We start from the raw sequence: 56,942 nt of genomic DNA on the forward strand, positions 1-56,942 counted from the left end.
ATACTTAGATAGTTCTTTTGCAGGTGCAAATCTAGCATACATACGGAAGACTGTTTTATAACGGTTAGCTATAGCATATCGGATTTCACGATCCAACCTAGAATCACCGAGATCAAGCAGCATCTCATCGAGTTCCTTGCGAATCACATAATCTAGTTCTTTACATTCTTTCTCATTAAACAGCATTCCGAGCATCACAATACTCCTTCATCATGTTTTTTATCTGCCTTACAAGATGTTTTATTGTTATGCTCATGTTTTGCCATAAATATGAATTGAAACTCAAATTACTTTACAAGCGCAAATGTGATCGTGCTTTCAATAATGGCAGCAATGAATAGAAAAATAACAATCCAGACAGAAGCCGTACCGGTTTGTCTCATAAAGGAATGCAAGTCTACCGTTCGATTGCGAGTCCGATTTATTTTCTGGCCTAAGGATTTAATGATAAGCACGCCAAACTTTAGACCAAACGCACATGCGATGATAATAGCGGGAATTTCTATGATTCCGTGCGGCAGCAACCCTTTTACAACCACATCGTACATACTTACACCCTGTTGCCATGATAAATGCAGTAAAAAGCCTAAAACTCCCCCATTAATGACAAGAAAAATAATGGGAATGAATCCTGCTAGTGCCCCAGCAAATATAACAAGCACCGCCTTAGTTGCATTGTTCCAAAATATGAAGGTGAAAAAGTTCCACTGTACATTATCCCCCTGCTGCAGCTGCTCACTAATTTCTTTAATCCCGCTAATTTGCTGAATCATAATTTCTTGTAAAACCCCCGTGCTAATCCAACCAAGGACTCCTCCAACCAAAAATATGATGGCCGATGCCCACACATAATTTGATATCGACTTAAGATCTTTAATAAAGGTTTGTAGACGAAACATTTTGTTCCCCACTTTCTATGGTCAATGTAAGACTGAGTTAGGTTGCTTGTCATATGTACAAGGTACGAGCATACATATAAGAGTAAACGATTTGGTAAATGGAAGGAGCATCGATTATGAATTCATATTTCTATGTCTTAAATGGACGAAAGATCAAGAAATTTCTGATTGTATTCGCTGCAGCAATCTTCACTCTTGGAATCATCTACGTGGAGACAGAAAATGTATCCGTATTCTCTGAGGGTGGAGGTTCTCCATCCGCAGTATACAGTGTTCCCACAGAGAAAAAAATAATCGCTCTGACGTTTGATATCAGCTGGGGGGATAAACGCACCGAACCGATTCTAAAAGTACTAGAGGATAAAAAAGTACAAAAGGCTACTTTTTTTCTGTCTGCCCCCTGGTCAAAAACACACCCTGATATGGTTACAAAGATTAAAGAATCCGGTTTTGAAATTGGCAGCCACGGATATAAGCATGTGAATTACAGTAGTTTAACGGAAGAAGAAATCCAAAAGCAAATTACAACAGCCCACTCTATTTTAACCGATGTATCGGGAAAAGAACCGAACTTACTCCGCCTTCCAAACGGGGATTTTGATAAGCGAGTACTTCGCATTGCAGATAACCTTAAATACCAGGTTGTTCAGTGGGATACTGATTCCCTAGATTGGAAGAATCCTGGAGTTGATCAGATTGTAAATCGTGTTGTCAGTAAAGCTCATCCTGGCGATATTGTTCTTCTCCATGCCAGTGACTCTGTAAAACAAACTCATGAAGCATTACCGATTATTATTGATCAGCTTCGTCAAAAAGGATATGAGTTCGTGACTGTATCCGAATTAATTAATCAGTCTAATGTAAAAGGAACGGAAGTACGCGATCAAGCATTTATAGACCAACATATTGAAGATGCAGGAGGCCTGTAAACAAAAAGAGCTAACGCTTAAGTTAGCTCTTTTGCTTTGAAATCCGTTCTTGATACAATTCGGTGAAGCATGAGAATCTGATATGTATTACAAGCAAGAAGTGGAATCACGGTAAATGTGGTAGCTGCATTCTCCCCAATATTTAAAACACCGATGGTCTCCACTATCGTTAAAGCAATCATGAAAAATAAAGTAGGTATTAGGGCATTACTATTTGTAGCTTTTACTTTAAAATATGCGGTTACAAGGGCGGTCATTAAAATAATGAGACTAAGCAGCATATCAGTAAACCCTGTATTACTATGCTCCATAAATATACGGAAGAACATTAATTCCAGTAAGGCAAGAATCGTTAGAGCCAACTGAATGTAATTCCATGTTTTTATAGAAAATGTGCCTCTCCCCATATAATTAAGGATTAAATAAGCGAAAAAACCTAGCTGGGAATAGACACTAATCATCATACCTGCTCCAAACAAGATAAGTAGATACAATAGAAAATCAGCTGTACTTGATGGCTTGTATTCCCACGTGGTGAGTATAAGTCCCGTTAATAATGATGCGATCCCACCAATACATAGGGTTTGCCAGAATAAATTAAACCATTTCCTTAAATTCAAAACTTTTCCACCTCCAAGTGTTTATTTTACCAACGATCTCTAAAAAACACCATGGCTTAACAGACATAAATCCCGTCCTTGCCCCACATACTACATTTAGTTATTCAGACAAAGGGGATGTGGAACAAGTGAAGTGGCACAGTATTAAAGGTTTATGTATGGCAGGAGGTCTGGCTTTATTTTTATCCGGTTGCGGTTCTGATAATCCAAGTGCTGCTCCGCAGGGGAGTTATAAAGAAACAAAAACAATGGTCATAGATATTCTAAAAAGCGACGAAGGTAAAAAAGCTCTGGAAGAGGCGCTTCTCGGAGAACGTAGTTCCGGACAAAGTTCATCCAGTGAAGCAGGTTCGGGGAGTAATTCAAGCAGTTCAGGAAATACATCTAAAGGGTTAGGAATAAAAATGCTCACTTCGCAAAGCTCTTCTGATGAAATCAGAGTGGCTGTTAAAGACACCTTGTCTTCTCCTGAGTATAAAAAAGTATTCGAGGAAATTATGAAAGATCCTAAATTTGCCGGGGATTTTGCAAAAGTAGTCAATTCCCAAAGTAAACAAATTCATATGGAACTTATTAAAGATCCCTCCTATCAAAAATCGATGGAAGATATCTTAAAATCACCGGAAATGACTAAAATGTTATTACAACTAACCCAAACAGCAGATTATCGTAAACAGACGATGAGTGTGATGCAGGAAGCCATGCAAAATCCTATTTTTCGGATGGAAGTTATGGAACTCTTAAAATCTGTCGTCAAAGAAGAACTTCAGCCTAAACAAAGCGAAGGTGCTGGAGGAGATCAAGAGAAGAAAGACCAATCTAAGAGCCAAGGCGGTAAAAAAGAACAAGGCGGCAGTAGTAGTGGCGGCGGTGAAAGCAGTGGTACTGGTGGGTAACTAATCATTACTAGGTCGTACATCTAGAAAAAAACATGGCCAAGCGAAGCGCTTGGCCTTTTGAATATACTCGTTTAGTGATTTTGTGTAATCACCGAAAAGTTTTACTTTGTAATTAAGTGTTTGGCCACTTCATCATATATTTTACCGATCTCTGTATCTTCCTTATACACTGAAGGTGAAAAATCCGGTTCAGATATATGATTATCCGGAGAACCCAGTGGAATTTGAGCAAGAAGTTCTGTGTGCAAGCTTTCTGCTAGTCGCCCTCCTCCACCTCTTCCAAATACATAATCTTTTGTACCGCATGTACTGCACTCGTAGTAAGCCATATTTTCTATTACACCAAGTAGTTCATGATTGGTTTGGATCGCCATAGCCCCTGCTCTAGCAGCAACAAATGCAGCTGTGGCATGCGGTGTGGTCACTATAATTTCTTTGCTTTGTGGAATCATTTGGTGTACATCAAGCGCGACGTCGCCTGTGCCAGGAGGTAAATCAAGGATCATATAATCTAAATCCCCCCAATTTACATCACTAAAGAACTGACGCAGCATCTTGCCAAGCATCGGTCCTCTCCAAATGACAGGGCTGTTCTCTTGTACGAAGAAGCCCATAGACATTACCTTCACACCAAAGCGCTCCACCGGCTCAATTACTCCATCTATCAGTACAGGTGCATCTTCAATGCCCATCATATCTGGGACACTAAAACCATAAATATCTGCGTCTATGATTCCTACTTTTTTACCTTGTCTCGCCAGGGCAACTGCCAAGTTAACAGTCACCGTAGATTTCCCTACTCCCCCTTTACCACTAGCGATCGCTATAAAGGTAACTCCTGATTCGGGATCAAGCAACTCATGAGATTCCATCCCAGCTGCGTGTCCTTTTACAAGCACTTCATCATCAGTAGGTTCTGTTCCTTGGACTGAATTCTGTTTAAAGCTTTGGATTGATTCTTTTTCAGCATCTGACGCAAGGCGCATTCTTACGTGCACCTGTTTTACGCCTGCTTCCTGAAGAAGGGCTATGATATTATTTTTTAAAATATTGCGAACGTTTTCATCATCGGTTAAACAAATCAAGGTTAAAGCCACACTGTCCTCTTTCACCATGACATCCCTAATAAACTGCAAATCTGTAAATAACAGACCGCTTACAGGCTCCTGCAAGGTAGAAAGCACTTCTAGTACTTGATCTCTTGATAACATGATAATTGCACCTCAGCTTTATCTATTGGCATGTATTTCACTCAGATCTTTCTAATACATGTCCATTATATCACTCACCGAGGTGCAGATGGCCTACTTTTTCATTTTCTCACCAGACGTGTATCTTAGAATCCCCTTGTAAACCGAAGCTGCCACTTTGCGCTGATATTCCTCTTCTGCAAGGAGTCTAGATTCCTCGGGGTGAGATAGAAAACCAACTTCTACTAATACCGCTGGCATTTTTAGCGCTTGCAGCAGGTATACCGTATTTACTGTTTTGGCCACTCGGTCTGTGTTCTCGAGGTTTCTTCTTATCTCATCTTGAACAAGTGCAGCAAAATCTGCATTATCTTCATGATTAGGGTAGTAGAAGACCTGAGCACCACTCCAGCGATTTGAAGGAATACTGTTCATATGAATGGTAATAAAAAGATCTGCTTTTTTGTCACTAATCATCTTAACTCGCTGCTTTAAATCTTCCGTTTTCCGTCTTGCGTAAGATTTGGTCTCAGGGGAAGCAAGGTCTACATCCCTTTCTCTTGTCATCACCACTGTAGCACCTGCTTGCTGCAAATAATCACGTAGGTATAGAGCCACTGCTAAATTGATATCTTTCTCAATGATTCCTTGTTTGCTGACAGCCCCCCCATCAGGCCCTCCATGACCAGCATCAAGAGCTATGACCTTACCCGATAGCGGCAAGCTCCATGTGCTCCACGTCTTTGACGCCGGGACCTCATACACAGCAATACAGATGAATAGTGCCAGTAAGAGAACACCCATCATCAGTTTTTTCATCGTGCTCACATGAATCCATACCATGAATTTGTTGTTCGAACTCTGTTTACGCATAAAAAAGCCACCTCCGATCCCATAAATGACCATAATGATCTATATGGGACGAGATGGACAAATATACCGTTCACAGGGACAAACTTATAAGTTCTAAGATGTAACGTGTTCTGCCATACCTTGAATCAATATTTGGGCCACTTCTGGACGTGTGAATTCAGGTGGCGGACACTTGCCCTCACGGAGAAGGGCTCTTACTTTGGTGCCAGACAAAGTCATATGGTCTTCTTTACTATGCGGGCACGTTTTGGCAGAAGCCATATTGCCACATTTTAAACAGAAAAAGCTATGTTCAAAGAAAAGAGGAGTGATTCCAAGTTCCTCAGATGTAAAGTTAGTAAATATCTCTTGTGCCTCATAGGTACCATAGTAGTCTCCTACCCCAGCATGATCCCGACCCACAATAAAATGAGTACATCCATAGTTTTTGCGTACTATCGCGTGGAAAATAGCCTCTCTAGGGCCCGCATAACGCATTGCTGCTGGGAAGACACCTAGAAAGGTGCGATCGGCAGGATAATAGTTCTCAAGAAGCGCTAAATAACTGTTCATACGAACATTCGCGGGAACGTCATCTGATTTTGTTTCACCTACCAGCGGGTTAAGGAATAATGCATCTACAATCTCCATGGCGCTTTTCTGAATGTATTCATGGGCACGGTGAACGGGGTTCCGTGTTTGGAAACCAACAATCGTTTTCCAGCCATTTTGTTGAAAAAGTTGTCGTGTCTGCTCGGGGTCATAGTAGAACTCATTAAATTTAGCAGGTTGTTTACGATTTAACACGAAGATAGGACCGCCAATATAAAAGACAGAACGTTCAAACAGTTTTTTTACCCCTGGATGTTCATGATCATTTGTCTTATACACATTCTTCGCTTCTATATCATGATCAACTTTATAAATGCTTTCTATCGTGAGGGTGCCGTATATAACATTGTCTTCTTGACCTGTAAGTGCAATGGTCTCACCAATTTGAAGGTTTTGTGCAGTCTCCTGGTCAACGTCAAGCGTAATAGGTATGCTCCAGACTGTACCATCTGCAAGTCTCATTCCTTCAATTACTGACTGATAGTCTGCTTCATTCATAAAGCCCGTAAGCGGAGAAAAAGCTCCTACCCCTATGAGATCAAGATCCGAAATGGTCCAATTGCTTATTGGTAAGTGTCTTAGTTTTTCAGCTTCTTGGAGCATTTCATCCCTATTCCCATCTTCTACAATTCGATTCACTAATGTACCACCGTGAGGTAATATCGATGCCATGATCTCATCTCCCTATAGTCATATACGCTTTAGCAATGTAATAAATATTTATTTATGAAGTCCGCATTCCGTCTTATCATTGCCTGACCAGCGACCTGCGCGCGGGTCTTCACCTGGCATTACCTGTCTGGTGCACTGCTCACAGCCGATACTAGGGTAGTTCTGATCATGCAAAGCATTATAAATCAAATTATTATCTTTGATGTAATTCCATACGTCCTCATTCGTCCATCCAGCAATTGGGTTAAATTTCATAAGTCCAAATTTCGTGTCATACTCTACCTTCTTAGAGTTAGCACGAGTTGGCGCTTGATCACGGCGAATCCCCGTAATCCAAGCATCATATTGAGATAAAATACGCGTAAGCGGTTCTACTTTGCGAATATTACAGCAAGCGTTAGGATCTGATTTCCAAAGCTCTGGACTATAAGTAGCAGCTTGCTCATCAGGTGTGAGCTTGGGAGAAACACGAACAAAGTCAATATGATAACGTGCTACAAGTCGATCCCTTGTTTCATATGTCTCTTTAAAATGAAAGTCTGTATCAAGATAGAAGATATCGGTAGAAGGACTGATTTTTTGTATCATATCCACTAAAACAACATCTTCTGCACCAAAACTACATGCAAAAGTAATGTTCGGAAATGTCTCAACAGCATATTGAATAATCTCTTCAGGAGAAGCATCTTCCAGTTCAATTGCCTTGTCTCTTGCCAATTCTTCTTTTTCTAACAGATTCACAATGAAACCTCCCATAGGGGTGATATTTTTTACACTAAACCGATATATATGATATGAATTACAATTAAGTATAAATATTTCCAGTTATATGTCAATGCTATTTCCAAGGTAAACTGTCAGAATTAAAAGAAATTATATATATTCCAATTCTATTCCTACGATGTGAATCAAATTCTTAACACATGAAAACAGTAAATTTGTAACGATAGATAAAGGAATAAGAAGCATTTCGTCTATATAGATCTATAAAGTAACTAACATTGATAAAAAATTGATTTTCTATATAACAAAAAAAGTCCTCTCTTCCGAAGAAGAAAGGACTTTTGATCCGAACAGATTAACGTTTGGAGAACTGAGGTGCGCGACGAGCCGCTTTAAGACCGTATTTTTTACGTTCTTTCATACGTGGGTCACGTGTTAAGAAGCCAGCTTTTTTCAAGCTTCCACGGTACTCAGAATCTACTTTAAGAAGTGCACGGGCGATACCGTGACGAATTGCTCCTGCTTGACCAGTAATACCGCCACCGTGAGCAATAACGAGGATATCGTAGTTGCTTGTAGTTTCAGTCAGTTCAAGTGGTTGTTTAACGATCAGTTTGAGTGTTTCCAAACCGCCGAAATAATCGTTGATATCACGTTTGTTAATGACAATGCGTCCTTCACCCGGTACAAGGCGAACACGAGCTACCGAATGTTTACGACGACCTGTCCCATAGTATTGTACTTGTGCCATGAAACTGTCCTCCTTTTAATTATCCGCGAAGTTCGTAAACTTCAGGTTTTTGTGCTGCATGTGGATGTTCAGCGCCAGCATATGCTTTCAATCTAAGTTTCATTTGGTTACCCATACGAGTTTTAGGAAGCATGCCGTGTACAGCAAGTTCGATCATACGTTCAGGTTTGTTATTTACCATGTCTTTTGCAACAGTGACTTTAAGACCACCTGGGTGCATGGAATGACGATAGTATTTTTTGTTATCCATTTTCTTACCTGTAAGAACAATTTTCTCAGCGTTGATGACAACAACGAAATCACCAGTGTCAACGTGTGGAGTAAATTGTGGCTTATGTTTACCGCGGATCAAAGCCGCAGCTTCGCTCGCCAAACGGCCAAGCGTTTTGCCTTCAGCGTCAATGATGTGCCAGTTACGCTCTACTTCATTAGGCTTAGCCATATAAGTGGTACGCATGAAAAGATCCTCCTTTAAATATCGCGTTCATAATACGCATAAATAGTTATCATTTATATTCGTTAAAAGTTGCTGTTAGTTTGATGGATTTACGTGTGTTGCATATCGTTTACTTAAATGGGGCTGTGGGAAAGCCATTAAGAAAACACAACTTATATATTACACGATTAAATGCTACTTCGCAAGACATTATCGCAGGTTTTTTTTAGGAGATGTTCATACTCTACATTCCATAACATTAAACCTTTACTAACCGCTGTTGGGCCAGCCGCAGAACGGTCTTGTGCAGCTAGGATATGTTTCATATCCTCAGGCTGACGTTTCCCTTCTCCTATCTCCAGAAGCGTACCGATAATAATCCGGACCATATGCTGAAGAAAACCACTGCCGGTCAAATAGATATGAATAACACCTTGATCTCGCGGATGATCCACTCTGCACATAGAAGTGTCGTGGTCCAATCGCGCTTCATATAAAGTCCTGACATGGGAATCCTTCGTTGAATGTCTGGATGCGAAAGAAGTAAAGTCGTGTGTACCTAGTAAGTACGGCAAACTTTCATTCATCGCCTTAATATCGAGCTTGCCTGGATGGTGCAACTGTATCCGGCGATTAAATATATCTACAAATTGATTTGCATTAATTGTGTAACGATACGTCTTTCTTTTGGCAGAACGCCTGGAGTGAAATGAGAGTGGTACTTCGTATGCATCTGTTATAACGATGTCGTCAGGCAGTCTTGTGTTAAGAGCCATGCACCAGCGCTCAAGAGGAATCTTGGACTCTGTGTGAAAGTGAAACACTTGCCCTCTTGCATGGACCCCAGCATCAGTACGTCCCGAAGCATGGATTTTGATTTCCTCTCCAGTCAGATAGTTAATCGATTTTTCGATAATATCCTGTATTGTGTTGCCTATGGGCTGTGTCTGGAAACCAAAGTAATCCGTTCCATCGTAATTCACACGCATACAAATATTCCGCATTATTCTCACCTCATCATACCATACTAATCAAAGTAACCATTCGTAATGACAGCATCACAATGAAAAAGAGCTCCTCTCGGAGCTCCTCCCCAAACTACAGCGCAGCACTAGCGAAAAAAAGGGGCAGTTCAGAACCTAGATCCTGTCCACCCTTCCTTCACTCTCGCTTCATATTACACGCGGTCTACTAATTCCAAGTAAACCATAGGTGCAGAATCACCGCGACGAGGTCCCAGTTTCATGATACGAGTGTATCCACCTGGACGCTCAGTGTAACGTGGTGCAATATCGCTGAACAGTTTTTGAATTGCATCCTGTTCACCATCAATTGTTTCACGGCGCACATATGCAGCAACTTGACGACGTGCGTGCAAATCACCTTTTTTAGCTTTAGTGATCAGTTTTTCAGCGATAGAACGAACTTCTTTCGCTTTCGCTTCCGTCGTTTGAATGCGCTCATACAAGAACAGATCCGTTACGAGGTCACGGAACAATGCTTTACGAGCACTGGAGTTACGACCCAACTTTTGGTATGCCATGTTTTCCCCTCCTTCACTTCAAGCAATCGTGTTGCTATTCTTCTGTACGAAGACCCAAACCAAGCTCTTCGAGCTTCTCTTGCACTTCTTCTAAAGATTTACGACCCAGGTTACGAACCTTCATCATGTCCTCTTCAGTTTTCGTTGTAAGTTCTTGAACCGTGTTGATACCAGCACGTTTCAAGCAGTTATAGGATCGAACAGATAGATCGAGCTCTTCGATCGTCATTTCTAGTACTTTTTCTTTTTTGTCTTCCTCTTTTTCGACCATGATTTCTGCATCTTTCGCTTCGTCTGTTAGACCCACAAAGAGCAGTACATGTTCAGTCAAGATTTTAGCGCCAAGACTTACAGCTTCTTCTGGACGAATGCTGCCATCAGTCCAAATTTCAAGTGTAAGCTTATCGTAGTTTGTTACTTGACCTACACGCGTATTTTCAACACCGTAGTTGACACGCGCAATCGGGGTATAGATCGAATCCACAGGGATGACGCCGATCGGCTGATCATCGCGTTTATTCCGATCTGCCTGGACGTAGCCGCGACCGCGATTGGCATAAATACGCATGTGAAGTCTCGAACCTGGACCAAGAGTAGCGATATGAAGATCCGGATTAAGGATTTCAACATCACTATCCGCACGGATATCTCCGGCTGTAACAGCCCCTTCACCTTCAGCATCAATCTCAAGAATCTTCTCTTCATCAGAGTGAATCTTCAAAGACAAAGCTTTAAGGTTCAGAATGATTTCCGTAACGTCTTCCATTACGCCAGGAACTGTAGCAAACTCGTGCAACACTCCATCGATTTGCACCGATGTAACTGCCGCACCTGGAAGTGAGGAAAGCAAGATACGGCGAAGCGAGTTACCCAGCGTCGTACCATATCCGCGTTCCAGCGGTTCTACCACAAATTTGCCATAAGTGCCATCATCGTTGACGTCTACCGTCTCAATTTTTGGCTTTTCGATTTCTATCACTGCAATACCCCTCCTTCAAAACGTCGGTCCGATATGAAATATTTACCTTATCTAGTGTTACCATGTAGTATGCCTAAACAACCATTATTAACAGATTGTGCCGGATTATACCACACGAAGGGGCAAATCTCATTAGACACGACGACGTTTTGGAGGACGGCATCCGTTATGTGGCACAGGAGTTACGTCTTTGATCAGGTTAACTTCAAGACCAGCAGCTTGCAGAGAGCGGATCGCTGCTTCACGGCCAGCACCTGGACCTTTAACCATAACTTCAACTGATTTCATGCCGTGTTCCATTGCTGCTTTAGCTGCAGTTTCTGCTGCCATTTGAGCTGCGAATGGAGTCGACTTACGGGAACCTCTAAATCCAAGACCGCCGGAGCTTGCCCAAGAGATAGCGTTACCGTGTGGATCCGTAATAGTAACAATTGTGTTATTGAACGTGGAACGAATATGAGCCACGCCAGACTCAATATTTTTACGGTCACGACGTTTAGTACGTACGACTTTTTTCGGTTTAGCCATTGTAGATTATCCTCCCTTCTTATTTCTTTTTATTTGCTACAGTACGACGAGGACCTTTACGCGTACGAGCATTTGTTTTAGTACGTTGTCCACGAACTGGAAGTCCACGACGGTGACGAACACCACGGTAACATCCGATCTCAGTCAAACGTTTAATATTTAAAGAAATTTCTCGACGAAGGTCACCTTCTACCTTAACCGTTTTGTCGATACTTTCACGTAATTTGCTCACTTCATCTTCCGTAAGATCACGGACACGAGTATTCGGACTAATGCCTGTTTCGCTCAAAATTTTCTTGGAAGTCGTTGAACCGATTCCGAAAATATATGTCAAGGCGATCTCAACGCGTTTATCACGTGGCAAATCCACACCAGCTATACGAGCCATTTTACGCTACACCCCCTTCTATTAACCTTGTTTTTGTTTGTGTTTCGGATTTTCGCAGATGACCATTACATTACCTTTGCGGCGAATGACTTTGCATTTCTCGCAGATAGGTTTTACAGAAGGTCTTACCTTCATGTTGATTACCTCCTCAAAGTTTTACGATGAGTAAAACTGACTTCGAAAGCATGCTAACAGCCAGATGATACACAATCTATCTACATAGCGTACACTAGATTAGTATACCATGCAAAGCTGATATAAACCTTCATCGTTATTTCAGAAAATAAGCCTTACTATTTACGATAAGTTATACGCCCTTTTGTTAGGTCATAAGGCGATAACTGAACAACCACTTTATCTCCTGTCAGAATGCGGATAAAGTGCATCCGCAGTTTGCCGGAAACGTGAGCTAGAATTTGATGACCATTCTCAAGCTCTACTTTGAACGTTGCGTTGGGAAGCGGCTCAAGAACCGTTCCTTCCACTTCAATGACATCTTCTTTGGCCACAGTTAGTCTCCTTTCTCTTCAGCTTTGAACTTCGCCTACATTTAAGAACTGCTGAACTGCATAACGCAGTTTTCCGTTCGTTACCCGTCCAACTTCGTTTAAGCTGTTCACAACCTCGCTGCTAATCATCGGCTGGGGTTCCAGGTGAAGAAGGTTCTTCTTCTTTCGTCCGTCAAACTTACGTTTGTATCCGTCAGCAATATACACGAACCTGTTGTCCTCAACAGCAATGACTACTGCAATCTGACCGGCATCTCTGCCTCGAAGTATTTTTACGATCTGTCCGACTTGTGGGATCTTTTGATTCATCGTCTCATCACCTACGCATCTCGCTTTCGTAAAAATTACATCCTGTCTGGTTAAGAACAAAAGAAAGTTCTTGAGCACACAGCACATTGTCATACGACATTGTATACAGCCGAACATTGTTCGACGCTTCATGCACTCTTCGTTCATCGACTGAAGTACAAATACTGGCAGGAAAACCGTTATAACCTGTGAAAGACGGCACAGCCCCTTGACTGCGATTATGTTGATCAGTCATTTGGTCAAGTTCTCCGGACAAAACCCGAGCAATACCATGATTTGCAGGATCAACCTGCACTAATGTGCGAGTTAACCTTACATCACGGTTTGATCCCAGTTCTGCATCGGACTTACAAATGATCATTACCATTAACCTCGCAGTAAGGATACGATCTCTTGCGACACCGCATGAATTTCCTGTTCCCCGTCGATTTGACGCAGAAGACCTTTGTTCTCATAAAACGTGAGGAGTGGTGCAGTTTTGTTGATATATTCGTCAAGACGTGTACCTACGCTCTCTTCATTATCATCAGAACGTTGATACAATTCGCCGCCGCATTTATCACAAATGCCTTCCTGTTTAGGAGGGTTAAAAACAACATGATACGTAGCACCGCAATTTTTACACAAGCGACGTCCTGTTAGACGAGCAAGAAGTTTGTCACGGTCTACTTTCAAGTTGATGACATGGTCCAAACCAGTATTAAGTCGATTTAGAATACCATCAAGTGCTTCTGCTTGAGAAATGGTTCTTGGAAATCCATCCAACAGAAACCCTTTCTTGCAGTCTGGCTGCTGTAGGCGTTCTTCAACTATACCGATTGTAACATCGTCTGGTACAAGCAGTCCTTGATCCATGTATTCTTTAGCTTTCATCCCGATAGGAGTTCCCTGTTTGATCGCTAAGCGAAATGCATCGCCTGTTGAAATGTGAGGAATGCCGAATTCATTTACAATTGCTTCTGCTTGTGTCCCTTTCCCTGCCCCAGGAGGGCCCATGAATAAAATGTTCACGTTATGTCACTCCCTCCAAGACTATCCCTTCAACAAGAAACAGCACAATAGGTGCCGGTTCTAGCAACAATCAAACAAATGATTAGCTGCTTTCAATACCGGAACCTATGGCTACTTATTGATGAAACCTTTGTAATGGCGTTTAATCAATTGACTTTCGATTTGTTTGGTCGTATCCAGTGCTACACCGATAACGATCAGCATGGATGTACCTGCAAGTTGTGCAACTTGCGGCAAACCAGAAAGCGAACCTAAGAATACAGGTAGAACGGAGATGACAGCCAAGAACAAAGCTCCGGTCATAGTCAAACGAGTCATGACACGGGACAAGTATTTCTCAGTTGCTTTACCCGGGCGAATGCCTGGGATATAACCACCATTCTTCTTCATGTTATCGGCCATTTGTTGCGGATTCATCTGCACGAAAGTGTAGAAGAACGTAAAGCCGATAATCATCAGTACATAGAGCACCATACCCAGCGGTTTGTCATAAGACAAATTCTGAGTGACCCATGTAGCCCAACCATAATTAGCCCAGAATGAAGCAATAATGACTGGGAACTGGAGAAGAGATACAGCGAAAATGACTGGGATTACACCTGCCGCATTAATTTTCAGCGGAATATGAGTGTTTTGTCCACCGTACATTTTGTTACCTACAACACGTTTCGCATATTGAACCGGAATTTTCCGGATCGCTTGCTGGATGTAGATAACCCCTACTACTGTTAACAGGAGAACAAGTACCACAATAATCACTTTAAGTGCATTCATGAATACTTGATCAGCCTGGATAAATTCAGATTCAACTGTTGTACGGATCACATTAGGAATCGTTGAAACGATACCTGCAAAGATAATAATAGAAATACCGTTACCAATACCTTTTTCAGTAATCTGTTCACCGAGCCACATGAGGAACGAAGTACCTGCAGTCAATACGATAGCAATGACAATATAGTCAATGAATGTTGCATTCGGCACCATTTCCTGTCCATACAAACGGTTAAAACCAATAGATGTACCAAAAGCCTGGATTAACCCCAAAATTACTGTACCATAACGCGTGAGCTGCGCAAGTTTTTTCTTACCATGCTCACCTTGTTTAGCCCATTCCGCTAGTTTCGGAATAACATCCATCGACAGTAGCTGTACAATGATGGATGCTGTAATATATGGCATAATCCCGAGCGCGAATATCGAAAATTGGAACAACGCTCCGCCCGAGAATGTGTTCAGAAGACCAAACAATTCTCTGCCTTGCGAATCTGCCGCAGTAAAGACTTCTTTGTTAACTCCGGGAACCGGAACAAAGGAGCCAATGCGGTAGATTATCAGAACAAAGAGAGTGAATAAAATCCGTTTACGCAGATCTTCAACTCGCCATATATTCTTTAAGGTTGTGAGCATTAGATCACCTCGGTTTTACCGCCGGCAGCCTCGATTTTCTCTACCGCAGATTGAGAGAACTTGTTAGCTTTAACTGTCAACTTCACAGTAATATCGCCATTACCCAGAATTTTGATTCCGGATTTTGTGTTTTTCACAATACCCGAGTTAACCAAAATTTCTGGAGTTACTTCTGTACCTGCTTCAAAACTGTTCAGATCTTGAAGATTCACAACTGCATACTCTTTACGAGTAGGATTTATGAATCCGCGTTTTGGCAGACGACGATACAATGGGTTCTGTCCACCCTCGAAGCCTGGACGTACACCACCGCCAGAGCGAGAGTTTTGACCTTTATGACCGCGACCTGAAGTTTTACCCATACCGCTGGAAGTACCGCGTCCAACGCGTTTGCGTTCTTTGCGGGATCCAGGTGCTGGAGAAAGTTCATGTAACTTCATCGTTCGTTGCACCTCCTTAATGATTTGTGGGACAAGTCCCTTACGTACTATTCTTGGATTTCTTTAACAGAAACCATGTGACTTACTTTGTTCACCATACCGCGGATAGCAGCATTATCGTTATGAACCACAGTTTGGTTGATCTTACGAAGACCGAGTGTGTTAACAGTCGCTCTTTGTGACTCATTACGTCCGATCAAACTGCGAACGAGGGTAATTTCCAATTTAGCCATGAGATTCCCTCCTTAGCCCCGAAGCTCTTCGACAGTTTTTCCACGCAATTTCGCCACATCTTCAGCGCGTTTCAAGCGGGACAAACCTTCCAAGGTCGCATTGACCATGTTCATGGAATTCGAAGAACCCAGTGATTTTGTCAAAATGTCACCTACACCAGCAAGTTCCAGAACGGCACGTACTGGTCCACCAGCGATAACTCCAGTACCTTCAGAAGCTGGTTTCAAAAGAACACGTCCAGCACCGAACTTACCAGTGATCGTGTGAGGAATAGATGTTCCTACGATTGGCACATAAATCAGATTTTTCTTAGCATCATCAATACCTTTGCGAATCGCATCAGGTACTTCGCCAGCTTTACCAATACCAGCTCCAACCCAGCCGTTGCCATCGCCGACAACTACTAGTGCGCTGAAACTGAAACGGCGTCCGCCTTTTACTACTTTAGCTACGCGATTAATATTTACAACTCTTTCAGTGAGTTCTAAAGTGTTAGGATCTACACGCAAGTCGTTAACCTCCTTTTAAAAATATCTTAGAATTCAAGCCCTGCTTCACGAGCAGCATCAGCTAATGCTTGAACACGTCCATGATAAAGGTAGCCACCACGATCGAAAACGATGTTAGTGTATCCTTTTTCTTTTGCACGTTTAGCAACGAGTTCGCCGACTTTACGAGCCGCTTCTACGTTACCACCGTTACTGATTTCGCCACTGATTTCTTTATCTACTGTTGATGCGGATACCAGGGTTACACCTGCTACATCATCGATCAATTGAGCGTAGATATGCTTGGATGAACGGAATACGTTCAAACGTGGACGTTCAGCTGTTCCAGAAATTTTACCACGAACACGGATATGTCTTTTCAGACGTACTTTGTTCTTATCTTGTTTAGTAATCATCTTCGTTTCACTCCCTTCAGTTTGCCTTTAAAGCTTCATTTTAAGACGCACAGGGTATATTAGAAACACGAGCATATCGCCACCATATGATAGAGACGAAGGAAAAACGGTAAGAAAACTTATTTCTTCTTACCGGCTTTACCTTCCTTACGGATAATGCGCTCGCCTTCATATTTAATCCCTTTACCTTTATAAGGCTCAGGTTCGCGAACAGAACGGATCTCAGCTGCATATGCACCTACACGCTCTTTGTTGATACCGCGAACGATGATTTTTGTGTTCGTAGGAACCTCAAACTCAATGCCCGGCTCCGGAGTGATTTCTACCGGATGGGAGTAACCTACGTTCAGTACGATTTTATCTCCAGATTTGCTTGCACGATATCCGACCCCAACCAGCTCTAGAGATTTTTCGAAACCTTCAGTTACACCACTTACCATGTTACTAACTACGGAACGAGTAGTACCGTGCAAAGAACGATGGAGTTTGTTATCAGAAGGACGAGTTACAAGAATTTCATTATTTTCAACAGTTACCTTCATATCTTTATGAAGTTCACGTGTGAGTGTACCTTTAGGACCTTTAACCGTAATAACGGAGTCATTCAAAGTGACTTCTACGCCACTTGGTACAGTAATTGGTTTGCGACCAATACGGGACATGTGTTGCACCTCCTTGTTTTGTGACTTATATTACCAAACGTAGCAGATAACTTCGCCGCCAGATTTTGCTTGGCGAGCTTCTTTATCTGTCATTACGCCTTTGGAAGTAGAAATGATCGCGATTCCGAGACCGCCAAGTACGCGAGGTACTTCATTGCTCTTCGTGTAAACACGTAGACCTGGTTTACTGATTCTTTTCAGACCAGTAATAACACGCTCGTTGTTTTGTCCGTATTTCAAGAAAATACGGATGATTCCTTGTTTGTTATCATCCACATATTCAGCATCACGGATGAAACCTTCACGCTTCAGGATTTCAGCGATTTGTTTTTTCATCGTCGAAGCAGGCATTTCTACCGTTTCGTGACGAACTGTGTTCGCATTACGAATGCGAGTAAGCATATCTGCAATTGGATCAGACATAGTCATTGTGTGTAACCTCCTTCCCGTTCAGGACTTTTTACCAGCTTGCTTTTTTCACGCCAGGGATCTGGCCTTTATAAGCTAATTCACGGAAACAAATTCTGCAAATTTTAAACTTCTGTAATACAGAATGTGGACGACCACAACGTTCGCAACGAGTATAAGCACGAACTTTAAACTTCGGAGCACGTTGTTGTTTAACTTTCATTGAAGTTTTTGCCACTTAGCCTGACACCTCCTAAATAATTTCGGAGAATTCGGGGTCTCTCAAAGACTCCCGGATACTTTAAATTCTTACTTTGCGAAAGGCATTCCGAGTTGAGTAAGCAATTCGCGAGACTCTTCATCGGTTTTAGCCGTAGTTACGATTACGATATCCATACCGCGGACTTTGTCCACTTTATCATACTCAATCTCAGGGAAGATGAGTTGCTCTTTAAGACCAAGTGTGTAGTTACCACGACCATCAAACGCTTTGTTTGATACCCCTTGGAAGTCACGTACACGAGGAAGAGTAATGTTGAACAATTTATCAAGGAAGTGGTACATACGCTCGCCGCGCAATGTCACTTTAACCCCGATTGGCATGTTCTCACGCAGTTTAAAACCAGCGATTGATTTTTTAGCTTTTGTGATTACTGGTTTTTGACCAGAAATCAGCTGCAAATCATTCACAGCGGAATCAAGCACTTTGGAGTTTTGGACAGCGTCACCCACCCCCATGTTGATAACCACTTTCTCGATTTTAGGAACTTGCATTACTGAGCTATATTCAAACTTCTGCACCAAAGCAGGAGTTATTTCATTTAGGAAACGTTCTTTCAATCTTGCCATGAATTATGGACCTCCTTTCTCATTCGGTTACATTAGTCGATCGATTCTCCGGAACGTTTAGCAACGCGTACTTTTTTGCCGTTGTCTAACACTTTGTAACCAATACGGGTTACGTTTCCGCTCTTCGGATCAATATGCATCACGTTCGATACATGGATTGGAGCTTCTTTCTCGATGATTCCGCCTTGTGGATTAAGCTGGTTAGGCTTTTGGTGTTTTTTAACGAGGTTAACACCTTCTACAAGAACGCGGTTCTCACGAGGATAAGCTGCGATGACACGGCCTTTTTTGCCTTTGTCTTTACCGCTGATCACCATAACAGTGTCGTCTTTTTTGACGTGCAACTTGTTGTTATGAGATTCCAAGACCTTTTTCACTTTTGCCATTTCGTACACCTCCTATGACTTGCGTGAACAAGCTATAAATCAATCCTAAGAAGGATTAAGTTGTTATATTAGATAACTTCTGGAGCCAAGGAAACGATTTTCATGTAGTCTTTTTCGCGAAGTTCGCGAGCAACTGGTCCGAAAATACGAGTACCACGAGGGCTTCTGTCTTCTTTAACTACCACTGCTGCATTCTCATCAAATGCGATGTAAGATCCGTCTTTACGACGAACAGAACGTTTTGTGCGAACCACAACTGCTCTTACCACATCACCTTTTTTGACAACGCCGCCTGGTGTTGCTTGTTTGACAGAACAAACGATAAGGTCTCCGATTGAAGCTGTACGACTACGTCCCGTACCACCCAGTACGCGGATACACATCAGTTCCTTCGCACCAGAGTTGTCTGCTACAGTCAAACGTGTAAATGGTTGAATCATCTTGTTTTCCTCCTTTCAGCCAAGCTGAAAATCATTAAATGATAATCGCTTTTTCCACGACTTCAACAAGTCTCCAGTTCTTGTCTTTCGACAAAGGACGAGTTTCCATGATTTTAACAACATCACCAATTTTAGCAGTGTTATTTTCATCATGTGCTTTGAACTTTTTAGTGTACTTGATGCGTTTATGGTACAAATCATGCTTTTTGTAAGTTTCTACAGCAACCACAATTGTTTTATCCATTTTGTCGCTAACCACTTTACCGACTTGCACTTTACGTGCGTTGCGTTCTTCGCTCATTGTTGGGCCTCCTTCCTCATTTAAAGACGGATTGTCCATCCGGTACTATATATTAGCTAATCCCAAGTTCTCTTTCACGGATGATCGTCTTAGCACGTGCAATTTCTCTACGTACGTCACGAATACGAGTTGGGTTATCAAGCTGACCGGTAGCGAGTTGAAAGCGGAGGTTAAAGAGTTCTTCTTTAAATCCGGCAATCTTTTGCTCAATTTCAGCAGTGGTTAGGTTGCGGAATTCACTAGCCTTCATTTACTTCACCACCCAATTCTTCACGTTTCACAAACTTCGTTTTGATTGGCAGCTTGTGAGCAGCCAGACGCATTGCTTCGCGAGCAACATCTTCTGGTACGCCAGAAAGTTCAAACATGATCTTTCCTGGTTTAACTACAGCAACCCATTTCTCAACGTTACCTTTACCACTACCCATACGAACCTCTAGAGGCTTTTGAGTAATTGGCTTATCAGGGAAAATTTTAATCCAAACTTTACCACCACGTTTGATATAACGAGTCATCGCGATACGAGCAGCCTCGATCTGACGGTTCGTAATCCACGCTGGCTCAGTAGCTTGCAAGCCATATTCACCAAAGTTCAGTGTAGTACCGCCTTTAGCTTGGCCTTTCATGTGTCCGCGTTGTTGCTTGCGGTGTTTAACACGTTTTGGTACCAACATGATTAGTTGCCTCCTTCCTTAGCAGCTTTCTTAGCCGTAGGAAGAACCTCTCCACGATAGATCCATACTTTAACGCCTAGACGGCCGTAAGTAGTATGAGCTTCAGCTGTACCGTAGTCAATGTCGGCACGAAGCGTATGCAGTGGAACAGTTCCTTCGCTGTAGCCTTCAGAACGTGCGATCTCAGCTCCGCCAAGACGTCCGCCTACTTGTGTTTTGATTCCTTTTGCACCAGAGCGCATAGTTCTTTGAATTGCTTGTTTCAGAGCACGACGGAAAGAAACACGGCGTTCCAATTGTTGTGCAATGCTTTCAGCTACAAGAATTGCGTCAAGATCTGGTTGTTTGATTTCAGAAATATTGATGTGAACTTTTTTACCGCCTGCAATCTTCGTGATTTGACCACGGAGAATTTCAACTTCGGATCCACCTTTACCGATAACCATTCCTGGTTTAGCAGTATGGATCGTTACATTGACACGGTTAGCCGCTCTCTCGATTTCAATACGAGATACTGCGGAGTCTTTCAATTTATTTTTCAGGTATTCACGAATTTTTACGTCTTCAAGCAAAAGATCACCGAAATCTTTGCCTGCGTACCATTTGGATTCCCAGTCACGGATAACTCCGATACGGAGCCCGATGGGATTTACCTTTTGTCCCACACGTTTTCCCTCCTTATTTTTCGGATACCACCAAAGTAATGTGGCTGGTGCGTTTATTGATACGACTTGCACGTCCCATTGCACGAGGGCGGAAACGTTTCATAGTCGGTCCTTGGTTTACATAAGCTTGTGAGATAACCAGATTGTTAATATCCAAAGAGTAATTGTGCTCTGCATTTGCAATAGCAGAGTTGAGCAATTTCTCAACTACTGGAGAAGCGGATTTTGGAGTGTGACGCAGAATTGCGATCGCCTCGCCCACTTGCTTACCACGAATTAAGTCAACAACAAGTTGAACTTTACGAGGAGCAATCCGAACAAACTTGGCATGTGCTTTTGCTTCCATTGTTTAACCTCCTCTCAAACATTAGCGCTTGATCATTTATCTTCTTGTTTTCTTATCGTCTGCTGCATGACCTTTGTAAGTACGCGTAGGAGCGAACTCACCCAGTTTGTGTCCAACCATATCTTCCGTTACATATACAGGAACGTGTTTACGGCCGTCATACACACCAAACGTATGTCCAATGAATTGCGGGAAAATTGTAGAGCGACGGGACCAAGTTTTGATCACTAGTTTCTTCCCGGACTCGTTCATATCTTCAACTTTTTTCATCAGGTGTCCATCAACAAATGGCCCTTTTTTTAGACTGCGACTCATGTGTAAATCCTCCCTTCATCCAATGTTCTCGTTCATTCACGATCGCGCGCGCGAAGTTATGCACAGTGACGTGTATTACTTCGTGCGGCGGCGAACGATGTATTTGTCAGAAGCTTTGTTTTTCTTACGTGTTTTGTATCCAAGAGTTGGTTTGCCCCAAGGAGACATTGGCGATTTACGACCGATTGGAGCTTTACCTTCACCACCACCGTGTGGGTGATCGTTAGGGTTCATTACTACCCCGCGAACTTCTGGACGTTTTCCGAGCCAGCGACTACGGCCTGCTTTACCGATTTTAATCAATTCGTGATCTTGGTTACCAACGGATCCGATTGTAGCGCGGCAAACTTTAAGAATGCGGCGAACTTCACCAGATGACAAACGAACAGTCACGTATTTTTCTTCTTTACCAAGAAGTTGTGCTTCTGTACCAGCTGCACGGACCAATTGGCCACCTTTACCTGGTTGAAGCTCAATGTTATGAATAACTGTACCTACTGGGATATTTTCAAGAGGTAAAGCATTACCTGTCTTGATATCTGCAGTTGGTCCAGATTCGATTTGATCTCCTACTTTAAGTCCTTTTGGAGCGATGATGTAACGTTTCTCACCATCTGCGTAGTGGATCAGAGCAATATTGGAAGTCCGGTTAGGGTCATACTCGATTGTAGCAACGCGGCCCGGTATTCCATCTTTAGTACGTTTAAAGTCAATAATACGATATTTACGTTTGTGTCCGCCGCCGTGGTGACGAACCGTAATTTTACCTTGGTTGTTGCGGCCTGCTGTTTTGCTCAGCGGAGCAAGCAACGATTTCTCAGGCTGGTTAGTCGTAATTTCTTCAAAAGTGGATACGGACATATTACGTCTAGCCGGAGATGTCGGTTTGTACTTTTTAATTGGCACTGAATTTCCCTCCTTACTTTAGCAGTTTCTTATACAGATTCAAAGAACTCAAGTGCTTTGCTATCTGGAGTGAGAGTTACGAAAGCTTTTTTCCACTCTGGAGTGTAGCCAGAGTAACGGCCGTAACGTTTCAACTTACCAGGTACGCGAAGTGTATTCACGTTTTTCACCTTAACGTTGAAGATCTCTTCAACAGCAGCTTTGATTTCTGTTTTATTTGCACGAATATCTACTTCGAAAACATATTTCAAATCAGCCATCATATCAGCTGTACGTTCAGTGATTACTGGACGTTTAATGATATCACGAGGATTTTTCATTACGCAAGAACCTCCTCTACCATCTGTACTGCTTCTTTTGTAATGATCAGTTTGTCGTACGTAAGTACGTCAAGAACATTAATGCCGTCAGCCGCAACAAATTTCACACCAGGAATATTTCTCGCGGAAAGAGCAACATTATCATCATAGCCTGAAGCAACGATCAAAGCTTTGCGATCTACTTTAAGATTGTTCAAAATAGCTGCAAATTCTTTAGTTTTCGGTGCGTTCAGCGTAAGAGCATCCAGAACGATGATTTCGTTGTCGATTACTTTAGAAGACAATGCGGATTTGATCGCCAGACGACGAACTTTTTTAGGTAGTTTGAAAGCGTAACTGCGCGGAGTTGGACCGAATACAGTACCACCACCTACCCATTGTGGTGCACGGATCGAACCTTGACGAGCGCGACCTGTACCTTTTTGTTTCCAAGGTTTACGTCCACCGCCACGTACTTCAGAACGTCCTTTTACTTTGTGTGTACCTTGACGAAGGGAAGCGCGTTGCATAACAACAGCATCATGAAGAACGTGAGTGTTCGGCTCAATTCCGAATACTGCGTCATTCAATTCAACTTCTCCTACTTGGCTACCACTGACATTATAAAGTGCTACTTTTGGCATTTTGTGTTCCTCCTTTCCTTAGGTGATTATTTCTTCACCGATTCTTTAATTTTAACGAAGCTGTTTTTTGGTCCAGGAATAGAACCTTTAACAAGCAATACATTACGTTCAGCGTCTACTTTAATTACTTCAAGACGTTGAATTGTAATTGTTTCGTGTCCCATGTGTCCTGGAAGGTGTTTACCTTTAGGTACACGGTTCGCTTGAATGGAACCCATGGAACCTGGTCCTCTGTGGTAACGGGAACCGTGAGACATTGGGCCTGTTCTTTGTCCCCAACGTTTGATAACACCGGCAAAACCTTTACCTTTAGAAATACCAGTTACGTCAACAAATTCGCCTTCTGCGAAGATGTCTGCTTTAATTTCTTGGCCAACCTCGAATCCCGCAAGATCAACACCGCGGAGTTCGCGAACGTAGCGCTTAGGAGCTGTATTAGCTTTTTTCGCATGTCCTGTTTCAGGTTTGTTAGCATTTTTTTCTTTCTTATCGGCATAACCTAGTTGTACAGCTTCGTAGCCGTCGTTTTCCAGGTCTTTCTTTTGCAAGACAACAGATGGACCTGCTTCGATAACCGTTACAGGAATTACGTTACCTTCTGGTGTAAATACTTGCGTCATGCCTAGTTTTTTACCTAAGATACCTTTCATGTTGACACCTCTTTTCCTTCATTAATACAAGTTTGATATTACAATTTAATTTCGATATCTACACCGGACGGTAGATCCAAGCGCATCAAGGCATCCACAGTTTGTGGAGTTGGGTTCACAATATCGATCAAACGTTTATGAGTACGTTGTTCGAATTGTTCACGAGAATCCTTGTACTTGTGTACCGCACGAAGAATAGTAATGATTTGTTTTTCAGTTGGAAGCGGAATCGGACCGGATACACCTGCACCCGAACGTTTTGCCGTTTCTACAATTTTCTCAGCGGATTGATCAAGAATCCTGTGGTCGTAAGCTTTCAAACGAATACGAATTTTTTGCTTTGCCATTTTAGTCCCTCCTTTTATCGCCCAATTTAATATCGGACATACTCCGTGAAAATTTTCTAACCCACTCTCCCATGGCAAAGGGGCCGGGTGTGTCAGTAACCTCTCACATCATCGCAACGTCACAGAACAACATTTATTATTATATCGAAAACATAGACATAATGCAAGCATTTAAATGAAAGATTCTAAAATCAATCATTCTTATAATACTCTACATCACATTTGGCTTTATACAAATTAATATTGCAGCCTACCCTACTATAGAAATAGAGATGTCTTGTTTCCTTAATCTGTTGTCCCCGAATCACAACTTTACCTATTATATATTAAATTATAAAAAAAGCAAAAGGAAAAAAATGAAAAAAGGACCCGGCCGGAGATGGCAGGATCCTTTTTTGCTGTCCAATACAATGTTACTCGTTCCAATACAATGTTGCTCTATTTTTAATTTGACTTAGGAGTCAAATTATTTTTGGATGGATGCTACTGCACCAGCACCAACAGTACGTCCGCCTTCACGGATCGCGAAGCGAGTACCCTCTTCAATAGCGATTGGAGAGATCAGTTGTACTGTAACTTCGATGTTGTCACCAGGCATAACCATTTCAGTACCTTCTGGAAGGTTGATGATACCAGTTACGTCAGTTGTACGGAAGTAGAACTGTGGACGGTATCCAGTGAAGAAAGGTTTGTGACGTCCGCCTTCTTCTTTAGTCAAAACGTATACTTGAGCAGTAAACTCAGTATGAGGATTAACGGAACCTGGTTTGGAAAGAACTTGTCCACGCTCGATTTGGGAACGGTCTACACCACGAAGCAATGCTCCAATGTTGTCACCAGCTTGAGCGGAATCCAGAAGTTTACGGAACATTTCAACGCCCGTTACAACGGATTTTTTAGTTTCTTCGTGAATACCTACGATTTCGATTTCTTCGCCGACTTTGATAGTACCACGCTCTACACGACCTGTAGCAACAGTACCACGACCAGTGATGGAGAATACATCCTCAACAGGCATCAAGAAAGGTTTGTCAGTGTCGCGCTCTGGATCTGGGATGTAAGTGTCGATTTCTTTAAACATCTCAACGATTTTTTGAGCCCATTCACCTTCTGGGTTTTGAAGTGCTTCACGAGCAGATCCACGAGTGATTGGAGTGTCATCACCTGGGAAGTCGTATTCGCTAAGAAGGTCGCGAACTTCCATTTCAACGAGTTCAAGAAGCTCTTCGTCTTCAACCATGTCGCATTTGTTCAAGAATACAACGATGTAAGGTACGCCTACTTGGCGGGACAGAAGGATGTGCTCACGAGTTTGCGGCATAGGGCCGTCAGCTGCGGATACAACCAGGATAGCTCCGTCCATTTGTGCAGCACCAGTGATCATGTTTTTAACATAGTCAGCGTGACCTGGGCAGTCAACGTGTGCATAGTGACGAGCATCAGTTTCATATTCAACGTGTGAAGTAGAGATTGTGATACCGCGTTCGCGCTCTTCTGGAGCTTTATCGATTTGATCGAAAGCGATCGCTGCGCCACCGTAAGTTTTACCCAATACAGTAGTGATTGCAGCAGTCAATGTAGTTTTACCATGGTCAACGTGACCGATAGTACCGATGTTAACGTGTGGTTTAGTACGTTCGAACTTAGCCTTTGCCATTTGAACGTGGCCTCCTTAGAATGGATAGTTTTATATGTTGGCACTGTGTGGATAAGCACCATTAGATTAATATTAACCTTTGGTGCTTTCACACAACAGTTAGTAAAAATTATTCTCCCTTAGTTTTAGCAACAATTTCTTCGGCAATCGTTCTAGGAACTTCTTCATAGTGAGAGAGTTCCATAGAGAACACACCGCGACCTTGTGTACCAGAACGGAGAGTTGTGGAGTAACCGAACATTTCAGAGAGAGGTACCTTAGCACGAATGATTTGCGTACCACCGCGAGAATCCATACCTTCGATTCTACCACGACGGGAGTTCAGCATACCCATTACATCGCCCATGTATTCCTCTGGAACGGTAACTTCAACTTTCATGATTGGCTCAAGCAGGACAGCTTTACACTTGTCTTTAGCTGCTTTAAGTGCCATGGATCCGGCAATTTTAAATGCCATTTCATTGGAATCGACATCATGGTATGAACCATCTACGATTGTAGCTTTAACGTCTACAAGCGGGAATCCTGCAAGGACACCGTTTTTCATAGCTTCTTCAATACCTTGTTGTGCAGGTCCAATGTACTCACGAGGTACAGATCCACCGACAATTTTACTATCAAATTGGTTACCGCTTCCCGCTTCAAGCGGTTCGAATTCAACCCATACGTGTCCATATTGACCGCGGCCACCGGACTGACGTACGAATTTACCTTCAACACGCGCTGGTTGACGGAATGTTTCACGGTAAGCAACTTGTGGTTGACCAATGTTAGTATCCACTTTGAATTCACGACGCATACGGTCAATGATGATATCAAGGTGAAGTTCACCCATACCAGCCAAGATTGTTTGTCCTGTTTCTTCATCAGTATGAGCACGAAGAGTTGGATCCTCTTCAGTCAATTTACCTAGAGCAACAGACATTTTATCTTGGTCAGCTTTGGTTTTTGGTTCAACCGCGATTTGAATAACCGGATCAGGGAAGTTCATTGACTCCAAGATAATCGGGTTTTTCTCATCACATAGTGTATCACCTGTACCGGTATCTTTCAAACCTACGGCAGACGCAATATCACCGGAGAATACTTCAGTGATTTCTTGACGGCTGTTTGCGTGCATTTGAAGAATACGTCCGATACGTTCGCGTTTCCCTTTTGTAGCGTTCAATACGTAAGAACCGGATTGAAGTACTCCAGAGTATACACGGAAGAATGTAAGTTTACCAACATAAGGGTCAGTCATAATCTTAAACGCTAGAGCAGAGAAAGGCTCTTCGTCAGAAGATTTACGAACCGCTTCTGTTCCATCTTCCAAATGACCTGTAATAGCAGGAACATCAACAGGAGATGGCAGGTAATCAAGAACAGCATCCAACATAAGTTGAACACCTTTGTTACGATAAGAAGATCCACAGATAACTGGGAAGATTTTAACTTCTACAACACCTTTACGAAGAGCTGCTTTAATCTCTTGAACAGAGATTTCTTCACCTTCGAGGTATTTCATAGTCAGATCTTCATCAAGTTCTGCAACTTTCTCGATCAGTTCCATACGAAGTTCTTCAACTTGGTCAGCAAATTCTGCTGGTACGCTAGTTTCTTCAACTTCTTTACCTAGATCGTCTTTGAACATATATGCTTTTTGCTCGATAATGTCGATAATACCAACAAAATCATTTTCAGCTCCGATAGGAAGTTGAATTGCAACAGCATTAGCTTGAAGACGATCGCGCATATCATTAACTACGTTAAGATAATCTGCGCCAATGATATCCATTTTATTTACATATGCGATACGAGGTACGCCGTAGCGATCCGCCTGTCTCCATACAGTTTCAGACTGAGGCTCTACGCCTTCTTTCGCACTGAAAACACCTACTGCTCCGTCCAATACACGAAGGGAACGTTCAACTTCAACTGTGAAGTCAACGTGTCCCGGGGTATCAATAATATTAACGCGGTGACCTTTCCATTGAGCAGTCGTCGCAGCGGAAGTAATCGTGATACCGCGCTCCTGTTCTTGCTCCATCCAGTCCATAGTCGCAGCACCCTCGTGAACTTCACCGATTTTGTGCGTACGGCCTGTGTAGAACAAGATCCGCTCTGTGGTAGTAGTTTTACCAGCGTCAATATGCGCCATGATCCCGATATTACGTGTATTTTGCAAGGAGAACTCTCTAGTAGCCATGACTCAGGTCTCCCTTCAAAATGAAGTATATTTTTAAGACTGAAATCCTACCAACGGTAGTGAGCAAATGCTTTATTTGCTTCAGCCATTTTGTGTGTGTCTTCACGTTTTTTAACGGAAGCACCAGTGTTGTTGGAAGCGTCGATAATCTCAGCTGCCAAACGCTCTTCCATTGTTTTCTCGCCGCGGCTGCGGGAGTAGTTTACAAGCCAACGTAAACCAAGGGAAGTACGTCTTTCCGGTTTAACCTCGATAGGTACTTGATAGTTAGCACCACCAACACGGCGAGCTTTAACTTCCAGAACCGGCATAATATTTTTGATAGCTGCTTCAAAGACTTCCATAGGATCTTTACCAGTACGTTCTTGAATAATGTTGAACGCATTGTACAAGATGCTTTGAGCAACACCACGTTTTCCATCAAGCATGATGCGGTTGATCAAACGAGTTACAAGTTTGCTGTTGTAAACCGGATCAGGCAACACGTCTCTTTTGGTAACAGGACCTTTGCGTGGCATAGATATCCCCCTTTCTTATATGTTTATACTTTTGTTGTTGTTGTTGTTGTTCTGCGACCGAAGCGTCATGCTTTCGGTTTACTAGCACATTAAGATTAGAAACTAACCTTATGCTTTTTTAGCTTTAGGGCGTTTCGCACCGTATTTAGAACGGGCTTGCATCCGGTTAGCTACACCTGCTGTATCCAAAGCACCACGAACGATATGGTAACGAACCCCTGCAAGGTCCTTTACTTTACCTCCGCGAAGCAATACAACACTGTGCTCTTGCAAGTTATGACCGATACCCGGGATATAAGCTGTTACCTCGAGACGGTTCGTCAAACGAACACGGGCATATTTACGGAGCGCTGAGTTTGGTTTACGAGGAGTCATTGTACCTACACGAGTACAAACACCACGTTTTTGTGGAGCACTAATGTTAGTGGATTCACGTTTAAGGGCATTGTAGCCTTTTTGCAACGCTGGTGATTTAGACTTGTAGACTTTAGCTTGACGTCCTTTACGAACTAGCTGATTAATTGTTGGCATGTTGCCACCCCCTTCCTAGATTCGTCATTCTATTTATAAACCTCACTTTTTAAGTCCACAGACCCAGGCGGTTCATAAAAGAACAAATGAAAAGTTTTTGCCGTATTAGGAAGCTTGAGCATCCAGACAAAAACATCTTCTATAACCTATTGTTTCACAACGGCTACCATTGCCGCTCCTACTTCAATTCCACATGCCTTACCGAGATGTTCCATCGTGTCAACTAGAGTTAGTTTCACTTGGTGTTTCTCACATAAAGCCTGGATCTTCGAAGTAATCCGCATATCAGCATCTTGCGCCACATAAACCTCAGCAGCAATCCCTGACTCAACCATCTTCATGGTCTGCTTGGTACCGATCTTGACATGAGCATCCTGCAAAAAGTTGTCGTTCGACATTTATCAATACCTCCGAAAAGACATGATAACATGTGACTACTCATGCACCTTTGCTATATTAGCACCTAGGGACATTCGTTGTCAAGAGATTCATATAAATTCTAAGCATTGGAATTGTTATATTCAGAGGAAATGAGTATCTCCTCTGAATATACAATGGGTACGGACAAGCCGAATTTGGTGCCCTTTACAGACTCCAAAGTAGTGTACTAGTCTACTGAAACTGTTTCAAGAGCTTCTAGGTTTGTTTCGCCATCTTCCGGTTGTGCCAATTTCACACTGCGGTAACGATTCATACCAGTACCAGCCGGAATCAACTTACCAAGAATTACATTCTCTTTCAAACCAAGAAGTTGGTCGACTTTACCTTTGATAGCAGCATCAGTTAAGACACGTGTCGTCTCTTGGAAGGAAGCTGCAGACAAGAATGAATCTGTTTCAAGGGACGCTTTGGTAATACCAAGAAGTACTGGTTTCGCCACAGCAGGTTCCTTGTCACTAAGAATTGCATCTTTATTAGCTGCTTCGTATTCATGAGTGTCCACGAAAGATCCTGGAAGCAGTGTTGTATCTCCTGCATCCACAATACGGATCTTGCGAAGCATTTGACGAATCATAACTTCAACGTGTTTGTCGTTAATTTCTACACCTTGGTTACGATATACGCGTTGTACTTCTTGCAAGATGTAGTTTTGAACACCACGAACACCTTTGATTCGAAGCATTTCTTTCGGGTCAATAGAACCGTCTGTAAGCTCGTCGCCCGCTTCAATTTCCATACCTTCGCTCACACGCAGGCGGGATCCATAGGTAACAGCATATACTTTCGTTTCTGCTTCCCCTTGGATTTCAATTTCACGGCGGTCTTTTGCTTCACGGATTTCTTTAACAACACCATCAATTTCACTGATTGTTGCTTGACCTTTAGGATTACGCGCCTCAAAGAGCTCTTGGATACGCGGAAGACCTTGTGTAATATCGTCTCCTGCAACACCACCGGTATGGAACGTACGCATTGTAAGCTGTGTTCCTGGTTCACCGATGGATTGAGCAGCGATAATACCAACTGCTTCACCAATCTCCACATGTTTACCTGTTGCCAGGTTACGTCCGTAACATTTCTTGCAGACCCCATGACGTGCACGGCAACTAAGCACAGAACGAATCTGCAGCTTTTGAACACCGGCAGCGACAATAGCTTCTGCTTTATCCGAATCAATTAGCTCATTACGATTAGCAATAACTTCTCCCGTTTCTGGGTGACGAACGGTTTGGAAACAGTAACGGCCTTCGATACGATCGTATAGATCCTCGATAACCTCTTTACCGTCTTGAATACGGCTAACCGTAAATCCTTTGTCTGTTCCACAGTCATCTTCTCGAACAATAACATCTTGCGCTACGTCTACCAGACGACGAGTCAGGTAACCGGAGTCAGCCGTACGAAGTGCTGTATCCGCGAGACCTTTACGCGCACCGTGAGTGGACAAGAAGTACTCGAGTACTGTCAGACCTTCACGGAAGTTCGATTTGATTGGGAGCTCGATGATACGTCCAGATGGGTTGGCCATCAGTCCACGCATACCGCCCAGCTGAGTGATCTGTGATTTGTTACCACGGGCTTTAGAGTCCACCATAAGCATAATGGAGTTAAAGCGATCCATGGATTTCATTAGGATATCAGTGATTTCATCTTTTGCTTTGGACCAGATATCAATTACGCGGTCATAACGTTCTTCGTTTGTGATAAGTCCGCGACGATACTGATTCGTAACGACAGCAACTTTCTCATCAGATACACGAAGAATCTCATACTTCTCTTCAGGAATGATAACGTCAGATACACCAACAGTAACCCCTGCACGAGTTGAATATGTGAAACCGAGCTGTTTAATTTTATCCAAAATAACAGATGTTTCTGTTGTATGGTAGACCTCGAAGCAGCGAGCAATAAGGTGACCGAGATAGTCTTTACCAACACCATTGGTTTGAGGTGCATTCATGATTGCTTCCTGCAAGTTAGCACCTTTCTCGTATACAAACGAAAACTCAGGTGTACCTTGGATAAGGTTTGCACGAGTTGCATCATTAATATAAGGGAAGCTGCTAGGGAAAATCTCGTTAAAGATAATCTTACCGATCGTTGTAATCATCATTGCTTCTTGTTGTTTTTCTGTAAAGCTTGTTTTATTCAGAGCTTTAACTGGAATAGCAACACGAGCATGAAGACCAGCGGATCCACGTTGGTAAGCAGATACTGCTTCGTTAACCGTACGCAGAATCATACCTGTTCCCTTTTCCTCTTTATTATCCATAGTCAGATAGAAAGAGCCCAGGACCATATCCTGAGATGGAGTTACAACCGGCTTACCATCTTTAGGGTTCAAGATATTACCTGCTGCAAGCATCAAAAGACGTGCTTCAGCTTGCGCTTCAGCTGACAAAGGTACGTGAACGGCCATTTGGTCACCGTCAAAGTCGGCGTTATAGGCCGTACATACGAGCGGATGCAAACGAATCGCTTTACCTTCTACAAGAATTGGTTCAAATGCTTGAATACCCAGTCTGTGAAGAGTCGGTGCACGGTTAAGTAATACTGGATGTTCTTTAATTACTTCTTCAAGAACGTCCCATACTTCCGGACTTACACGCTCAACTTTACGTTTTGCACTCTTGATATTGTGAGCAAGACCTTTGTTCACGAGTTCTTTCATAACAAAAGGTTTAAACAATTCAAGTGCCATATCTTTTGGAAGACCACATTGATACATTTTCAGGTAAGGACCTACAACGATAACGGAACGACCAGAATAGTCAACCCGTTTACCGAGCAAGTTCTGACGGAAACGACCTTGTTTACCTTTCAGCATATGGCTGAGAGATTTCAAAGGACGGTTACCAGGACCTGTTACCGGACGACCACGACGGCCATTATCGATAAGAGCATCCACTGCTTCTTGAAGCATCCGTTTTTCGTTTTGAACGATAATATCCGGAGCACCAAGATCCAAAAGGCGTTTCAAACGGTTATTACGGTTAATAACACGACGGTACAGATCATTCAGGTCTGACGTTGCAAAACGTCCACCATCGAGCTGAACCATTGGACGAAGCTCAGGAGGAATGACCGGAAGTACATCCATGATCATCCAGTCTGGCTTATTGCCAGAATTACGGAAAGCTTCAATTACTTCAAGACGTTTAATCGCACGATTACGACGTTGTCCTTGAGCAGTACGAAGCTCTTCCTTCAAGAATTCAAGTTCTTTTTCAATATCAAGATCTTGAAGTAGTTTTTTAACTGCTTCTGCACCCATGCCTGCATGAAACCCGTAACCGTATTTTTCACGGTAGCTACGATATTCTTTTTCGGACAAAAGTTGTTTTCTTTCCAGTGGAGTTTCACCTGGATCAGTAACAACATATGATGCAAAATAGATGATCTCTTCCAAAGATCTCGGAGACATATCTAGAGCCAGACCCATACGGCTCGGAATGCCTTTGAAATACCAGATATGTGAAACCGGAGCTGCCAGTTCAATATGCCCCATGCGTTCGCGACGCACTTTAGCGCGAGTTACTTCAACACCACAACGGTCACAAACTACGCCTTTATAACGTACACGTTTGTATTTACCACAGTGACATTCCCAGTCCTTTGTAGGACCAAAAATTTTCTCGCAGAACAGACCTTCTTTTTCCGGCTTCAACGTACGATAGTTAATCGTCTCCGGCTTTTTCACTTCTCCGCGGGACCAAGAGCGAATTTTTTCCGGCGATGCAAGCCCGATTTTCATATATTCGAAATTGTTTACGTCCAACAAGGAGCAACCCTCCTTAACCAAGTCCTAAATTCTAGGTTCTTTCCCCTCTAGCAATCGCCAAAACTGCCAAAGGGGAGTAGAGCCTGATGAAAATTCCGGTATTGAGACAAATGACAATGACTATTTATAAATTACTCTGCGCCAACTTCTGAACCTTCAAGATTGAGGCTCAGTTTATCGCTAGCAGCATCGTCATCATCATCTGATTCTTTCAAATCAATTTCTTCTTCATCTTTAGTGAGCATCTTAACGTCCATACCAAGACTTTGAAGCTCTTTAATAAGAACTTTAAAGGATTCTGGAATACCTGGTTCTGGTACATTCTCACCTTTAACGATGGATTCGTAAGTTTTCACACGACCAACCACATCATCTGATTTTACAGTAAGGATTTCTTGAAGCGTGTAAGCTGCGCCGTATGCTTCAAGCGCCCATACCTCCATCTCACCGAAACGTTGTCCACCAAACTGAGCTTTACCACCCAGCGGCTGTTGCGTAACGAGTGAGTAAGGACCTGTAGAACGAGCATGGATTTTATCGTCAACCATGTGGGCAAGTTTGATCATATGCATGACACCAACGGTAACTTCACGCTCGAAGCGATCACCCGTACGTCCATCATACAGAACTGTCTTACCGTTACGTTGCATTCCTGCTTCTTCCATCGTATCAAATACGTCATACTCCGTTGCACCATCAAATACTGGTGTAGCAACATGAATACCTAGTTGCATTGCAGCCATACCCAAGTGAACTTCAAGAACCTGACCGATGTTCATACGGGATGGTACACCCAGTGGGTTCAGAACAACTTGAACTGGTGTTCCATCAGGAAGGAAAGGCATATCTTCTTCTGGAAGAATACGCGCCACGACCCCTTTGTTACCGTGACGTCCTGCCATTTTATCGCCCTCGGAAATTTTCCGTTTTTGCGCGATATAGACACGAACGAGTTGATTCACACCTGGAGGGAGTTCATCACCATTCTCACGAGTAAACACCTTCACATCGACTACGATACCGTCAGTACCATGTGGGACTCTCAGCGATGTATCACGAACTTCACGTGCTTTTTCCCCAAAGATTGCATGAAGGAGACGTTCTTCCGCCGTAAGTTCAGTTACTCCTTTAGGTGTAACTTTACCTACCAAGATATCACCTGCAGCGATCTCGGCACCGATACGGATAATTCCACGTTCGTCTAGATTACGAAGTGCTTCTTCACCGACATTCGGAATGTCACGCGTGATCTCTTCTGGTCCAAGTTTCGTGTCACGAGCTTCGGACTCATACTCCTCGATATGAATTGATGTATAAACATCTTCTTTAACGAGTTTTTCACTAAGAAGGATCGCATCCTCATAGTTGTAACCTTCCCAAGTCATAAAGGCTACGACAACGTTACGACCAAGTGCCAGTTCACCCATTTCAGTAGATGGACCATCTGCCAAAATGTCGCCAACTTTAACGCGATCGCCAATTTTAGCAATTGGACGTTGGTTAATGCATGTTCCTTGGTTCGAACGCATAAATTTGTGTAATTTATGTTTAACAAGATCGCCTTTAACTTCTTTACCATCTACCATTTCAATTTTACGAACCCAAATTTCATTGGCAGAAGATCTTTCAATAATCCCGTCATGTTTGGATACAATACATACACCGGAATCTTTTGCAGCCTTGTGCTCCATTCCTGTACCTACAAGCGGTGCTTTAGGAATCAGAAGAGGAACAGCCTGCCGCTGCATGTTAGATCCCATGAGCGCACGGTTGGAGTCATCGTTCTCAAGGAACGGAATGAGTGCCGTTGCAACGGAAACTACTTGTTTAGGCGATACGTCCATATAGTCAACCCGATCATTAGGCATGGTTGTAATGTTATCAGACTGTTTATTGTAACGTACAACAACCATATCCTCAGCAAATGAACCATCATCATTTAGCTTCGCATTCGCCTGAGCGATAACATAGTTATCTTCCTCGTCGGCTGTAACGTAGCGCACTTGATCAGTAACACGTCCTGTTTTAGGATCTACCCAGCGATAAGGAGCCTCAATAAAGCCGTACTCATTAACGCGAGCAAACGTAGACAAGGAGTTGATCAAACCGATGTTTGGTCCCTCAGGAGTTTCAATTGGACACATACGGCCATAGTGAGATGGATGAACGTCACGAACTTCAAAGCCAGCGCGCTCACGAGTCAAACCACCCGGTCCGAGTGCGGACAAACGACGTTTGTGGGTAAGTTCACCCAGCGGGTTCGTTTGATCCATAAATTGAGACAACTGAGAACTACCGAAGAATTCTTTAATGGATGCAATTACAGGGCGAATATTAATGAGTGCCTGTGGTGTAATTACATTCGCATCTTGGATAGACATTCTTTCACGAACTACACGTTCCATACGGGAAAGACCAATACGGAATTGGTTCTGTAAGAGTTCACCTACAGAACGCAGACGACGGTTACCCAAGTGATCGATATCATCTGTATCGCCGATGCCTTGCAGTAAGTTCAAGAAATAACTGATGGAAGAGATAATATCTGCTGGAGTAATATTCTTCACAGATTTATCAATATTGCTGTTTGCGATCAATTTCACAACTTTTCCATCTTCATTTGGTGAGAACACATCAATCGTTTGAACAGGAATATCATTAGCATCAAGAACACCATTAGCTACATGATAAGTACGCGTTCCAACTCCCTGTTCACTTTCAAGGTATGGAAGAATCTCATCAAGCAAGCGGCGGTCAACAACTTGACCTGCTTCTGCAATGATCTCCCCAGTGGAAGTATCAATCAGAGACTCAGCTAGACGCTGATTGAACAAACGGTTTTTGATGTGAAGCTTTTTATTCATTTTGTAACGACCTACGTTAGCAAGGTCATAACGTTTTGGATCGAAGAAGCGAGCTACAAGCAAGCTTTTTGCATTATCCAATGTTGGCGGTTCGCCTGGACGAAGACGCTCATAAATTTCAATCAGCGCTTTCTCTGTCGAATCCGTATTGTCCTTATCCAGCGTATTCCGGATATACTCGTCATCGCCGAGTAGTTCCAAAATTTCTGCGTCTGTACCGAATCCAAGAGATCTAAGTAATACGGTAACAGGGATTTTACGAGTACGATCGATACGAACATAAATAATGTCCTTCGCATCCATCTCGAGTTCGAGCCAAGCACCACGGTTCGGAATCACTGTTGCTGTATAAGATTTCTTTGCATTCTTATCTATTTTAGTGCTGAAATAGACGCTAGGGGAGCGAACCAACTGGCTGACAATAACCCGTTCCGCACCGTTAATGATAAACGTGCCTGTTTCCGTCATCAGCGGGAAATCCCCCATGAATACTTCCTGCTCTTTGACTTCGCCCGTTTCCTTATTAATGAGCCGGACCTTAACCCGAAGTGGTGCGGCATAAGTAACGTCGCGTTCCTTCGCGTCGTCTACCGTATATTTCGGTTCACCGAGACTGTAGTCGATAAATTCCAATACCAAATTACCGGTAAAATCCTGAATTGGCGAGATGTCCTGGAACATTTCGCGCAAACCTTCCTCCAAAAACCATTCGTAAGATTTTTGTTGGATTTCTATCAGGTTCGGAATTTCGAGTATCTCGTTAATTCGTGCATAACTGCGCCGAGTGCGTCGACCATACTGAACAAGATGTCCTGCCAACTTAAACTCACCCCTCAATGTCTACTCACTTTTAAAAATTTCGTTGCGAACCTCTGTTTGTAACCTTATAATGGAACTCATAACAAGATTATCTGATAACAGAGCTGCATATCCACAAATAAAGAAAAGCCCTTAATTCGAATTTTTTCGATAAAAGAGCAACTTGATTAGTGGATGTCCTCTTCATCCCAGAAAAACCCACTTACATATAGTTTGCCCAAAATGTACATATTATACGCCGATCTGCACAGAAATATGCCAAAATAGGCGAAAAAAAGATTGACATTTTCACAAACTAAAGCTAAGTAGGGCATCTTAATACTGACATTCACTAAGAATACCATAACTGATTTGTCAAGTCAATAGTTCGATTGCATCTTTTTGCAATTATATACTTGCCATCTCTTGGTTATTTCTCCGCTCTGAAGATTCGATATCCTTTGTCTTTGGTAACTTCCTCTACATATTTGAACATTGAAGAAAGCTTTTCTTTTGCTGAAGGCGCGCCCTGTTTCTTCTGTATCACAATCCACAAAGATCCTCCAACTCTTAGCTGCTCATATGCCTGTTCAAAAATAGAATGCACGATCTCTTTACCTGCTCGAATCGGTGGATTCGTTAGAATGACATCAAACGTTTGATGCCGCACTGCTTCAAGACGATCGCTTTGTTTAATCACTGTATTACTACTCACTTGATTTTGAATGGCATTGTGTCTGGCAAGTTCAACAGCTCTTTCATTAATATCAAGCATGGTCACAATCGCATCCGGAACAAGTTTTGCTGCCGTAATACCGATTGGGCCGTATCCACAACCAACATCAAGAATTGCTTTGGCACCCGTCAAATCCATTGCATTAATCAGGACCCGACTACCATAATCCACACCATTCTTCGAAAAAACTCCAGCATCACTTGTCAGTTTTAGTGAAAAACCTCTCAAATCTACTGAAAGCATCTGCCGATCATGAGCAGTTTCAGGCTTACTGGAATAGTAGTGATCGGACATGATACAAAACCCCTTCTCTACAAAGTACATTAGCATAATAAAAGATACGAGTATCTTCAATTATTACCAATCATGCCCCTTCATAACAACAAACCCCTTGATTGCTTCAAGGGGTTTGTATGTTAATTTTCCTATTCACTTAAATAGTGAAATGGACTATTTCAATTCAACAGAAGCGCCAACTTCTTCAAGTTTAGCTTTAACTGTTTCAGCTTCTTCTTTGCTTACTTTTTCTTTCAAAGCTTTAGGAGCGTTGTCTACTACTTCTTTAGCTTCTTTCAAGCCAAGACCAGTGATTTCGCGAACTGCTTTGATTACGTTGATTTTGGAAGCACCAGCAGATGTAAGGATTACATCAAATTCTGTTTGCTCAGCAGCTTCAGCACCGCCAGCAGCGCCACCCATAACAGCTACAGGAGCTGCAGCAGTTACGCCAAATTCTTCTTCGATTGCTTTAACAAGATCGTTCAGTTCCAATACAGTCATACCTTTGATTGCTTCCAAGATTTGCTCTTTACTCATGGTTGAACCTCCATTATTTTAATTAGTATTTTATATAGCTTGTTTATTCAAAAAATTAAGCGCCTTGCTCTTCTTTTTGTTCGCCAACTGCTTTAACCGCAAGGGCGAAGTTGCGTACAGGTGCTTGAAGCACGCTGAGGAGCATAGAAAGAAGACCTTCGCGTGAAGGAAGCTCTGCAAGTGCTTGAACTTCTTCAACACTAACTACACGACCTTCAACTACCCCACCTTTAATTTTCAAAGCTTCGTTTTTCTTAGCGAAGTCATTCAAAATTTTGGCTGGAGCAACAACATCATCAGTACTGAATGCAATTGCAGTAGGGCCAGTAAGAACTTCATCAAGTTCAGACAGCTCAGCAGCCGCAGTTGCACGGCGAAGCAATGTGTTTTTCAGTACTTGGAATTCGATTCCTGCTTCACGAAGCTGTTTACGCAGCTCAGTTACTTGGGAAACGTTTAGACCACGGTAGTCAGCTACAACAGTAGTTGCACTTTCGCGCAATTTAGCTGTTACTACATCAACCGCTTCTTGTTTTGCTTGGATCACTTTTGCGTTTGCCAAATTGTACACCTCCTGATAGATTTCTTGCAGATCAGCCAGAAGACCGCCCTGCATCCAGCACCTTCTCTATCATAGAAAGATTAGGGCTGTAAAAACCGCTTATTCGCGGAAGATTTTCCGTAAGATTTATGAACCAGGAATCAATACGATTCCCGATTCATTTATCCATAAGAAAAGCCTCCGTAGAATCACGAAGGCTTGATAAAGTCATATTGAGCAAAACACTCAAATGATACGTTCTATCATCACACCTCGGTAGGAAATTAAGCTTGTTACAGCACCTACTGTCTACGGTAAGCATATTCGAATTTAATGGTCAGTCACTAGGACTAAACAACTTTATCAGAATAACAGATTCAGATGACATAAGTCAACTGGAAATTATTATTTGAAAGAAGCTGTGCTCACACGCGCACCAGGTCCCATTGTGGAGGACATGCTGATGTTTTTCAGGTAAACACCTTTAGCAGCAGCTGGTTTCGCACGGTTAAGTGCTTCAACCAAAGCTTTCAGGTTTTCATTCAACTGCTCAGCAGTGAAAGAAGCTTTACCGATTGGCGCATGAATTTGTCCCGCACGATCCAGACGGTACTCGATTTTACCAGCTTTAATTTCTTGAACAGCTTTAGTAACATCAAAAGTAACCGTACCAGCTTTCGGGTTAGGCATAAGACCTTTACCACCGAGCAGACGACCCAATTTACCTACTTCACTCATCATGTCAGGTGTAGCTACGCAGACATCAAACTCGAACCAACCTTGTTGGATTTTTGTGATCATATCTTGATCTCCAACGTAGTCTGCTCCAGCTGCTTCCGCCTCTTTTGCTTTTTCACCTTTTGCAAATACCAATACGCGTTGTGTTTTACCTGTACCATGCGGCAAGACAACAACACCACGAACGGCTTGGTCTTGTTTACGAGGGTCTACGCCCAAACGTACTGCAACTTCGATTGTTTCATCGAATTTAGCAGTAGCTGCCTTTTTGACAAGCTCTACAGCTTCCAAAGGCTCGTAGCTTGCTTCGCTGTCAATCAGCTTAGCAGCTTCAACATATTTCTTACCATGTTTAGCCATGTTTTTTTCCTCCTTTGTGGTTTTAGCGGATATACCTCCCACAACACAGGCTGCGAATCAGCCTGTGCACGAACACTTGTAATTAGTCTTCGATGGTGATACCCATGCTGCGAGCAGTACCCTCTACCATGCGCATTGCGGACTCAACGTTCGCAGCGTTTAGGTCAGGCATTTTTTGCTCAGCAATTTGACGAACAGCGTCACGTTTTACAGTTGCGACTTTTTTCGTGTTCGGCTCACCGGATCCTTTTTCAAGTTTAGCAGCTACTTTAAGCAATACTGCTGCCGGTGGAGTTTTAGTGATGAATGTGAAAGAACGATCTTCAAACACCGTAATTTCAACTGGAATGATCAAACCTGCTTGATCAGCAGTACGAGCATTAAATTCTTTACAGAATGCCATGATGTTGACACCTGCTTGACCCAATGCTGGACCTACTGGTGGCGCTGGGTTTGCTTTACCTGCAGGAATTTGCAGTTTTACCATTTTAATTACCTTTTTGGCCATGTAAGACACCTCCTTGCATCAATAGTGGTTAGCGAGCATGTAGCCCTCCCACAGAAACCATAAGCTTGCGCTCTATAATTTTTCCACTTGATCGTAATCGAGCTCAAGCGGGGTTTCCCGTCCAAACATGTTGACGTGAACTTTCAACTTACTCTTCTCAGCCAATATCTCTTCCACGGAGCCCACAAAATTCGCAAAAGGACCAACTTTAATTCGTACGGATTCCTTAATATCGAATTCAATCTTCGGTTTTGGCTCCACAACACCCATATGCTTCAGAATCTGTTCAACTTCATCCGGCAATAGTGGCGTGGGCTTCGAACCAGATCCTGTTGATCCAACAAAACCAGTAACTCCCGGAGTGTTGCGAACAACATACCAAGAATCATCAGTTTGAACCATCTCAACAAGGACATATCCGGGGTAAATCTTACGCATAACGGTTTTTGTCTTACCGTCTTTATTTACCACTTCTTCTTCCATTGGAACAAGAACACGGAATATTTTGTCCTCCATGCCCATGGACTCTACGCGTTTTTCCAAATTGGCTTTGACTTTGTTCTCATACCCTGAATAGGTATGAACGACATACCATCTTTTTTCCATATCAAGCCACCTGGGACCCTTCTTAAATTATCGCTTCAATCACAGCGGAAATACCGATGTCAAGCACCCAAAAATAAAGCGTAATAACAATAACCGTCCCCAAAACAATAAGGGTGTAGTTAGTTAACTCTTTACGATTAGGCCAGCGAACCTTTTTGAGCTCTGCCCAGCTTTCTGAGAAAAAGGAAAACAGAGACTTGAAACTACGTTTCACGCCGACTACACCTCCAAATAACTATCTGGTTTCGCGATGAGAAGTCTGCTCGTTACAAAACTTGCAAAATTTCTTCATCTCCATGCGGTCGGGGTGATTACGCTTGTTTTTAGTCGTTGTGTAATTTCTTTGTTTGCAATTAGTACAAGCCAAAGTAATAATTACCCGCATGATGTGCACCTCCCGAAGACATCCGAACATTATCAGAGTCTCTAAATTGGTTCCTAAAAAAAATAGCGCGAATTTAGGCCTACCTAAAACACTTTATCACAAGGGTATATTCATGTCAATCGAAGAATAGGCTTTAATCTCTGCCTAAAATACCCTTTTCTAGCCTTTCTTACTTCAAGTCTAACTTTTTCTCAGAAAGCTGTTCTTGACACCCTTGTCTACCGGACAGAAAACTGAATGATATAGAATACTTACATTCAATATCTCATGTCGATAGCTTGGATCGAGCGTACAATCGAAAACGTCAATGTTTATCAGTATGAATCAATCCGCTTATTTTAAACGCTCTTCCTCTTCTCCAACAAAAAAAGACTCGATCTAGTCTGAGTCCTTCTTCAGAAAACGAGTTAATCTAATTATCTCTTACTTCTAGATATTTCTCAAGTTTTCGTTTTACACGCTGTAATGCATTATCGATCGATTTCACATGACGATTGAGATCCACAGCTATTTCCTGGTAGGATCTACCGTCCAGGTATAACATAAGCACTTTGCGTTCCAGGTCACTTAGAATCTCCGACATTTTGTCTTCTAAGCCAGTAAATTCTTCCTGGTTAATAACAAGTTCTTCCGGATCACTTACTTGTGTGCCACAAATAACATCCATCAAAGTGCGGTCAGATTCCTCATCATAGATCGGTTTATCCAGAGAAATATACGAATTCAGTGGTATATGCTTCTGACGAGTCGCTGTTTTTATAGCCGTAATGATCTGCCTCGTTATACATAACTCAGCAAATGCTTTAAATGATGCCAGCTTGTCCCCTCTGAAATCACGTATCGCTTTGTACAGCCCGATCATTCCTTCTTGAATGATATCTTCTCTATCAGCACCAATTAAAAAGTAAGATCTTGCCTTGGCTCGTACAAAATTACGATACTTGTTGATCAAGTATTCTAGTGCCTCACTGTCGTTGTCATGAACGGCTTGGACAATATCCTCATCACTTAGATAATCAAACTTGGACAACATGATATCTTTGAGGTCAACACTCACTAACAATCCCTCCGGCTGCAACGCAAGGACCCCGTTACCTATCAAAATATAGCCCAAGTATATATGAACATACCTTCCAACGTCAACCACACTTCGCCTAAAAAAGAAAAGAATGATATAAATGTCAAGAGATTCATAATTCTATTGTTTTGCAAAATGATAGATTCAATCTTAATCTCTTCTCCATTTTTCGAACATACTCCGAACTTCGGGTGACAATTTCGAGTCTATTGTGTTTTTGGTTGATTTTTTCTGATAGTCTTCTTTTATCTTTCTACCGAGTTCCTTATCATTCTGTTCCAGCTCAATATAAAGTTCCCGGGCAGATAGACGGAGCGCACCTTGTCCAAAAATAACATGCTGCTCCACCATATCACTTGTAGCCACATAGATCTGACGCCTTCGAGAACTAAGCTCACCTACAAGTCTCTCAATACATTCATCAGCCGTCTCTTTTTCTTTAGTGAAATGCACCTGCACTTTACTCTCTGTAAAAGATTTACCTAAACCCGGTACTCTATAAGCGTCAAAAATTACGATCACTCTTGTCCCCGAAAAACCCTGGTAATCGGCCAGCCGTACCAATAGCTTGTCCCGTGCATCCTGCAAATCGGTTCTGGCAAGGGCAGAGAGTTCTTTCCAAGCCCCTATCATGTTATAACCGTCCACGAGAAGCACATCACGGGTATCCTTCATTTTCTAATGATCCCTATGACTTCCGAGATCTAAGCACTTCGTACATCACTACGCCTGCGGCAACAGAAGCATTCAGGGAGTTGATCTGGCCAGCCATTGGTAACTTCAAAAGAACATCACATTTTTCACGAATAAGCCTTCCCATACCTTTTCCTTCATTGCCGATAACGATAGCGACAGGCCCCGTGAATACTCCGTTTCCAAAAACAGACTCTTTCGCTTGCAAGTCAGTTCCCACAACCCATACACCCGCTTCTTTCAGCTCATCGATGGTCTGTGCCAAGTTACTTACTCTTGCTACAGGAACATATTCAGCTGCACCGGCAGAAGTTTTAGATACAGTTGCAGTTACCTGAGCCGAGCGGCGTTTCGGAACAATAACGCCATGTGCTCCCGTGCAGTCCGCAGTTCGTAGAATAGAACCGAGATTATGGGGGTCCTCAATTTCGTCTAGCAAAACAAGAAAAGGATCTTCCCCTTTATCCCGCGCAGCAGCGAGTAGATCTTCTACATGTGCATATTCATAGGGAGCAGCCTGTGCCACAACACCTTGATGCTGTATGCCAGGAACCATTTGCTCTAACTTACGCTTGTCTACCTGTTGAATAATCACGCCCGCTTTTTTCGCCTCAGCATAGATTGGCAAGGTAAGATGCTTTTGTGCCTGCTCAGCAATCCATATTTTGTTTATCGTTCTTCCGGAACGCAGCGCCTCAATAACCGAGTGCTTACCGGCAATCCATTCTTCTTCCATTTCTCTATATCCTCCTAGCTTCAACACGCCATACTTTGACTGTTTAGAAGCTCTATATTTCGTTATAATCGATTATTACTTTTGTGCTTTTCCTTCTTTTTTGGCTTGCTCCATTCTCTGAATGCCAAGAACAATAAGTTCGCGGAGTCTTTCTTGATATCCGCTCGTGTATAAATACCCGATCAGACATTCAAAAGCGGTAGCGTGTCTATATTCCAAAACATCTGCATTTTTCGGAACACTGGATTTGGCATTTCTGCCTTGCCTTACAACATCCGCTTCCGCAGGTAACAATTCTTCCTCAATATACGACAAAATCCTGCTTTGAGCTTTTGCTGATACAAAACTTGTCGCATTTTGATGAAGATGATTGGGACGAAGGTTAGATTTTGACAGCAAATATTGTCTGACAGCGACCTCATAAACCGCATCTCCTATGTAGGCAAGAGCAATCGGGGGAATAAGTTCCGGCTTACGGGAAGGAGGGTAGGGAAATAACCACCCTTGCTCCCCTTGGCCGCCATCATAATTCTGCAGTTGGTTCTCACTCATTTGCGCCGCCATCTTACACCTTGTGGTGTATCTTCGATAACAATCCCCATATCTGCCAGCTCATCACGAATCTCATCAGAACGAGCCCAGTCTTTTGCCTTACGAGCTTCCGCACGCTCTTGTATCAGCTTCTCTACATCGGCATGAAGTTCATCTTGCTCTTCGGTATATACGCGAAGTACTGTATTCATTTCATCAAACAATGCAAGCATTGCTTCAAGTTCAGCACGGTTAACTACTTCTGCTTGTAGAAGCATATTCGCTTCATTTACCCATTCGAAAACGGCAGTAATTGCATCAGGTGTATTAAAATCATCCTGCATTTTCTCGTGAAATTGATCACGAATTTCTGCAATTTTTGCCTCCCGCTCTTGTGAAATCGCTTCGTTAATGGTAACTGTATTCAGTCGGTGCTTCATATTATTAACCGCATTAGCGATCCGATCCACACTATTTTCGGCCTGTTCCATAATATCTTCACTGAAGTTAAGTGGATTTCGATAATGTGTTGAAAGCATGAAATATCGAATTGCTTCTCTTTTGTACTGCTCACGCAAATCTTTTACAAGGATACCGTTTCCGAGTGATTTCGACATTTTCTCGTTATCAATACGGATAAAACCGTTATGCATCCAGTAATTTGCGAGTGGTTTTCCTGTTAACACTTCCGATTGTGCTACTTCACACTCATGATGGGGGAATTGCAAATCTTGCCCTCCGCCGTGAATATCGAGTGTATCCCCCAAGATGTTACGAGCCATTGCAGAGCACTCAATATGCCAGCCTGGGCGACCTTTGCCCCACGGACTATCCCAGAAGATTTCTCCTGGCTTAGCTGCTTTCCAAAGTACAAAATCTTGCGGATGTTCTTTGCGCTCATCGACTCCGATTCGAATCCCAAACTGCAATTCATCTAGATTCTGTTTGGACAACTTACCGTAATCCGGGAATTTATGAGTACGGTAATACACATCGCCGCCTTTTTCATAAGCGACCCCTTCATCCTCAAGCTGCTTAATAAAGTCTATGATCAAATTCATGTTCTCGGTTACACGAGGATTATGTGTGGCTCTCGGGATCCCTAGACCATCAAGATCTTCATAGTAGGCTTGAATAAAACGATCCGCTACTTCCGGCACCGTTGTGCCAAGCTGATCTGCTTTCTTAATCAATTTATCATCTACATCGGTGAAGTTTACGACATAATTCACATCATTACCAATCACCTCAAGGTAACTGCGAACAACGTCGAAAAAAATCATCGGTCTTGCATTACCAATATGAATATAATCATACACGGTCGGTCCGCAGACGTACATTTTCACTTTCCCTGGTTCCTGCGGAACAAAAGTATCTTTATGCCTTGTGAGCGTATTATATATTTGAAGCGTCATCAGCCACATTCCTTTCGATCTTTTCCATCATTATATTGTACCACGTTTATACTTTGTTACCACGAGCCACCGTTTCTTTTTCAAGGCAGTCCTGCTCTTGCAGAGATTTCAGCTTTTTTAATTCTTCCCGCAGTTCATAGATCTCAAGCTGGAGTTCTCGCATGGAGTCAATAATCGGATCAGGAAGCTGCTGACTTAAACGATCGATTCGTTTGCCATCCTGTTTTACTACTCGTCCTGGTATCCCTACCACTGTGCTGTTTGGAGGAATTTCTTTCAGGACAACTGAATTGGCACCAATATTACTGTAATCTCCTACTTTAAATGAACCAAGCACCTTAGATCCAGATGAAATTACGACATTATTCCCGATCGTCGGATGTCGCTTTCCTTTCTCTTTGCCTGTTCCCCCTAAAGTTACCCCCTGATAGATAACAACATCATCACCAATCTCGCAAGTCTCCCCGATTACCACACCCATACCATGATCTATAAAAAGCCGTTCTCCAATCGTGGCACCAGGGTGTATTTCGATACCTGTCGTAAAACGACTCGCTTGGGAAATGGTTCTCGCCATGGTAAACCATCCTCTTCGGTAAAAACGGTGAGCCAGTCGGTGAGCCCAGATTGCATGTAAGCCGGAATACGTAAAGATGACCTCAAACCAGCTTCTAGCTGCGGGATCGTTATCAAATACTGCCTGAATATCCGATTTCAATTTTCTAAACATGTCTGTTCCCCTCTTTGGCACCAAGCACCGTCTTAATTTCGAATTTGCTTGCAAGGTCTATGAAAAAAACGCCTCTGCAGCCCATATAGGCTGCAGAGGCGTCATAAGTCCGCGGTTCCACTCTGCTTAGTTATGTTCTTCCCTAGTCATAGGACTGAAGAAGAACATAACCATCTTTGAACGTCCGATAACGAGGACGACACGTCGCTACCTACTTGCCGTGCCTTGTTTATCGCATACAAGGGGGCAGGTTCGGAAGCGCAGCTCCCAGGCGCATTTCGTTCGGCAGATTGTGAGATAACTTCCAGCCTGAAGGCCCTCATGGCCTTTCCTGGTTATCTTCTCTGGTTCACAACCACACCGCCTACTTCTCCTGATCACAGCTATTGAATAGTCGTTACTTACATTATTATTTCTTATATCTTAACGAAAAGAACGCATACTGACAAGAACAAGAAACATTCGTTATGATTACTTTATTATCCTTGTTCTACAGTCGTGCATTCAAACGGGAAAGAACCTTCTCACGACCTAACAAATAAATCGTCTTGTTCAAATCCCGTCCATGCGTCTGACCCGTTAGAGCCACACGAATTGGCATAAAGAGTTGTTTCCCTTTAAAGCCTGTTTCTTTCTGAACCTCTTTAATAAGTACAGCCATACGGGGTGCTGAAAAATCTTCCTCTACGGCTACTTTATCAGCAAAAGCACGAAGAACTACAGGAACTTGTTCCTCCTTAAGGATGGCAGCAGCATCACCTTCAAATTCCACTTCTTCTTTGAAGAACAGAGCAGATAATTCAACGATATCAGAAGCCGCCGTCATTTGCTCTTGATAGAGAGCTACTAATTCTTTAGCCCAGCTTTCTTGTTCTGGACTAAGTTCTGCAGGCAAGCGTTCTGCTTTTTGCAAATGAGGGATGGCAAGTTTAGCGATCCGATCCGTTTCTGCATTTTTAATGTACGTATTATTTAAATGAGCCAGTTTGTTTGTATCAAACACAGCTGGGGATTTTGAAAGACGGCTTGGATCAAAAATCTTAATCAGCTCATCTTTGCTATAAATCTCTTCTTCACCTTCTGGAGACCAGCCTAATAAGGAAATGAAGTTAAACATCGCTTCCGGCAAGTATCCCAGCTTGTCGTACTGCTCAATAAATTGGATGATAGACTCATCCCGCTTACTGAGTTTTTTGTGATTCTCATTCACGATCAGTGTCATATGACCAAAGACCGGAGGTTCCCATCCAAGAGCTTCATAAATCATGAGCTGTCTTGGTGTATTCGAGATATGATCTTCCCCACGCAGCACATGAGAGATCTTCATTAAATAATCATCTACTACAACTGCAAAATTATACGTAGGAATTCCATCTTTTTTGACGATAACAAAGTCACCGGACTCTTTCGAGTTAAAAGAGATCGTTCCTTTTACCATATCATCAAAAGTATAAATCTTCTCATCTGGTACACGGAAACGCACGCTTGGCACACGGCCTTCTGCTTCAAATGCCTTACGCTGTTCTTCCGTTAAATTCCGGTGTTTACCAGAGTAGCGCGGAGTTTCTCCGCGGGCTGTTTGCTCTTCTCTCTCCTGCTCGAGTTCTTCCTCCGTACAGTAGCAGAAGTAAGCAAGACCACGGTCAATTAGATCCTGCCAATATTTACGGTAAATATCAAGACGTTCCGTCTGACGGTAAGGTCCGTATTCCCCCGGTACATCAACACTTTCATCCCAGTCCATACCGAGCCATTTCAGGTACTTGAGCTGACTTTCTTCTCCACCCTCCACGTTCCGTTTCACATCGGTATCTTCGATACGAATAATAAATTTTCCACCTTGGTTTCTAGCATACAAATAATTGAAAAGCGCCGTTCTGGCATTCCCAATATGTAAATGACCTGTTGGGCTTGGCGCATAACGCACGCGGACTTCCGTGCTCATAATATCCCCTCCGAATTGTTTATCTCAAGATGATAGCACAGGTTGGATCAGGCAGACAACCGATTGCGCGGCAATTCCTTCTCCTCGTCCTGCGAAACCTAACTGTTCTGTTGTCGTTGCTTTTACATTCACTTGCGATACCTCAGCATGTAGTGCCTTAGCGATAATCTCCGCCATTTGCGGAATATAAGGAGCCATTTTTGGCTTTTGTGCAATAATAGTAGAATCAATATTTCCAAGCTTATATCCGCGTTCTTCTGCAAGCTCCCAGACTCGCTCCAGCAGCTTCAAGCTGTCAGCATCCTTAAATACAGGATCCGTATCAGGAAAATGCTTACCGATATCCCCCAAGCCTAGTGCGCCGAGGATTGCATCGCTGACTGCATGCAGTAATACATCGGCATCAGAATGACCAATTAAACCTTTTTCATAAGGAATCGTTACACCGCCGATAATACATGGCCTGCCTTCCACCAACTGATGGACATCAAAACCTTGTCCTACTCGAATCATTGTTCTCTCTCCCCTTTTTGCATAAATGCAGCATAATCTAGATCTTCCGGTGTGGTGATCTTGATATTGGTATAACTGCCCTCTACAATCTTAACCTGTCTTCCCAGACGCTCAACCAGCATAGCATCATCCGTTCCTGCAAAACCTGATTCTACCGCTAGTTTATGCGCTTCTTTTACATCCGAAAGACGAAAAGCCTGTGGGGTTTGAATGCTCCACAGACTGCTCCGATCGGGGGTCGCAGTTATTATTCCATCTGTACTTACCTGCTTAATCGTATCTTTGACAGGAACAGCAAGTACTGCAGCCCCAAATTGTTCTGCTGCCTTCATACATGCTTCAATGTGATCTCGCTGGACAAAAGGACGAACACCATCGTGGATAAGTACATAATCCGTTTCAAGTTTCTGGAGACCCGCATAAACCGAGTCTTGCCGTTCCTTCCCTCCTGAAACAACGAAAGTCCGTTGGTCATGAAGTCCAGATTGCTTAATCCATTCTTCACACCGTCTTACATCCGGCGCACCAGTTACCACAATGATATCCTTAATCATAGGTATGCGGTTAAACACTTCAAGTGTATGTATAAAAATGGGCTTGTCTTGCAGCAGCAGAAACTGTTTGCTCTCACTTGTCTTCATTCGTGAGCCTCTTCCTGCTGCAACAATGACTGCCCCCCATGATTTTGTCATGTACACTAACCCCTGCCTTGTCCGTCATCTGTCAGTATCCAGTGCATGAACACTTACTCTCCATCATAACGCTTTATTGCGCTTTTTCCAACAGTTTCGGCTTGGCAAAAATCATTCTTCCGGCAGAAGTCTGCAGTACACTCGTCACCAAGACTTCCATCATTGTCCCGATATACTCGCGTCCACCTTCAACGACTATCATCGTACCATCATCTAAGTAGGCTACACCTTGACCATGTTCTTTTCCATCTTTAATAATCTGAACCATAATTTCCTCACCAGGAAGTACAACCGGCTTCACTGCATTAGCAAGATCATTGATATTAAGGACAGAAACACCTTGAAGTTCACATACTTTATTAAGATTAAAATCATTCGTCACTACTTTACCTTGCAGGACTTTCGCTAGTTTTACAAGCTTGCTGTCTACTTCGGAGATTTCTTCAAAATCCCCCTCATAGATCAGGACTTTAATCTCCAGTTCTTTCTGGATTTTATTCAAAATGTCGAGCCCTCTGCGTCCCCGGTTTCTTTTCAGAAGATCAGAGGAATCTGCAATATGCTGCAGCTCTTCCAGTACAAATTCAGGAATTACAATGGTCCCTTCAATAAATCCAGTTTTACAAATATCAGCGATTCGGCCATCAATAATTACACTCGTATCGAGAATTTTATGTTCTTCAATGCGCCTTTCCTCATTCCCTGTACCTGTATTCCATCTTCCTGAAGTCCAGAACGAGCCTAAATCTTCTTTTTTGGCTAGACCAACCCGAAGCCCCATATAACCAAATACGAGCATAAGCGCCACTTGAAGTAAGTCCCCCGGTCTGCCAAGCCAGTTAAGCGAAGGATAAAGAAGTAACGAGAACAATAAACCTATACCAAGCCCGAGTGCTCCTGCTGCAAGTTCACTCATTGGAACCCGTGCAAGTTTAGAGACCCCTTCTTCTACCCGTAGATCAAGGAGTGATCCAAGCATCCTACTTAACAGAACAAAGAATACAGCACCAACTAACATAAATAACGTTAAAGCCAAACCTACTCTGAATGTACTTGTCCCTTCACTTAACCAAGGGATCGTTTGTCCTACTGAATAATAAAGCGCATAACCAGACCATGCTCCGCAAAGCCCTGTGAACATAAAAATAAGCTTTCTCCACACGTCCCTACACCTCCTTAATTGCTTTTCTTTATCCAGTATGAACCAATTTTTTAGGTCCTAATCGTGGTAAGAAGGTATTTTTAACGGTAAATGTATGATTGTTATTTTCTCTATTATGTAAATGATGGTTGAAAATGGTTTGTATGCTGACATATAATAAGTTCAACTGATAAACCGAGGTGAAAATAAAATATGAGCGCATCAAGTTTGCAAACTTTTCAGAACCAAGTATCCGAGCTGTTGCTCCGCCACCGAAGTCTAATTGACGTTTTGTCCAAGAATGGACAAGCGGATGCTTCTGTTAACCGGGCTGTTTCTAAAGCCATTACAGACTGTGGTTGTATTGAACTCCATGCAACCAAGCAATCTTACGCTCATAATGGTGATCTAGAAGATGCCAAATCTTCGGTACAGACGCATGTACATGGTGATCTGTGTGACCAGTGCAAAGAAGTCATCAGCTCAGAACTTGGTCGTAATCTGTTCTACATGTCAGCACTATGCAATCTGCTTAATATTCAGTTAGAAGAAGTGCTTGAAGATGAAGCTAAAAAGTGTTCTACACTGGGCATCTTCAACCTCTCCTAATCTCTGAACCCGCTTTTAACAGCTTTTTATCATTACACCGACAATCAATCGACTCCAAAAGTAAATATAGAAAATTAAAAAAGCATTTATCTCTCCATACTAGGAAAGGTAAATGCTTTTTCTTATGATTATTTATTATATGATTTCTTTTTAAGCCTAATGAGAAGTTTCATCTCTTTCTCTTTTCTTTTTCTTCTTGCGACTCCGGGCTAGAATAAGATCAATATTATGAGTCATACCATATATGGCATAAAGCACAAGAGGTATAAATACAAACATAGATAATTGCTCTGAGAAAAGTACCGCAAGTGCAATCGAAAAAAGAACAACAAGCGGAGCAATCCATACTGCTTTTTTAGGAAGGCCCACTTTTTTCAGGTTAGGATATTTAAGTGAACTTATCATCAAATAAGCAAGCAATAAAGTTGCAATCATCATGAATGGAGCTGAGATATCTTTACTGAATAAAGACAAGGTTGCAAGCACACCGCCCGCAGCAGGAATAGGAAGCCCTGTAAAGTACCCAGGAATCCCAGGCCGTACATTAAAGCGAGCCAGCCTTAAAGCCCCGCATATCGGGAACAGACACGTTACAATCCAAGCGAGAGCGATAGGTGCCTCCTGAAATGAAACGCTATACATAATATAAGCCGGCGCAGCTCCAAAAGAGATCATATCCGATAAGGAATCAAGCTCTTTGCCAAAATCACTTTGAGCATTCAAAGCTCTAGCAATTCGACCATCCAGTCCATCCATCAGCATCGCTACAACAACCATAATCGCTGCTAAACTGTAACGACCCTCGGATGCGAGCAGAATGGCAATCATTCCGAGAGATAGATTACCTAAGGTAAACAAGTTCGGAATTGATTTTGTTATCATCACGTCACCTCGTAAGTGTAACTGTACAATTTTATTCTAAATTTTAAACTAAACTGAATCAATTTCATAACTCATTAAAATGATGAATTTGTAACTACAAACAAAACCATTTTGATCTATATATACCCCTGATTAAAGCAACTAAAGGTATTATGAAATTGATTCAACTACTTTACATTTGTCGATCAATAAACATCTGTTCTTGCAGGCGCTTTAAGCCATCCTTGATCGTCCGAGCGCGAACTTCACCAATACCATCCACTTCATCAAGCTCCTCGATCGTAGCCATAATGACATGTGGTAATCTTTCAAATTCTTCAACTAAATTATGAATAATGACATTTGGCAATCTTGGAATTTTGCTTAAAACTCGGTATCCTCTTGGAGCTACGGATTCTTCAGAAGCAGCTGCCGCTGCACCATAACCGAGAAGCCGGCCAATATGATGGGTATCAAGCAGCTCATCATCTGTAGATCGTTTTAAGCCATTAATAATATCTTTGATCTTCTCATCACTGTTATCTTTGGCATAATCCTTATACAAAAGCCAAGCTTCCTCTTCTGTATTCGCCACTAGTTCTTCCATCTGCATATTAATCAGGCGTCCTTCATTGCCCAGTTCATTAATATAGCGTTTAATCTCCATCTTGATTCGCAGCACCATTTCCACCCGCTGTATGACATTGATTACTTCAGGAATCGTAACCAATTCTTCAAACTCGGATGCACTCAGATTGGTAAGTGACTGGTTTAAGACTGCTTTATATTTCTCCAATGTTTGAATCGCTTGATTCGCTTTTGTTAAAATAACTCCAATTTCCTTCAATGCATAACGCAGCGTTCCTTGGTAAAGAGTGATAATATTCCTTCTTTGCGAAATGGAAACAACCAGTTTTCCCGTCTGTTTTGCTACACGTTCTGCCGTACGGTGACGAATACCTGTCTCGGATGAAGAAATGGAGGAATCGGGAATTAACTGCGTATTTGCATACAATATCCGTTTCAAATCTTCACTTAGGATGATCGCTCCATCCATCTTAGCAAGTTCATATAAATAGTTCGGTGAAAAATCGCAATTAATCGAAAATCCACCATCCACTACTTCCATAACTTCTGGACTGTAGCCGACAACAATCAATGCACCCGTTTTTGCACGCAGAACATTTTCAAGCCCTTCACGAAAAGGCGTTCCAGGTGCAACCAAACGTAACAACTCATTCATTTTATCCAGTTGGCTCGATTCTTTCATCTATTCAATGCCCCCTAATCTAAAGCAGCCGCTAGTGCATCTCCGACCGTATTAATACCGATCAGTTCTATTCCAACAGGATGCTTCCACCCCTTTAAGCTCTTCTCTGGCATAATTACCCGTTTAAACCCAAGTTTTTGCGCTTCTTTGGCTCTTTGTTCCGCTCTTGAAACACCGCGCACTTCTCCAGTCAAGCCTACTTCTCCAAATATGACATCATAGGGTTTGGTTGGCAAATCGCGAAAACTGGAAGCAATACTTACAGCCATAGCCAAATCGGTTGCAGGTTCATCCAGTTTCACTCCACCAGCTACATTGAGATAAGCATCTTGATTCTGGAGAAACATTCCTTGGCGCTTCTCAAGGACGGCGATGATCAGTGCCATACGGTTGTAATCAACGCCGGTAGCCATTCGCCTAGGTGATGGAAATTGCGTAGCCGAGATCAGTGCCTGAAGTTCGACAAGCATGGGACGCGTTCCTTCCATACTCGCTACAACGGTGGAACCTGCCACTCCTAGCGGTCGCTCAGATAAGAACATTTCTGATGGATTAGCCACTTCTCTTAAGCCCGATTCTCCCATCTCGAAAATCCCAATTTCATTCGTCGAACCAAAACGATTCTTTACCGCACGAAGCAAACGATACGTATGATGACGTTCTCCTTCAAAATAAAGCACACAATCCACCATATGTTCCAGCATTCGAGGACCTGCAATCGAACCCTCTTTAGTAACATGCCCTACCAGAACCGTTGCAATGCCTAACCCTTTCGCAATCCGCATAAACCGTGATGTACATTCTCGTACCTGTGCCACACTTCCGGGAGCACTTGTTATTTCCGGTAAAAAAACAGTCTGAATTGAGTCAATCACCAGAAAATGAGGATCAACCTGACTTACTGCCTCTTCGATCCGTTCCATATTCGTTTCACTAAGAACATATAAATCAGGAGACAATGCTTCAAGCCGGTCGGCTCTCAGTTTGGTTTGTCTAACCGATTCCTCACCCGAAATATACAATACGCGCAGCCCTGAAGCTGTCATGGCATGAGATGTCTGGAGCAAGAGCGTTGATTTACCAATACCCGGATCCCCACCAACAAGAATCAACGAACCTGGTACTACTCCTCCGCCAAGTACTCGATTCAGTTCCTGAATGCCAGTTAGAATACGCGGTTCTTGGTCACTTTCTATATTTATGATAGGAAGCGGTTTTTCTTTACTATCAAAAAGGGAAGAATTCCTCCCCTGTGTCTTCACAATACTTTCGGTTTCCTCCACCATGGAATTCCATGACTGGCAACCTGGACATTTACCGTACCATTTCGGCGATTCATAACCGCATTCTGTACAGTAAAACTTTGTTTTTACTTTAGCCACTTCACTTCTCCTCATTTAACTTTACTTAACTTCAAGTATAAATTTCACATACCGAATTTACCAATAAAGGATTTATTAAAAGTTTAACATTGAATGCATTTTAACGTAAAGCTTAATCACAAACTTTACATCAAAGGGAATCCTTCTTTACCATTAAAAATAAAAAAACGCCCCCTAAAAATTAGGGGGCATTCCTATCAATTATTAAGAATTAGTGGGCACATTGCTCTTTTTTGTAACAGCGAGTGCACCATCCTTCTCATCAATAAGAAGGAAATCTCCTTTTGTAATTGAACCCGTAAGAAGTTCCTCAGATAGACGGTCTTCAATGTGCTTTTGAATCGCACGGCGAAGCGGTCTTGCACCGTAGGCTGGATCGAATCCTTCTTTCGCTAAGAAAGCTTTTGCCTTGTCAGTAAGTTCGAAATCAACATCATATTCACGCAGACGTTTACGAAGTTCTTCAGACATCAGAGAAACAATCTCTCCAATATGCTTCTCTTCAAGTGAATGGAAAACAATAACTTCGTCAATCCGGTTTAGGAATTCAGGACGGAAGCTCTTCTTGAGTTCTTCCATCACTTTACCTTTCATGTTCGAATACTCCGCCCCCGCATCTGCGACTGCAGTAAATCCTAGCGTAGAATTACGTTTAATTGCATCTGCACCCACATTAGAAGTCAAGATAATGAGGGTATTACGGAAATCTACAACACGGCCTTTTGAGTCAGTCAAACGTCCATCTTCAAGAACTTGAAGCAAGATATTGAATACTTCCGGGTGAGCTTTTTCAATCTCATCTAAAAGAACGACAGAATACGGTTTACGACGAACTTTTTCAGTCAGCTGACCGCCTTCTTCATATCCTACATATCCTGGAGGCGCTCCTACTAGTCGAGAAGTAGAGTGTTTCTCCATGTATTCGGACATATCAATCCGGATTACCGCATTTTCATCTCCAAACATCGCTTCGGCAAGCGCACGAGCAAGTTCTGTTTTACCTACCCCTGTAGGTCCTAGGAAGATAAAAGAACCCATAGGACGTTTTGGATCTTTTAGGCCTGCACGTGCCCGGCGAATTGCACGACTGACAGCTACAACTGCTTCGTCTTGGCCGATTACACGTTCATGAAGAATAGACTCCATAT

General features: G+C 42.6%; 71 protein-coding genes, 2 pseudogenes and 1 other annotated feature (2 of these 74 only partly in view). Of the genes and pseudogenes, 3 read left to right on the forward strand and 70 right to left on the reverse strand.

Annotated elements, in window-relative coordinates; translation table 11 throughout:
• Together QPK24_RS20960 and QPK24_RS20965 are read right to left on the reverse strand one after the other, a co-directional pair.
• Positions 1–195, reverse strand: partial view of a hypothetical protein gene (locus QPK24_RS20960; protein WP_160036639.1) — the 5' portion only. Its footprint begins 33 nt before the window's first position; 195 of the gene's 228 nt are visible here — the first part of the coding sequence; its start codon is at positions 193–195; the stop codon falls past the left edge of the window.
• A 92-nt stretch (positions 196–287) separates the two neighbouring features.
• Entirely contained in the window at positions 288–899 is a 612-nt protein-coding gene (locus tag QPK24_RS20965; protein ID WP_285744421.1) for a stage II sporulation protein M, read from the reverse strand.
• 116 nt (positions 900–1,015) lie between these two features.
• Between QPK24_RS20965 and pdaB the strand changes: the two genes are divergently transcribed.
• A complete protein-coding gene (gene pdaB / locus QPK24_RS20970) occupies positions 1,016–1,828 on the forward strand; it encodes a polysaccharide deacetylase family sporulation protein PdaB (protein WP_285744423.1) in 813 nt (270 codons plus the stop codon).
• Positions 1,829–1,845: 17 nt separating this feature from the next.
• On the opposite strand, the gene QPK24_RS20975 is transcribed toward pdaB, so the two are convergent.
• Complete coding sequence (locus QPK24_RS20975) at positions 1,846–2,448, reverse strand: KinB-signaling pathway activation protein (protein WP_285744425.1); 603 nt, start codon at positions 2,446–2,448, stop codon at positions 1,846–1,848.
• Positions 2,449–2,576: 128 nt separating this feature from the next.
• On the opposite strand from QPK24_RS20975, the gene gerD reads away from it, so the two are divergent.
• A complete protein-coding gene (gene gerD / locus QPK24_RS20980) occupies positions 2,577–3,344 on the forward strand; it encodes a spore germination lipoprotein GerD (protein WP_407082934.1) in 768 nt (255 codons plus the stop codon).
• A 104-nt stretch (positions 3,345–3,448) separates the two neighbouring features.
• Here the strand turns inward: gerD and QPK24_RS20985 are convergent, their stop codons facing one another.
• The 63 genes and pseudogenes from QPK24_RS20985 to QPK24_RS21295 form a co-directional block, all read right to left on the reverse strand.
• Positions 3,449–4,558: an Mrp/NBP35 family ATP-binding protein gene (locus tag QPK24_RS20985; RefSeq protein ID WP_285744427.1), complete on the reverse strand. Its 1,110-nt coding sequence runs from the start codon at positions 4,556–4,558 to the stop codon at positions 3,449–3,451.
• 93 nt (positions 4,559–4,651) lie between these two features.
• Positions 4,652–5,380, reverse strand: coding sequence for an N-acetylmuramoyl-L-alanine amidase CwlD (cwlD, locus tag QPK24_RS20990; protein WP_407083038.1), 729 nt, complete (start codon positions 5,378–5,380; stop codon positions 4,652–4,654).
• 123 nt (positions 5,381–5,503) lie between these two features.
• Complete coding sequence (gene sat, locus QPK24_RS20995; RefSeq protein ID WP_285744431.1) at positions 5,504–6,673, reverse strand: sulfate adenylyltransferase; 1,170 nt, start codon at positions 6,671–6,673, stop codon at positions 5,504–5,506.
• A gap of 48 nt (positions 6,674–6,721) precedes the next feature.
• Entirely contained in the window at positions 6,722–7,414 is a 693-nt protein-coding gene (locus QPK24_RS21000; RefSeq protein ID WP_285744433.1) for a phosphoadenylyl-sulfate reductase, read from the reverse strand.
• Positions 7,415–7,751: 337 nt separating this feature from the next.
• A complete protein-coding gene (gene rpsI / locus QPK24_RS21005; protein ID WP_213535588.1) occupies positions 7,752–8,147 on the reverse strand; it encodes a 30S ribosomal protein S9 in 396 nt (131 codons plus the stop codon).
• Between the two features lie 19 nt (positions 8,148–8,166).
• Positions 8,167–8,604, reverse strand: a complete 438-nt coding sequence (rplM, locus tag QPK24_RS21010) for a 50S ribosomal protein L13 (protein WP_285744437.1) — start codon at positions 8,602–8,604, stop codon at positions 8,167–8,169.
• 167 nt (positions 8,605–8,771) lie between these two features.
• Positions 8,772–9,587, reverse strand: coding sequence for a tRNA pseudouridine(38-40) synthase TruA (gene truA, locus QPK24_RS21015; RefSeq protein ID WP_285744440.1), 816 nt, complete (start codon positions 9,585–9,587; stop codon positions 8,772–8,774).
• A gap of 173 nt (positions 9,588–9,760) precedes the next feature.
• A complete protein-coding gene (gene rplQ, locus QPK24_RS21020; RefSeq protein WP_160036628.1) occupies positions 9,761–10,126 on the reverse strand; it encodes a 50S ribosomal protein L17 in 366 nt (121 codons plus the stop codon).
• Between the two features lie 34 nt (positions 10,127–10,160).
• Positions 10,161–11,105, reverse strand: a complete 945-nt coding sequence (locus QPK24_RS21025; protein ID WP_160036627.1) for a DNA-directed RNA polymerase subunit alpha — start codon at positions 11,103–11,105, stop codon at positions 10,161–10,163.
• Between the two features lie 132 nt (positions 11,106–11,237).
• A complete protein-coding gene (gene rpsK / locus QPK24_RS21030; protein WP_068537278.1) occupies positions 11,238–11,633 on the reverse strand; it encodes a 30S ribosomal protein S11 in 396 nt (131 codons plus the stop codon).
• Between the two features lie 19 nt (positions 11,634–11,652).
• Positions 11,653–12,021, reverse strand: coding sequence for a 30S ribosomal protein S13 (gene rpsM, locus QPK24_RS21035; RefSeq protein WP_160036626.1), 369 nt, complete (start codon positions 12,019–12,021; stop codon positions 11,653–11,655).
• A gap of 21 nt (positions 12,022–12,042) precedes the next feature.
• Positions 12,043–12,156: a 50S ribosomal protein L36 gene (rpmJ, locus tag QPK24_RS21040; RefSeq protein ID WP_003333770.1), complete on the reverse strand. Its 114-nt coding sequence runs from the start codon at positions 12,154–12,156 to the stop codon at positions 12,043–12,045.
• Positions 12,157–12,314: 158 nt separating this feature from the next.
• Positions 12,315–12,530 carry a translation initiation factor IF-1 gene (infA, locus tag QPK24_RS21045; RefSeq protein ID WP_017692098.1) on the reverse strand — a complete coding sequence of 72 codons (216 nt, stop codon included), beginning with the start codon at positions 12,528–12,530 and terminating at the stop codon, positions 12,315–12,317.
• Positions 12,531–12,532: 2 nt separating this feature from the next.
• A pseudogene (locus QPK24_RS21050) lies at positions 12,533–12,839 on the reverse strand (KOW motif-containing protein).
• A 130-nt stretch (positions 12,840–12,969) separates the two neighbouring features.
• Positions 12,970–13,092 (reverse strand): annotated as a pseudogene (locus QPK24_RS23615) (type I methionyl aminopeptidase); the annotation flags it as partial.
• A 113-nt stretch (positions 13,093–13,205) separates the two neighbouring features.
• Complete coding sequence (locus QPK24_RS21060; protein ID WP_285744453.1) at positions 13,206–13,850, reverse strand: adenylate kinase; 645 nt, start codon at positions 13,848–13,850, stop codon at positions 13,206–13,208.
• A 111-nt stretch (positions 13,851–13,961) separates the two neighbouring features.
• Positions 13,962–15,260: a preprotein translocase subunit SecY gene (secY, locus tag QPK24_RS21065; protein ID WP_160036624.1), complete on the reverse strand. Its 1,299-nt coding sequence runs from the start codon at positions 15,258–15,260 to the stop codon at positions 13,962–13,964.
• Positions 15,260–15,700 carry a 50S ribosomal protein L15 gene (rplO, locus tag QPK24_RS21070; RefSeq protein WP_160036623.1) on the reverse strand — a complete coding sequence of 147 codons (441 nt, stop codon included), beginning with the start codon at positions 15,698–15,700 and terminating at the stop codon, positions 15,260–15,262. Before rplO ends, secY begins: the two co-directional genes overlap by 1 nt.
• A 47-nt stretch (positions 15,701–15,747) precedes the next feature.
• Positions 15,748–15,933: a 50S ribosomal protein L30 gene (gene rpmD, locus QPK24_RS21075; protein WP_160036622.1), complete on the reverse strand. Its 186-nt coding sequence runs from the start codon at positions 15,931–15,933 to the stop codon at positions 15,748–15,750.
• A 12-nt stretch (positions 15,934–15,945) separates the two neighbouring features.
• Positions 15,946–16,443, reverse strand: a complete 498-nt coding sequence (gene rpsE, locus QPK24_RS21080; protein ID WP_160036621.1) for a 30S ribosomal protein S5 — start codon at positions 16,441–16,443, stop codon at positions 15,946–15,948.
• Positions 16,444–16,469: 26 nt separating this feature from the next.
• Positions 16,470–16,838, reverse strand: coding sequence for a 50S ribosomal protein L18 (gene rplR, locus QPK24_RS21085; protein ID WP_160036620.1), 369 nt, complete (start codon positions 16,836–16,838; stop codon positions 16,470–16,472).
• Positions 16,839–16,957: 119 nt separating this feature from the next.
• Positions 16,958–17,500, reverse strand: coding sequence for a 50S ribosomal protein L6 (gene rplF / locus QPK24_RS21090; protein WP_285744458.1), 543 nt, complete (start codon positions 17,498–17,500; stop codon positions 16,958–16,960).
• Between the two features lie 30 nt (positions 17,501–17,530).
• Positions 17,531–17,929 (reverse strand): 30S ribosomal protein S8, encoded by a 399-nt coding sequence (gene rpsH / locus QPK24_RS21095; RefSeq protein ID WP_160036618.1) that lies wholly within the window; start codon positions 17,927–17,929, stop codon positions 17,531–17,533.
• 31 nt (positions 17,930–17,960) lie between these two features.
• Entirely contained in the window at positions 17,961–18,146 is a 186-nt protein-coding gene (locus tag QPK24_RS21100) for a type Z 30S ribosomal protein S14 (protein WP_010348808.1), read from the reverse strand.
• Positions 18,147–18,217: 71 nt separating this feature from the next.
• Positions 18,218–18,757 (reverse strand): 50S ribosomal protein L5, encoded by a 540-nt coding sequence (gene rplE, locus QPK24_RS21105; RefSeq protein ID WP_191804532.1) that lies wholly within the window; start codon positions 18,755–18,757, stop codon positions 18,218–18,220.
• 32 nt (positions 18,758–18,789) lie between these two features.
• Complete coding sequence (gene rplX, locus QPK24_RS21110) at positions 18,790–19,143, reverse strand: 50S ribosomal protein L24 (protein WP_076315706.1); 354 nt, start codon at positions 19,141–19,143, stop codon at positions 18,790–18,792.
• A 68-nt stretch (positions 19,144–19,211) separates the two neighbouring features.
• Positions 19,212–19,583: a 50S ribosomal protein L14 gene (rplN, locus tag QPK24_RS21115; protein WP_160036616.1), complete on the reverse strand. Its 372-nt coding sequence runs from the start codon at positions 19,581–19,583 to the stop codon at positions 19,212–19,214.
• A 34-nt stretch (positions 19,584–19,617) separates the two neighbouring features.
• The gene (gene rpsQ / locus QPK24_RS21120; protein WP_160036615.1) at positions 19,618–19,884 is read right to left on the reverse strand and encodes a 30S ribosomal protein S17; all 267 of its coding nucleotides are present in this window, start codon (positions 19,882–19,884) and stop codon (positions 19,618–19,620) included.
• 52 nt (positions 19,885–19,936) lie between these two features.
• Complete coding sequence (rpmC, locus tag QPK24_RS21125) at positions 19,937–20,134, reverse strand: 50S ribosomal protein L29 (RefSeq protein WP_160036614.1); 198 nt, start codon at positions 20,132–20,134, stop codon at positions 19,937–19,939.
• Complete coding sequence (rplP, locus tag QPK24_RS21130; protein WP_160036613.1) at positions 20,124–20,558, reverse strand: 50S ribosomal protein L16; 435 nt, start codon at positions 20,556–20,558, stop codon at positions 20,124–20,126. Before rplP ends, rpmC begins: the two co-directional genes overlap by 11 nt.
• A 2-nt stretch (positions 20,559–20,560) precedes the next feature.
• A complete protein-coding gene (rpsC, locus tag QPK24_RS21135; protein WP_160036612.1) occupies positions 20,561–21,223 on the reverse strand; it encodes a 30S ribosomal protein S3 in 663 nt (220 codons plus the stop codon).
• Between the two features lie 13 nt (positions 21,224–21,236).
• Positions 21,237–21,569 (reverse strand): 50S ribosomal protein L22, encoded by a 333-nt coding sequence (gene rplV / locus QPK24_RS21140; RefSeq protein ID WP_160036611.1) that lies wholly within the window; start codon positions 21,567–21,569, stop codon positions 21,237–21,239.
• A gap of 36 nt (positions 21,570–21,605) precedes the next feature.
• Positions 21,606–21,884 carry a 30S ribosomal protein S19 gene (gene rpsS / locus QPK24_RS21145; RefSeq protein ID WP_160036610.1) on the reverse strand — a complete coding sequence of 93 codons (279 nt, stop codon included), beginning with the start codon at positions 21,882–21,884 and terminating at the stop codon, positions 21,606–21,608.
• 75 nt (positions 21,885–21,959) lie between these two features.
• On the reverse strand, positions 21,960–22,790 hold the full coding sequence (gene rplB / locus QPK24_RS21150) for a 50S ribosomal protein L2 (RefSeq protein WP_213535594.1): 831 nt from the start codon (positions 22,788–22,790) through the stop codon (positions 21,960–21,962).
• A gap of 29 nt (positions 22,791–22,819) precedes the next feature.
• A complete protein-coding gene (gene rplW, locus QPK24_RS21155) occupies positions 22,820–23,110 on the reverse strand; it encodes a 50S ribosomal protein L23 (RefSeq protein ID WP_091161597.1) in 291 nt (96 codons plus the stop codon).
• Positions 23,110–23,733, reverse strand: a complete 624-nt coding sequence (gene rplD, locus QPK24_RS21160) for a 50S ribosomal protein L4 (RefSeq protein ID WP_285744469.1) — start codon at positions 23,731–23,733, stop codon at positions 23,110–23,112. Before rplD ends, rplW begins: the two co-directional genes overlap by 1 nt.
• Positions 23,734–23,759: 26 nt before the next feature.
• Positions 23,760–24,383, reverse strand: a complete 624-nt coding sequence (rplC, locus tag QPK24_RS21165) for a 50S ribosomal protein L3 (protein WP_160036606.1) — start codon at positions 24,381–24,383, stop codon at positions 23,760–23,762.
• Positions 24,384–24,421: 38 nt separating this feature from the next.
• Positions 24,422–24,730: a 30S ribosomal protein S10 gene (gene rpsJ, locus QPK24_RS21170; protein ID WP_017692074.1), complete on the reverse strand. Its 309-nt coding sequence runs from the start codon at positions 24,728–24,730 to the stop codon at positions 24,422–24,424.
• Positions 24,731–25,196: 466 nt separating this feature from the next.
• Positions 25,197–26,387, reverse strand: coding sequence for an elongation factor Tu (tuf, locus tag QPK24_RS21175; RefSeq protein WP_160036605.1), 1,191 nt, complete (start codon positions 26,385–26,387; stop codon positions 25,197–25,199).
• A gap of 109 nt (positions 26,388–26,496) precedes the next feature.
• Entirely contained in the window at positions 26,497–28,575 is a 2,079-nt protein-coding gene (fusA, locus tag QPK24_RS21180; RefSeq protein ID WP_285744472.1) for an elongation factor G, read from the reverse strand.
• 47 nt (positions 28,576–28,622) lie between these two features.
• Positions 28,623–29,093 (reverse strand): 30S ribosomal protein S7, encoded by a 471-nt coding sequence (gene rpsG / locus QPK24_RS21185; RefSeq protein WP_285744474.1) that lies wholly within the window; start codon positions 29,091–29,093, stop codon positions 28,623–28,625.
• A 108-nt stretch (positions 29,094–29,201) separates the two neighbouring features.
• Positions 29,202–29,624, reverse strand: a complete 423-nt coding sequence (gene rpsL / locus QPK24_RS21190) for a 30S ribosomal protein S12 (RefSeq protein WP_160036603.1) — start codon at positions 29,622–29,624, stop codon at positions 29,202–29,204.
• A 146-nt stretch (positions 29,625–29,770) separates the two neighbouring features.
• Entirely contained in the window at positions 29,771–30,022 is a 252-nt protein-coding gene (locus QPK24_RS21195) for a ribosomal L7Ae/L30e/S12e/Gadd45 family protein (protein ID WP_160036602.1), read from the reverse strand.
• 209 nt (positions 30,023–30,231) lie between these two features.
• Positions 30,232–33,846, reverse strand: a complete 3,615-nt coding sequence (gene rpoC, locus QPK24_RS21200; RefSeq protein ID WP_285744478.1) for a DNA-directed RNA polymerase subunit beta' — start codon at positions 33,844–33,846, stop codon at positions 30,232–30,234.
• Positions 33,847–33,977: 131 nt separating this feature from the next.
• The gene (rpoB, locus tag QPK24_RS21205) at positions 33,978–37,529 is read right to left on the reverse strand and encodes a DNA-directed RNA polymerase subunit beta (RefSeq protein WP_285744480.1); all 3,552 of its coding nucleotides are present in this window, start codon (positions 37,527–37,529) and stop codon (positions 33,978–33,980) included.
• Positions 37,530–37,938: 409 nt separating this feature from the next.
• A complete protein-coding gene (locus tag QPK24_RS21210; protein ID WP_285744482.1) occupies positions 37,939–38,538 on the reverse strand; it encodes a class I SAM-dependent methyltransferase in 600 nt (199 codons plus the stop codon).
• Positions 38,539–38,694: 156 nt separating this feature from the next.
• On the reverse strand, positions 38,695–39,060 hold the full coding sequence (gene rplL / locus QPK24_RS21215) for a 50S ribosomal protein L7/L12 (protein WP_160036598.1): 366 nt from the start codon (positions 39,058–39,060) through the stop codon (positions 38,695–38,697).
• Positions 39,061–39,115: 55 nt separating this feature from the next.
• Positions 39,116–39,622, reverse strand: a complete 507-nt coding sequence (gene rplJ, locus QPK24_RS21220) for a 50S ribosomal protein L10 (protein WP_285749479.1) — start codon at positions 39,620–39,622, stop codon at positions 39,116–39,118.
• A 161-nt stretch (positions 39,623–39,783) separates the two neighbouring features.
• Positions 39,784–39,934, reverse strand: a sequence feature (ribosomal protein L10 leader region).
• Between the two features lie 72 nt (positions 39,935–40,006).
• Complete coding sequence (gene rplA / locus QPK24_RS21225; RefSeq protein ID WP_285744484.1) at positions 40,007–40,699, reverse strand: 50S ribosomal protein L1; 693 nt, start codon at positions 40,697–40,699, stop codon at positions 40,007–40,009.
• 82 nt (positions 40,700–40,781) lie between these two features.
• The gene (gene rplK, locus QPK24_RS21230) at positions 40,782–41,207 is read right to left on the reverse strand and encodes a 50S ribosomal protein L11 (RefSeq protein WP_285744486.1); all 426 of its coding nucleotides are present in this window, start codon (positions 41,205–41,207) and stop codon (positions 40,782–40,784) included.
• Between the two features lie 72 nt (positions 41,208–41,279).
• Positions 41,280–41,813 carry a transcription termination/antitermination protein NusG gene (nusG, locus tag QPK24_RS21235; protein ID WP_191804498.1) on the reverse strand — a complete coding sequence of 178 codons (534 nt, stop codon included), beginning with the start codon at positions 41,811–41,813 and terminating at the stop codon, positions 41,280–41,282.
• Between the two features lie 22 nt (positions 41,814–41,835).
• Positions 41,836–42,027, reverse strand: a complete 192-nt coding sequence (gene secE, locus QPK24_RS21240; protein WP_160036594.1) for a preprotein translocase subunit SecE — start codon at positions 42,025–42,027, stop codon at positions 41,836–41,838.
• Between the two features lie 21 nt (positions 42,028–42,048).
• On the reverse strand, positions 42,049–42,198 hold the full coding sequence (gene rpmG / locus QPK24_RS21245; RefSeq protein ID WP_072735843.1) for a 50S ribosomal protein L33: 150 nt from the start codon (positions 42,196–42,198) through the stop codon (positions 42,049–42,051).
• A 412-nt stretch (positions 42,199–42,610) separates the two neighbouring features.
• Positions 42,611–43,255: an RNA polymerase sporulation sigma factor SigH gene (gene sigH, locus QPK24_RS21250; RefSeq protein WP_160036593.1), complete on the reverse strand. Its 645-nt coding sequence runs from the start codon at positions 43,253–43,255 to the stop codon at positions 42,611–42,613.
• Between the two features lie 171 nt (positions 43,256–43,426).
• On the reverse strand, positions 43,427–43,951 hold the full coding sequence (locus tag QPK24_RS21255) for an NYN domain-containing protein (protein WP_285744492.1): 525 nt from the start codon (positions 43,949–43,951) through the stop codon (positions 43,427–43,429).
• Positions 43,952–43,964: 13 nt separating this feature from the next.
• Positions 43,965–44,705, reverse strand: a complete 741-nt coding sequence (gene rlmB / locus QPK24_RS21260; protein WP_285744494.1) for a 23S rRNA (guanosine(2251)-2'-O)-methyltransferase RlmB — start codon at positions 44,703–44,705, stop codon at positions 43,965–43,967.
• 75 nt (positions 44,706–44,780) lie between these two features.
• The gene (locus tag QPK24_RS21265; protein WP_285744496.1) at positions 44,781–45,257 is read right to left on the reverse strand and encodes a Mini-ribonuclease 3; all 477 of its coding nucleotides are present in this window, start codon (positions 45,255–45,257) and stop codon (positions 44,781–44,783) included.
• Positions 45,254–46,651, reverse strand: a complete 1,398-nt coding sequence (gene cysS, locus QPK24_RS21270; RefSeq protein ID WP_285744498.1) for a cysteine--tRNA ligase — start codon at positions 46,649–46,651, stop codon at positions 45,254–45,256. The genes QPK24_RS21265 and cysS overlap by 4 nt, the downstream gene beginning before the upstream one ends.
• A 46-nt stretch (positions 46,652–46,697) precedes the next feature.
• On the reverse strand, positions 46,698–47,381 hold the full coding sequence (gene cysE / locus QPK24_RS21275) for a serine O-acetyltransferase (protein WP_285744500.1): 684 nt from the start codon (positions 47,379–47,381) through the stop codon (positions 46,698–46,700).
• Between the two features lie 490 nt (positions 47,382–47,871).
• Positions 47,872–49,326 carry a glutamate--tRNA ligase gene (gltX, locus tag QPK24_RS21280; protein WP_285744502.1) on the reverse strand — a complete coding sequence of 485 codons (1,455 nt, stop codon included), beginning with the start codon at positions 49,324–49,326 and terminating at the stop codon, positions 47,872–47,874.
• Between the two features lie 24 nt (positions 49,327–49,350).
• Positions 49,351–49,839: a 2-C-methyl-D-erythritol 2,4-cyclodiphosphate synthase gene (gene ispF / locus QPK24_RS21285; RefSeq protein WP_285744503.1), complete on the reverse strand. Its 489-nt coding sequence runs from the start codon at positions 49,837–49,839 to the stop codon at positions 49,351–49,353.
• Positions 49,836–50,531, reverse strand: coding sequence for a 2-C-methyl-D-erythritol 4-phosphate cytidylyltransferase (ispD, locus tag QPK24_RS21290; protein WP_285744504.1), 696 nt, complete (start codon positions 50,529–50,531; stop codon positions 49,836–49,838). The genes ispF and ispD overlap by 4 nt, the downstream gene beginning before the upstream one ends.
• Positions 50,532–50,604: 73 nt before the next feature.
• A complete protein-coding gene (locus QPK24_RS21295) occupies positions 50,605–51,693 on the reverse strand; it encodes a PIN/TRAM domain-containing protein (protein ID WP_285744505.1) in 1,089 nt (362 codons plus the stop codon).
• Positions 51,694–51,885: 192 nt separating this feature from the next.
• On the opposite strand from QPK24_RS21295, the gene QPK24_RS21300 reads away from it, so the two are divergent.
• A complete protein-coding gene (locus QPK24_RS21300; RefSeq protein WP_285744506.1) occupies positions 51,886–52,281 on the forward strand; it encodes a nucleoside triphosphate pyrophosphohydrolase family protein in 396 nt (131 codons plus the stop codon).
• Between the two features lie 156 nt (positions 52,282–52,437).
• Here the strand turns inward: QPK24_RS21300 and pssA are convergent, their stop codons facing one another.
• The 4 genes from pssA to clpC form a co-directional block, all read right to left on the reverse strand.
• Positions 52,438–53,163, reverse strand: a complete 726-nt coding sequence (pssA, locus tag QPK24_RS21305) for a CDP-diacylglycerol--serine O-phosphatidyltransferase (RefSeq protein ID WP_160036582.1) — start codon at positions 53,161–53,163, stop codon at positions 52,438–52,440.
• A gap of 172 nt (positions 53,164–53,335) precedes the next feature.
• Positions 53,336–54,412, reverse strand: a complete 1,077-nt coding sequence (disA, locus tag QPK24_RS21310; protein ID WP_191804472.1) for a DNA integrity scanning diadenylate cyclase DisA — start codon at positions 54,410–54,412, stop codon at positions 53,336–53,338.
• Positions 54,413–54,426: 14 nt separating this feature from the next.
• A complete protein-coding gene (gene radA, locus QPK24_RS21315) occupies positions 54,427–55,794 on the reverse strand; it encodes a DNA repair protein RadA (protein WP_160036580.1) in 1,368 nt (455 codons plus the stop codon).
• A gap of 204 nt (positions 55,795–55,998) precedes the next feature.
• Positions 55,999–56,942: the 3' end of an ATP-dependent protease ATP-binding subunit ClpC gene (clpC, locus tag QPK24_RS21320; protein WP_285744507.1), read on the reverse strand. 1,501 nt of this gene lie beyond the right edge of the window; only the last 944 of its 2,445 coding nucleotides appear in the window; its start codon lies off the right edge, out of view; the stop codon is at positions 55,999–56,001.

Origin of the sequence: Paenibacillus polygoni (genome assembly GCF_030263935.1) — a bacterium.
GTDB classification, from domain to species: Bacteria; Bacillota; Bacilli; order Paenibacillales; family Paenibacillaceae; genus Paenibacillus; species Paenibacillus polygoni.

Bases quoted from the DNA above. Each gene is read 5' to 3' on its own strand.
- QPK24_RS20965 (WP_285744421.1), bottom strand. From the start codon at position 899: ATGTTTCGTCTACAAACCTTTATTAAAGATCTTAAGTCGATATCAAAT.
- pdaB (WP_285744423.1), top strand. From the start codon at position 1,016: ATGAATTCATATTTCTATGTCTTAAATGGACGAAAGATCAAGAAATTT.
- QPK24_RS20985 (WP_285744427.1), bottom strand. From the start codon at position 4,558: ATGTTATCAAGAGATCAAGTACTAGAAGTGCTTTCTACCTTGCAGGAG.
- cwlD (WP_407083038.1), bottom strand. From the start codon at position 5,380: ATGGTATGGATTCATGTGAGCACGATGAAAAAACTGATGATGGGTGTT.
- sat (WP_285744431.1), bottom strand. From the start codon at position 6,673: ATGGCATCGATATTACCTCACGGTGGTACATTAGTGAATCGAATTGTA.
- rpsI (WP_213535588.1), bottom strand. From the start codon at position 8,147: ATGGCACAAGTACAATACTATGGGACAGGTCGTCGTAAACATTCGGTA.
- rplM (WP_285744437.1), bottom strand. From the start codon at position 8,604: ATGCGTACCACTTATATGGCTAAGCCTAATGAAGTAGAGCGTAACTGG.
- truA (WP_285744440.1), bottom strand. From the start codon at position 9,587: ATGCGGAATATTTGTATGCGTGTGAATTACGATGGAACGGATTACTTT.
- rplQ (WP_160036628.1), bottom strand. From the start codon at position 10,126: ATGGCATACCAAAAGTTGGGTCGTAACTCCAGTGCTCGTAAAGCATTG.
- rpsK (WP_068537278.1), bottom strand. From the start codon at position 11,633: ATGGCTAAACCGAAAAAAGTCGTACGTACTAAACGTCGTGACCGTAAA.
- rpsM (WP_160036626.1), bottom strand. From the start codon at position 12,021: ATGGCTCGTATAGCTGGTGTGGATTTGCCACGTGATAAACGCGTTGAG.
- rpmJ (WP_003333770.1), bottom strand. From the start codon at position 12,156: ATGAAGGTAAGACCTTCTGTAAAACCTATCTGCGAGAAATGCAAAGTC.
- secY (WP_160036624.1), bottom strand. From the start codon at position 15,260: ATGCTCACAACCTTAAAGAATATATGGCGAGTTGAAGATCTGCGTAAA.
- rplO (WP_160036623.1), bottom strand. From the start codon at position 15,700: ATGAAGTTACATGAACTTTCTCCAGCACCTGGATCCCGCAAAGAACGC.
- rpmD (WP_160036622.1), bottom strand. From the start codon at position 15,933: ATGGCTAAATTGGAAATTACCCTCGTTCGCAGTTTGATCGGACGTAAT.
- rplR (WP_160036620.1), bottom strand. From the start codon at position 16,838: ATGATTACTAAACAAGATAAGAACAAAGTACGTCTGAAAAGACATATC.
- rplF (WP_285744458.1), bottom strand. From the start codon at position 17,500: ATGTCCCGTATTGGTCGCAAACCAATTACTGTACCAAGTGGCGTAGAA.
- rpsH (WP_160036618.1), bottom strand. From the start codon at position 17,929: ATGACTATGTCTGATCCAATTGCAGATATGCTTACTCGCATTCGTAAT.
- rplE (WP_191804532.1), bottom strand. From the start codon at position 18,757: ATGGCAAGATTGAAAGAACGTTTCCTAAATGAAATAACTCCTGCTTTG.
- rplX (WP_076315706.1), bottom strand. From the start codon at position 19,143: ATGGCAAAAGTGAAAAAGGTCTTGGAATCTCATAACAACAAGTTGCAC.
- rplN (WP_160036616.1), bottom strand. From the start codon at position 19,583: ATGATTCAACCATTTACACGTTTGACTGTAGCAGACAACTCTGGTGCG.
- rpsQ (WP_160036615.1), bottom strand. From the start codon at position 19,884: ATGAGCGAAGAACGCAACGCACGTAAAGTGCAAGTCGGTAAAGTGGTT.
- rpmC (WP_160036614.1), bottom strand. From the start codon at position 20,134: ATGAAGGCTAGTGAATTCCGCAACCTAACCACTGCTGAAATTGAGCAA.
- rplP (WP_160036613.1), bottom strand. From the start codon at position 20,558: ATGTTGGTACCAAAACGTGTTAAACACCGCAAGCAACAACGCGGACAC.
- rplV (WP_160036611.1), bottom strand. From the start codon at position 21,569: ATGGAAGCAAAAGCACATGCCAAGTTTGTTCGGATTGCTCCTCGTAAA.
- rpsS (WP_160036610.1), bottom strand. From the start codon at position 21,884: ATGAGTCGCAGTCTAAAAAAAGGGCCATTTGTTGATGGACACCTGATG.
- rplW (WP_091161597.1), bottom strand. From the start codon at position 23,110: ATGAAAAATCCTCGTGATATCATTAAACGTCCAGTAATCACTGAACGT.
- rplD (WP_285744469.1), bottom strand. From the start codon at position 23,733: ATGCCAAAAGTAGCACTTTATAATGTCAGTGGTAGCCAAGTAGGAGAA.
- rplC (WP_160036606.1), bottom strand. From the start codon at position 24,383: ATGAAAGGTATCTTAGGTAAAAAACTAGGCATGACGCAAGTATTTACA.
- rpsJ (WP_017692074.1), bottom strand. From the start codon at position 24,730: ATGGCAAAGCAAAAAATTCGTATTCGTTTGAAAGCTTACGACCACAGG.
- tuf (WP_160036605.1), bottom strand. From the start codon at position 26,387: ATGGCAAAGGCTAAGTTCGAACGTACTAAACCACACGTTAACATCGGT.
- fusA (WP_285744472.1), bottom strand. From the start codon at position 28,575: ATGGCTACTAGAGAGTTCTCCTTGCAAAATACACGTAATATCGGGATC.
- rpsG (WP_285744474.1), bottom strand. From the start codon at position 29,093: ATGCCACGCAAAGGTCCTGTTACCAAAAGAGACGTGTTGCCTGATCCG.
- rpsL (WP_160036603.1), bottom strand. From the start codon at position 29,624: ATGCCAACAATTAATCAGCTAGTTCGTAAAGGACGTCAAGCTAAAGTC.
- QPK24_RS21195 (WP_160036602.1), bottom strand. From the start codon at position 30,022: ATGTCGAACGACAACTTTTTGCAGGATGCTCATGTCAAGATCGGTACC.
- QPK24_RS21210 (WP_285744482.1), bottom strand. From the start codon at position 38,538: ATGTCCGATCACTACTATTCCAGTAAGCCTGAAACTGCTCATGATCGG.
- rplL (WP_160036598.1), bottom strand. From the start codon at position 39,060: ATGAGTAAAGAGCAAATCTTGGAAGCAATCAAAGGTATGACTGTATTG.
- rplA (WP_285744484.1), bottom strand. From the start codon at position 40,699: ATGGCTAAACATGGTAAGAAATATGTTGAAGCTGCTAAGCTGATTGAC.
- rplK (WP_285744486.1), bottom strand. From the start codon at position 41,207: ATGGCCAAAAAGGTAATTAAAATGGTAAAACTGCAAATTCCTGCAGGT.
- nusG (WP_191804498.1), bottom strand. From the start codon at position 41,813: ATGGAAAAAAGATGGTATGTCGTTCATACCTATTCAGGGTATGAGAAC.
- rpmG (WP_072735843.1), bottom strand. From the start codon at position 42,198: ATGCGGGTAATTATTACTTTGGCTTGTACTAATTGCAAACAAAGAAAT.
- QPK24_RS21255 (WP_285744492.1), bottom strand. From the start codon at position 43,951: ATGAAGGATACCCGTGATGTGCTTCTCGTGGACGGTTATAACATGATA.
- rlmB (WP_285744494.1), bottom strand. From the start codon at position 44,705: ATGGAAGAAGAATGGATTGCCGGTAAGCACTCGGTTATTGAGGCGCTG.
- QPK24_RS21265 (WP_285744496.1), bottom strand. From the start codon at position 45,257: ATGAGTGAGAACCAACTGCAGAATTATGATGGCGGCCAAGGGGAGCAA.
- cysS (WP_285744498.1), bottom strand. From the start codon at position 46,651: ATGACGCTTCAAATATATAATACGCTCACAAGGCATAAAGATACTTTT.
- cysE (WP_285744500.1), bottom strand. From the start codon at position 47,381: ATGTTTAGAAAATTGAAATCGGATATTCAGGCAGTATTTGATAACGAT.
- gltX (WP_285744502.1), bottom strand. From the start codon at position 49,326: ATGAGCACGGAAGTCCGCGTGCGTTATGCGCCAAGCCCAACAGGTCAT.
- ispF (WP_285744503.1), bottom strand. From the start codon at position 49,839: ATGATTCGAGTAGGACAAGGTTTTGATGTCCATCAGTTGGTGGAAGGC.
- ispD (WP_285744504.1), bottom strand. From the start codon at position 50,531: ATGACAAAATCATGGGGGGCAGTCATTGTTGCAGCAGGAAGAGGCTCA.
- QPK24_RS21300 (WP_285744506.1), top strand. From the start codon at position 51,886: ATGAGCGCATCAAGTTTGCAAACTTTTCAGAACCAAGTATCCGAGCTG.
- pssA (WP_160036582.1), bottom strand. From the start codon at position 53,163: ATGATAACAAAATCAATTCCGAACTTGTTTACCTTAGGTAATCTATCT.
- disA (WP_191804472.1), bottom strand. From the start codon at position 54,412: ATGAAAGAATCGAGCCAACTGGATAAAATGAATGAGTTGTTACGTTTG.